Genomic DNA, 56,671 nt, shown 5'->3' on the forward strand with positions numbered 1-56,671 from the left:
ACTGGGGCTACTGGGGCTACTGGGGCTACTGGGGCTACTGGGGCTACTGGGGCTACTGGGGCTACTGGGGCTACTGGGGCAGCAGGTGGATTATCCGAATTTGGGTACATTTATAACCTAGGCGCTCAAGTTGTACCGATTGAGGCCGATGTTATTTTTGACTCGAATGGCCTTATCACACCCGGAATTACGCATGCCCCCGGTACTTCTCAGATCTTATTTACAACTCCGGGTCAATACCTGATTGATTTCTCAGTGTCGGGTGTAGAGCCTAACCAATTCTCTCTATTTTTAAATGGTGCCCCAATTGCCGGGACTGTTTACGGATCAGGCGCAGGTACTCAGCAAAATAACGGACAGGCGATCATAGCTATTGCAGCAGGCGATGTCCTTACTCTTCGAAATCACTCTTCCGCTTCAGCTGTTACACTTCAAACTTTGGCTGGAGGCACTCAAACAAATGTAAACGCCTCAATCGTTGCTTTGAAATTACAATAACCTCAAAAAACAAAAAGGCGCTTCTCAGCGCCTTTTTGTTTTTTAAACCAGAATGAACACTACCTTCGTTTTGTAACTTGAATGAATTCTGGCTACAGACTCGGAGTACTACTTTTGTTCAAAAATGGACTCCAAAAAACTCTTATTGTGCAGAACACTCGCATGAGTAGGAACATATTTCCTAGCAATTTCGTTATGTTCAAAGGCAAGTTTGTACTGTCCTAAGTTTGAATAACACACACAAAGTTGCAAGTGAGGCAGCCAAGTCCAGCAGGCATGATTGAGTAATCCCCATTTTTCCACTGGTTTATCTAGTTGTGTCGCCAGTTTATACCAAAAGACTGCTAAAGGATACTGGTTTTTATTTAAAAACTGATACCCTAGTCTGCAGCAAAAATCTGCACGTGGCGTATCATATTCAAAAGATTTAAAAATAGATTGCCGTTCACGTTCATGATCGCCGAGGTGTTGAAAACAATCGGCCATTTTTCCGCAGGCGGAAATCATGTCCTCAACCCAACCCTGTCCTGTTTCTAAAAATTTCTGATAGTATTCGATAGCCTGTTCATGATATTGATGGTCTACTAACTCATTGGCAAAATAAAAAAGATCTCTTGGCGAAAATTTTTCTCCTCGAGCCATACGACTCTCATAGATTCGGAGATTTCTGTCAGAGTTGTGATGTACCTTTGTATGGGTGACCGTAATGTCGCTGTTTATTATATTCCCCCAAACTTCAAGATACTCGTGAACAGCCCCATGCCACCTATAGTGATTTTTCCTTTTTATAAGACGATTCCGGCGAAGGCTGGATGTTACAGATCCATGCTCATCGGTAGCAAGACTATAGATCATCGAAATGGAATCGACATGAGGATTGAGCGTATCTTTTAATGATGAAAATTTCTTACGATCATCTTCCAATAACACATCATCAGCGTCTAACCAAAAAATATAGTCCATCGTTGCATGGCGGAAAGCGAAATTCCGAGCAGCAGAAAAGTCGTCAATCCAAGGGAAGTCAAATACTTTATCGGTATAACTACGCAAGATTTCTTTCGTTCTGTCGGTTGAACCGGTATCCACTACAATGATTTCATCTACGAGATCCTTGACCGAATCTAAGCAACATGCAATGGTGTTTTCTTCATTTTTCACGATCATGCAAAGGCTAACAGTATTCAACTTTAGTCCCCCCAATAACAGTAATGTTGCTACCACATACATATGCAAGTGAGGAGCTATCTGGATAATTTATCCGCACTTTTCCGCTAATGGTTTCTTCCGAACCCACGCATTATTCACGAATAATCCTCATTGTAGAATCGTACCCGACCTCCTGTTCTCGACATTCAGACCGGGAATACGGAGATTGTTCTCCTTCAAATAGTCCAACATCTCCGAATGAGGATACTTCCTTGCAAAGTCCACCACGGAGAGCTTATATAAGTCCTCGAAGATCGCGGGAATCTCGCACTCGTTATCTCCCACTCTGAAAAGAGGGCCGAAGCACTGAATCAATTCAAACTCTGACGGATCGTCCGTGGGTGCCACGTAATGAATCTCCACGTTACCGTCAAAAATCACCAAGACAACTTTCTCCGATACGAGAATGCCATTTATTTTGAATACCCCGTCCTCATCCTCATTGCCCCATCTCACCGTCACTGCTTGTATTGACTTCTCTATGCTCGATCCCATGCGATCCCCCCTCCTTGCTACACGATTCCAGTTCCCTGGCACGATCCCAATCACCATTTTGGAAGGCGGCCCATGCCCAGACACGATACAGTTCATATCTGTCTGGATGTGGGCTAGGTAACCACTCATTCGCCTGTTCGCAGACTTGAAAGGCCGATTCATGCTGATCAAGAATCTCGTACAGTTGCGCCAGTCTCAAATAGGCAGAACCGACCTTGGGCGGGTTCTCCAGCTAGGTCAAATCTTGACTTCCACTGCAGGAGTCCTCGCATCTGGCTCCAACAAAATTTCTTCAAGAAGCTCCGCCGCCGTGCGATAAAGTCGGCTGGCGATAAACCCCCGTGCCATTTTGTACTTGCTGGAGACCTTCATGTTGAGGTTGGCATCTGCCAGCAAAAACTCCAATGAGACGTCAAGCCGCTCCGCGATCCCGACCAAGACGTCATGGGACGGACGTGCTCGTCCACTCTCCACCTGACTGACCATACTAGGTGTGCAAATCCCTTCGGATAGTTCCTGTTGTTTCAACCCTTTTTTCATTCGAAGTTCTTTGATTCGTTGGCCTAGAATATTCGGATTCAATGAACTCACCTCGCATCATTTTATGTGATGAGTCTACATTTGATTTGTCACATGGAGCAATTCCTGAATGTGCTTGCACTCACTAATAGACAAGTCAGTCTTATATCAATTGTTGTTTACTTAACAGAATTATCGTATAATAGTTCTGAATGTTATAAAACGAGGTGATGATGTGAACCTTCCTTTACATACAAAAGAGACTCTTGGAGAAAGGGTCAAAAGATTTCGCACCGAGCGCGAGATGTCCCAAGCATACCTAGCAGAAATATGTAAAGTTACGGATGGCTGGATTAGCAAAATTGAAAACGATAAATACGCACCATCTCCTGAGATGATTACCAAAATGGCCTCTGCATTCAAGATTCCGGTATATGAGCTTTTACAAGAGGAAGACAAACGTATGGAGTTGGTCAGTCGGATTCGCCTTATTGAGGCTTTGTTGGAGCGTAACCAACCAGAGGAAGCAGAACTTTTTGTCAAAGAGTTAATGGACCACCCTGATCTAACCGAAAAGGATAGGATCTCGCTCGCTGTTCATCTGTCTGAGTGCAGGTATCAACAAGCGAGGTATGACGAGGCTCTCAGCATCCTACAACCATTAGTGGAGCGCTTAGAGAACGCAAATTATCATGATGCTCATATGTTGGCTTGGCTCCGTAATAAATTGGGGAGCAACTTTTTCAAGAAAAACGACTTTACGTCCGCCTACTACAACTATCAAAAAGCATTTGATTTAACACCCAGATTCGAAACATTTGATTTTCTGGCAGCGAAAATATCTTATAATGTTGGTATGACTCTGCGACGAAAAGGAATGTTTAAGACTTCCATCCCCTTTTTCGAACGCGCCATAGGACTGTTTAAGGATCGGCAAGACCTCTGGCAACTTGGACAGTGCCTTCTTGAACAAGGTCTTAGTTACAAGGCTGGCAAGAATTACGACCTCGCTTCACAGGCTTTTGAATCAGCTAAGTCAGTATTCCAAATGATGAATCTCAAAAAGTGGATTGTTGAGGTACAAATAAGCTATGCAACTGCAATTACTGCTTTAAATGACCCGCTTAGAGCACTGCAGGAATTGAAAGAAGCCGAAACATATTTTGACGAAATAGCCGATTATGCTGGATTGACATATACAACAGTCAAAATGGCAAGAGTCTATCTAAGCACAGAGAATTTTGTTGAGTGTTGGAATGTTTTGATTGCTGTGAATGAACTAATTGTGATGCATGACTTAATCGAAACGCCCGAAGCTGCCGATTTTTACTCCGTGAAAGCCAGCTACCATAATTCACAAGGCGAACATCAACAGTCCATAGATGCCGCCTTAATATCTTCATCTATATTTGGTAAAATGGATCTGATACGTGACCAAATCGATTCTCTTAAGATTGCTGTTGACAGTTATCACGAACTAGGAAACTTAGAAAATGCATTCAAACTAGAACGTCAACGGAACGAACTTTTAGAATCGATATCACAGGAGGTTTCCATTTTATGAAACGAGTCTTGAAGTATGGCTTTGTTTGTTTGTTACTGGTCGGAGTCTTTCACTTCGCTGACAAGAACGATCCGTTGAAAGTTGCGTATGACCGTGGCGGCGAACCACTAACCATTGCATCAACAACCAAAGAAGTATAATAAATTGCACCCATTCTTGGGTGCTTTTCTTTCCCTTTGAAATTATTACATGTCTGGATACGTGGGTACAGGAGACCCCTGGTTCTCCACACACTTGGTTCTGCTCGACAAAAAATAGCTCAAAAAAAGACCTCACCCGCATCAAGCGGTTGAGGTCTTCTCCTTTCCTCCAAACAACTTCCTCCCCGCCAACACTCCGGCGAAGCAGACCCCGAGAATTCCGCAACAGATCACCAGCGAGAGCGCCGGCCCCGTCGTCGCGATCGTGCGGGTGAAGATCGCCAGCAACAGCACACGCGTCCCCATGCCAAACGCATTGAAAAACGAATTCACTCGTCCCATCAAGGCATTGGGCACCAACTCCATCATCACCGTGTTCCGCGCCACCCGCGTCCCGGCATTGCCCCAGCCCAACAACAGCTTCAATGCCATGTACAGCCACGTCAGCGGGAAGAAACCGATCAGCCCAATCGCCACCGTGTACGACGAGAACGTCAGCACGATCGACCGAAACGCCCCGAGGCGGTGAACCAACACCGGAATCGACAACCCTGCGAGGATCGCCCCGATCGCATAGCACATATCGGCCAGCCCCAACACATCCGCACCCGCCTGCAATTCCTGCGTCACATAGATCGGGAACAAGTAGTTGCCCACCATCAACACGAGGAACGTCATGAACGAACAGGTCAAGAACAAGGTCAACAAGGGCTTCTCCCGGAGATAGCGATAGCCCTCGCTGATGTTGCGCCAGACGGATATCGGGGCCAGACCTGCCGGACGCTGTGCCCGCTTGTACGGGATGCCGAGGAACAGCAGGAACCCGACCGCATACGTCGCAGCGTCAAACATCAAGATCGTCGAGAGCTCGATGCGATCGAGCAACACGGAGGCCAGCGCTCCAGCGATCATCGACGCGGTCTGGTTCTGCACTTCCATGATGCCGTTGAGCATCTGGTATTGCTCCCGGTTGAAGATCTCCTGTGTGAACGCAAACTGCGTCGTGAAGTGCAAGGAATAATACAACGATCCACCAAAGTAGGTCGTGATCAATTGCCACGTCTCATACTGTCCAGCCAGTGCGCCCCAGAGCGCCATGCAGAACACGATGCTACCACCAACTACCTCCGAAAACAACAACACCTGCTTGCGTGAAAAGCGATCGACGATCACACCGATATACGGCGAGACCAAAAAGAGAATCATCGTCGTCCCTAACGTCATATACCCAAATACCGCTTCGCCCCCTGCACGATTCACCAACAGCCACGGCACGCCGAGCATCGTGATGCCAGACCCGATCGACGAGAGGATGTTGGCGAGGAGCAGAAACAGCATGCGACGGTCTTGTAAAATGGTCAGCATTACGTCACCTCAACACCCTACTTCTTCGCAGTGTCAGACAAGTCCTGTCTGTGCTATGCTGGAGATGAAACTTTCAGAAAGGTCGGAATCCTTATGACTCGATACCTGCGCGAATTTTTTGGTCATCTGAGCATCGCCGCAATCCTGTTGTTTATCGTCGCAACCGCCGCACTGCTTGGCGCACATTGGGCCGAGTGGCAGACTTGGGTCGCAACGCTGGTCGGCGCACTCCTGTTTTTCTCCACGGAGTACACGACGCACCGCTATCTCTTCCACATGAAGCCGCCACGCAATGAACGACTGCGCAAACTGCTCCACCGTCTGCACTACGACCACCACGAAGTGCCCAATGAACTGCACCTGCTGCTGCTGCCGCTCTGGTACAGCATCCCGAACTTCACGATTCTCTGGGGGCTCGCCTACCTCGTGACGGGCCAGGCGATCCTGACGTGGTCCGTCGTGCTCGGCGGAGTGCTCGGGATGTTTTACTACGAGTGGGTTCACTACGTGGCGCACCGTCCCATCAAGCCGCGCACCCCGTGGGGCCGCTGGATGAAAAAAGTCCACCTCTGGCATCACTACAAGAGCGAACACTTCTGGTTCGGGGTCTCCAATCCGCTGATGGACTACCTGATGGGCACGTTCCATGACGAAAAGACGGTCGAGATGTCCCCGACCGCCCGCAAACTCAATCTCTAGCCTCCCAACAGGAAATCCCCTCCGCAAGTCGCGGAGGGGTTTCTCGTGGTTCCACAGGACCTTACAGCACGTCGAGCTTGACAACCAGTGCGAGCAGAACTTGTAGCAGAAGTTGGATGTTGACCGCTGCATCGGTGTCAGTCGTGGTGACATGCACGTCATGGGAGTTTTCAATCAGCAGTTTTTGACGCGTGAGCTGGGTGGTTTCGGTGCGTTGGGTGAGTTCTTGTAGAATCGAATCGCTGTTCGGGGAATCCCCGATCGTGATCGAGAGCACGATGGCAATCGCCAATTGCAGGGCTGCCTGCAAATTTACTGCGGCATGCGTATTGGTGGTGTGCACGGTGACGTCTTCGGAATCGCGGATGATGATGCACTCATGCGAATCTTGGAAGGTCTCTTCAACTTGGCGCGCCTCTTGCTCAACCGCGTCTTCAAAGGAACCTTCTACTTCAATCGCATCGATGATGTCATGGACGCGCGTTTCTTTTTTTGCGTAGGAATGGTTGCTTTTCACCGGGCTTTTGTAGCTCGGGCGAATCATCTTGGAGCCTGCGGTTTTCTTCGATGTCTTTTTCACAGTGATCCCTCCAGGTTTAGTCGTTGCGGCGCAAGGTGAGTCGGCGACGCGGTTTTTGTGGTTTGTTCGCACTCGCTTTTTGCTTGTCAGTTCCTCTGTCACGGGTCAACGAGTCCAGATGCGTCTGGATCTCGTGGGTGACGTTGCGCAGGCGTCGCTTCTCGTCTTCGGTCAAGCGACGGCGCTTGACGTTTTTGAAGAGATGCTTGGCAAACAGGTCCAGCAGCGGATTTTCCTCCATCTCGTGAGCTCCTCTCCGAAAGGTACAGAAATTACAGAATGTCCAATTTTGCAACGAGAGCGACCAGCAGTTGGAGCAGAACTTGGATGTTGACCGCGACATCGGTGTCGGTGGTCGTCACGCGGACATTACGGGAGTTCTCGATCAGGGTTTTTTGGTGGTTCAGTTGTTTGACGGAAACTTTTTGCAACAGTTCTTGGGACACTTTGTTCGCATCGTCGCTGTCACCGATCGTGATCGACAGGACCAGTGTGACAGCAAGTTGCAGGGCCGCTTGCAGGTTGACGGCTGCTTTGGTATCCGTCGTGTGAACGTGTACTTCGCAGGAATCGCGGATGATGATGTGTTCTTCCGATGCTTGCACCGTTTTCGATACTTGTGTTGCCTCTTGCTCCACCGTTGCATCTTGATCGTGGTGGCAGTTTGCCGGATGTGCCGTTCCTTCCAGTGCAGACCATTTTTTGCTCATGGGGTGAATCCCTCCTTGGCGTTTGCTATATCCTATTGCCGCCGGGTTGGACTTGGTAGGGACAGATGACCTACGACAAACACACAAATTGAAAGCCGTGACAGGAACTGTCACGGCTTTTCGCGAGTTGCTGGTGTTTTTAGTTGTTGTCTTGCTTCTTTTTCGGCAACGAGAGGCGACGATGCGGGCGTTTCGACTCCGTCTGTTCCGCAACCGCTGGGTCTGTCGAGGCACTGGCCGGGACGTTGTTGCTGTGCGTGATGACCGGCTTGGTCTCACTGGTTTTCTGCAGGTACTGTTCCACCTGCGCTTGCAGGTCTTGCACGAGGTTGCGGACTTGTTCCTTTTGCTCAGGGCTCAAGTTGCGCTGCTTTTGCTCGACACCGTGCTTGAGGAAAACGTCGGTGATCAGCAGGTCGCTCAGACCTTTGGTGATGTGCTTGGGGTTTTGCTCGCTCATGTTCGGTTCCTCCTCAGGATCGATACGCTACGCTCCCTACAGGCTATGAGCAACAGGCCTAGAACGTTTGGGGCATACGCCCGGTCTGGACAAAAAAACCTCCCCGCGCACAGGCGGAGAGGTTTTTTCATTTAGAGCGGCGCAAAACCAGCATCTGGGTACCCTGTTCCAACAGGTCGTAGCTGGTGCGAACTTGTTCGTGCCCCCAGCCTTCTGCTTCCGCGAGTTCGAGCACGGCGGGCAAGAACGGAGAAACCTGCTGGTTGAGCGAGATCAGCGGGAACAACCGGATCTCCTCGCGAGTGACGCGCATCAATTCGCGGGTCGCCTCCAAGTGGAACTCCAAACCCAACTGGTCAGAGTAGACAAATAACAGGTTGCCCGACAGCGTGAGATCAAACTGCTGGTCTGTGAACGGCAAGTTCGGCAAGCTGCCCGGCACATAGCGCGTCCCGTAGCCGTGCTTCTGCATGTCGGCCACCGTCTCGTGGAGCGTTTCGGTCATCTCGTTGACCATGTTGGCGAAGTGTGGGAATTTCTCGCGCATCGCCGCCGCATTCGGATGAGCGTCGACCAATTGGCGCACGGTCTCCAGATCGGACAACCCCTTGGGCAGCAGTTCTGCGGGCGAGAAGTGGTAGGCGATGTCGCAAGCGGTCACATCGAAGCCACGATCGCGCGCCGTCATCGTGAACGACGCGGCCCCACCTGGGCAATCCAAGACGTTGCGTCCACGAAGATCCGCTTCGGTCAGGTTAAACATCTGGGAATAGTCTCGCCATGTTCGACCGACGAACACGACATGCTTCAGGTCATAATTGTGAGTTTCGCTCATGATAGACTCCTTCTCGATAATGTTCTGTACTCCTATAAGAATACCATGTTTTTTCATTATGTCATCATCTGCATATGTTGATTTGTATGCAACGGAGCGTCCGAATCGAACCGATGCCCATTTTTCCCGTTGCGTTTCACAGCGTACATCGCTTGGTCGGCGCCTTCCACCATCGCTTGGTACACACCGGTTGGGCCAGCCCCTGACACTCCGATCGAGGCCGTGATCGTGACCGTGTGGCCATCTGCGGTAGCGAAGCGCAACTGCGAGATGCGCACACGAAGTCTCTCGGCAAGCTGACGGGCACTCTGCTCGTCGAGATGGCAGAGAAACAACACCATCTCCTCACCGCCAAAACGTCCTGCGACACCGTGGGCGTGCCCGAGAGCAGCACCATGCACCGAGTTGTTGCGATCCGCCGCTTCCTCTAAGAGGACGGAGGAGACTGCTTGCAACACGAGGTCGCCAAATGGGTGACCATACGTATCGTTCACCCGCTTGAAATCGTCGATGTCAAAAAAGAACAGATAACCGCGGTCCCTCGTTGACAGCGACTGCAAACGATCCTCGACTTCTTGGCGGAAGATGTCTTTTTGCAACAGACCGGTCAGCGGATCGATCAGAGAACGTTTGCGCAGCAACTCGTTAGCCGATTGCAATTGGCGGACGAGATTGGCCATCTCGCGGTCTTTTTTGCCCAAGTAGGCACCGATCCCACAGTCGATCGAGAGTGCCAGCGAGTCGAAAAACAACCAATACCCGACATACCCGGCCTCATGCGGGGCGACGATGGTGTGCATAAACAGGTAGGAGGGGACGATGAGCAGCACCCCTAGCCACTCGCGCTTCCATTGGCTGGCGACGTAGCTGTAGGTGATGATCACCAGATGCAAGAACACGACGCCGAAGTGTACGAGCGTGGCTTGGTAGACCAAGCCGATCATACATAACTGTCCCATCGTGTACAAAATCAGCCTCGGGGCCCGAAATGAATGCAATTTCGTCGCCCGCAAGGCAAACACACAGATGCCGAGCATCCCAATTCCAAACAGCACGCGCCGCGTCGAGGATTCGACCATCAGATCGGGCACGAGCAAGCAGATGATTACTACGACCGCACTGTATGCAATTGCACTGTATCGCAACGTCGTTAACATGACGATCACGCCTTTCACTTGATTACCACCAGAATACACAATTTATTTTAAAATAGAAAGAGTTTACTTTCATATTTTCGAAATTAAAAAATGGAGACTCGATTTTTACGGGCTGTTGAGCCGTAGCTCGATACAATTGATCCATTTCCGCCCTGCTTGTATACTGAATGATGTGAATCGATAGTAGGGAGATGAGCGGATGACTTTGCAAGTCCACATGAAATCTTCGTTTCTGCCAGAGGAAATCAGCGCGATTGCGGAATTGGAACGGGTATGCAACGCGGCGGAGCAGATCGAAATCAAAGCGGGCGTCGAATCGTTGCCCCAACGCCCGACCGAAGGCATCTGGGACATCTTGTGCTACTCTGAGGAGAAGTTGATTGGATACCTGTGTTTCTATACATTTGACGGTTTTGTCGCCGAAGTGATCTCGATGGTACATCCGAAGCATCGCCGTCGCGGTGTGTTCCGCGCGATGCTGAACACCGCGCTCGCCGAGCTGCGCCGATGTGGAATTCAACAAGTCTTGTATGTCGTGCCAGCTCCGTCCCAATCCGGGCTGGGCTTGATGAAACATCTCGGCACGGAGTTTCACGAGGCGGAGTACAGCATGCACTGGGCTCGTGAGCCGCAGGCGTTTGCCCGCAACCCGCACCTGCACTTGTCTGCAGCAGGCCCGGAGGACTTCGAGTTTTTGGTTCGCTGTGCCTCGCAAGCGTTTGAAGATCCCGAGGAGATCACCCGCAACATGTTGCACCGCACCAACACGCCGGATCGCACCTCCTACCTCGCCCTGCACGAGGGGACGCCGGTCGGGATGTTGCGCGTCCAGCGCATCGGCACCGATCACGCGGCCGTGTTTTGTTTTGCGGTGTTGCCTGAGCAGCAAGGCCACGGCTATGGTCGTCAGATTCTCACCCAATGTGTGGAGCTGTTGCGTCAGGAAGGGCGGACGCAGATTGAACTCGAGGTCGTCACCGAGAACGAGCGCGGGCTACACCTCTACACCACCAGCGGTTTTGATATCCTGTCTGCGTATCGCTACTATAAAAAGCCTTTATAAAACCGACCTATAAAAAAGGAAGCCCCTCAGGGCTTCCTTTTTTCTCTACCTTCCGACTTAGAGACTCTTGCCTTCAGTGAAACGGATGATGTAGTCGGCCACTTCCTGTGGGTGTGAAACCATCAGCGGGTGCGGCGAGTTCGGGATCTTGACCGCTTGGGCGAGCGGGAATTTTTCCAGATAGGCTTGCAGGGCGGTGTCATAAAACTCCGGTCGATTCGCAGCTTGCAACACCAACACGGGGGTCTTCAACGTCGCAGCCAATTCGTCCAAGGAGAATGTAAAGTACTCTGAGGCATACGAGACAAATGCTTCATGCGGCAGGGCGAGATAGACGCGCCCGTCGTCTTTTTGCACCGTTTCACGTCGGGTTTGTTCGTCGACGAAGTCGGTGACATGTTCCCCGTAACTTTGGCGAACGCCAGCGATCATCTCCTCCATCGTGGAGGTCGAGAACGGCTCGCGCTTCTGCAACGCCTCCAGATCAGCGCCTGGCATCTCCACATTGCGGGCAAACCCACCGTCCAGCAGGACGAGTTTGTCAACGCGATCTGGGTACTTTGCGGCGAACTGTTGCACCGGTGCGCCTGCGAACGATCCGCCGACCAAGGTCGCTTTTTCAATCCCTTCATAATCCAACACTTCGAGGATGTCGTCCACCAACTGCTCATTGGTATACGGCCCCACCTGACTGGATTCACCATGTCCGCGCAGGTCGAGGCTCAGGATGTGGAACTTTTCGGTCAGAAAAGGAATCGTGCGGTTGTACGATTCCTTGGTCGAGGCCAAGCCATGAATCAGCACCAGCACCGGTGCGTTTTGCTTCTCATATACGTCGTAAGCCAATGTGATTCCGTTGAGTTCCATGTTGAGTAAACCTCCATTTTTTAGAAAAACGTCCCTACTTGAAGTATACACATCTCTGCGCACAGATGGATATCAAAAACTGGCAGGTTGCCTATCCCTCCAAATCATAGTAACCTCTCAGGTGTGAGTACACTAACTGACGGAGTGAATGATGCAAATGAAGCCACAATCGATGCTGTTCACCATATATGGAGAATACGTCCGCCACTATGGCAACGAGGTCTGGATCGGTAGCCTGACCCGCTTGCTCGGCGAGTTTGGCATGACGGAACAAGCTGTGCGCGCCGCGATCTCCAGGATGCAACGCCAAGGTTGGCTGGTCTCGCGCAAGATCGGCAATCGCAGCTACTACTCGATGTCCCCGCGCGGGCAAAAGCGGCTCGACGAGGCCGCCAAACGGATCTACCCGCGTCAGGCGGAGGGCTGGAACCAGCGCTGGTGCATGATCTCCTACAACATCCCGGAGGAACGCCGTCACCTGCGCGACCAGTTTCGCAAGGAACTTAGCTTCCTCGGCTTCGGCCTGCTGACCAACTCCACGTGGTTTTCCCCGAACGATTTGGCAGAGCAAGTCAAGGAGCTCACCGAAACCTACGCGATAACCCAACATGTCGAGCTGTTCACCGCCGCACATATAGGCTGGAGCGAGCCGCAACAGTTGGTGGCGAAGTGCTGGGACTTGGAAGGCATCAACGCCTCTTACCGGGCGTTCATCGAGACCTATCGCCCACAGCTTCAAGCCCTCCAACCTGCACAAGACCTGCCCGACAACCGCTGTTTTGTGGAAAAAACGCAGCTCGTACACGAATACCGCAAATTCCTGTTCATCGACCCTGATCTGCCGGAAGAACTGTTGCCCGAGTTGTGGCTGGGCCGTGAAGCCGACAACCTGTTCAGCGCCCTGTATACGCTGCTCGATCCAGGTGCGAAGCGCTTTTTCGAGACGATGTACGAATCCGCTCCGCTGGGGTAAAAAGAGAGAGGGACGCCCCCCTCTCTTTTTTGCGTCCAATTCGTAAGCGCTTTCTTGCCGAACTATATAACGGAATGTTATGATAGCGTTATAAAAACGTAGTACGTTCGAAGGGGGATTCGAGAGATGATCGCACAAACGTATGAGGAAAAACGCGCAGCCTTCCTCGACAAGATCGAGCACGGGGGCAAAATCGAAGCGGACGACTGGATGCCGGACGACTATCGCCAACAGTTGATCAAGCTGATCTCCATGCACGGCATGTCGGAGATCATGGGCGCACTGCCAGAGAAGGAATGGGTACCCAAGGCCCCGACCTTGCGCCGCAAGCTCGCGATCATGGCGAAAGTACAGGATGAGATGGGCCACGGCCAACTGCTGTTGCGCGTTGCCGAAGACCTGCTCGCACCGCTTGGCAAAAACCGCGAAGATCTCTTGGAAGACCTCTTCACCGGCCGTCTGAAATTTCACAATGTGTTCCATATGGAAGCTCCGACGTGGGCCGATGCTGGCGTGATCGGTTGGCTGGTTGACGGTGCGGCGATCATCACACAGACGATGTCGTTGGATACGTCCTACGCGCCGTATGCTCGTGCGCTGTACCGGATCTGTGCGGAGGAGAAATTCCATGCGCAGCACGGCGAGAGCATCGTCTTGGCGCTTGCAGAAGGCACGCCGGAGCAACGCGCGATGTTGCAGGAATCGGTCACTCGCTGGTGGCCAGCGCTCTTGATGTTCTTTGGCCCGCCGGAGGATGGCAAGATCTCTTCGAACCAACAGCAGAACATGGCCTACAAAATCAGATCGCAAACCAACGAAGAACTCCGACAGGCGTTCTTTGACAAATACGTACAGCGGATCTTCCACCTCGGCCTCACCCTGCCAGACCCGACCATCCGCTATGACAAAACCGAAGGCAAGTGGCACTACCAGCAACCGGACTGGAACGAGTTCAAACAGATCGTCACCGGTCACGGCCCGTGCTCCGTCTCGCGCCTCGACCTGCGCAAACTGTCCTACCAACAGGCGCAATGGGTGCGCGATGCCCTGCTGAACAACACGCAACAGGCGATTTAGAGCGAGGGGGACCCGATCATGAGCGAACAAACCAATTCGAAACAGACCTTCGACGTGTACGAGGTGTTCAGCCAACGCACGCATACCTCCAGTTTTGCCCACCAATTCAGCCTGCTCGCCCCGAACCATGAAGTGGCGATGACGATGGCGCGTGAGAACTTCCTGCGCCGCGACGCGGTCGTGAACATCTGGGTGGTCAAGCGCGACGACATCTACGTCTGCCCGCCGGAGGAGCGCCAATACCTCGAACGCCTCGACAACAAGGCGTACCGCGAGACCAAGGGCTACGGCGACCTGCAATCGAAGTGGCGCGCCCACCGCGAGCGCTACGAACAAAACCAAACGAACAACCAGTAGTTGAGGGAGGATTCCACGTGAAGAACCTGCGCATGGAAACGGCACAAGCAGCGAAGCAAGACACCACCTATCTCCAAGCACTCCAAGAACTGCTGTTCCAACTGGCGGATGACGACTTCATTCTGGCGTACCGAGGTTCGGAATGGTTAGGATTGGCTCCGCACATCGAGGAGGACGTGGCGTTCTCCTCGATGTCCCAAGACACGATGGGGCACGCGGTGATGTTCTACGAGATGCTCGAAGAATTGGGCCTTGGCACTGCCGACGATCTTGCGCAACTGCGCAAGCCTGAGGCATTCCGCAACGCCCTGCTCGTCGAGCGCCCGAACGGCACCGGCCATTACCTGAACAAACCCGAGTACGACTGGGCCTATGCAGTCGCGCGCAATTATATGTATGAATTGTACAAGTGGGTGCGCTTGGAAGCGCTGATGCACTCCTCCTACGTGCCGCTGATGCAAGCGGCGCGCAAGATGATGACCGAACTGCGCTACCACCTGATGCACTGGCAGACGTGGACCAAGCATCTGGTCAACGGCAGCACCGAATCCCGCACACGCCTCGAACACGCGTTGGAGACTGTCTGGGTAGACATCGACGGACTTTTCTCGCTCGGCGCACAGGCAGAGCAGATCGTCACCCTCGGTCTGATCGCAGACGAAGCGACGCTCAAGCAACGCTGGTTGGAAAAAGCGACCGATGCACTCGGCAAAAACGGCCTGACCGTGCCGGTCGCATTCCCAACCCCGGCGCTGGACGGACGTTCTGGTGAGCATACCGCGGACCTGACCGATGCGCTGAACACGCTGTCCGCCGTGTACCGCCTCGATCCATCCACAGCTTGGTAAGGGGGCACTGACGATGACGGAAGGAACCATTTGGACGATCCTCCAAGACGTCAAAGACCCAGAGATCCCCACCGTCTCGCTCGTCGAGATGGGGATGGTCAACAAAGTGTCGGTCGCGAACGGTCTCGTGAACATCGAGGTGTTGCCGACTTTTGTCGGGTGTCCGGCGCTGGAGATCATGAAGCGCAATATCGTGGAGAAGCTGACCCCTGTCGATGGGATCACAGAGGTACAAGTCAAGTTCGTGTTCGAGCCGGCGTGGTCATCCGATCGCATTACGGAAGTCGGCCGCGAGAAGCTGACCGCCTTTGGGATCGCGCCTCCGCCACAGTCCGACCTGCTCCAACTCGAGGAGATCTGGGAAGTCACATGCCCGTTCTGCGGATCTGAGAAGACGCGGATGGATAACCTCTTCGGCCCCGCTGCCTGCCGCAGCATCCTCTATTGCGAGCAGTGCAAGAACCCGTTTGAAGCGATGAAGCCCGTCTAAGCAAAAACGCCCTTGCTGTGCAAGCGGGCGCGTAAGAGGTACGCAGAGAAAAACCGTCAAGCGAGCTTGACGGTTTCTTTTCGTTATCATGGAAGCATTTGCTGATGCTTCTCAACCTTGTGGTTCTACGAGATACAGCTCCCACTGCTTGGCGCGAATTTCGTCACTCGTCGGCTCCACTGCTTCTTGGTAGTGGTTGCGGAATCCCGCCTCCAAGTCTTTCGCCTCTGCGGGATGATGCCACTGCACGAGGCACTCGCTGCAGCGTACAAACAACGTCCCACGCTCCACTTCCTTGCGAATTTCCACCCAGCCTTGGTTGCATCTAGGGCACCACTCGGTGCGATGAGGATACGGGTTCATGTTGCAGTTCGCTCCTTCTACTTGTCGCGTTTGAGTCTAGAGGGAAGGATATGCCGTGATGACTTTGCGATTTCCTGATTCTGTAATGATCGTCAAATAGTTCAACACCTGACCAAACCCAGGCTTTGTGGGTCGTCCCCCCTGCGTACCTGCATTCGGGAACGGGATGCGGTAGGTATCGTCAGTAGCAGTCGAAGTGGCGACGACTCCGCCTTTGTTCTTCCAAGCGAGTTCCGTCATCAGGATCGCATCGCCCGAGAAGATACCGTGAATTTCCTTCGCAGAATTGTCATTCTCATGAAGTCGCACATGACTCGGATCATTGAAGATAAGTTTATGATGCACGCCGTCCGTTGGCATGTTGCTCAGGTGGTAATACCACGTGTCGATCCTATTTTTTTGCGTTGTAAATTCGGCTCGCAAGGTAGCTCGATTATCATAATAAGCATCCATGTCGGCGGGGAGTGCGGCCTCCCAAATTCCATACGCTGCAAAATCTGCCTGCCAATTCGCTCGATCCGGATCTGGAACCGGTCGAGGGAACTTTAGAATTTGCGTCCAATCGCCTTGTTGCTTAGTCCAACTATTGCGCAGTCCTCTGTCCCCCAGGTCTTTTGTCCACGCGGACCATGCAGCCTGCTTGATTGTGGCAAGTCTCGCCTCAGCCGCCATTTTCACCTGATTGATGAGCGTAGACACTTCACCTTCCAAGGTATTTAGCACTTCATACTCCGATTCTGTGTTCGCAGCGCCATAATCGTCTCCGTATGCGTCACCTGCTTGCGATACATAGTTCGGAATTTCCTCCAGTATCTCTTCCACTTCATCACCAGTTTTTTCAGCGACCGTATTGGCGATGTTTTCAAGCACTTGTTTGATGGCACGCATTCCTTGACCGAGCGCAACATTTTCGTCTGCAGATTCCTCCGACTCATGAGCGGATTCCTCTGCCTCCTCGACTTGCGCTTTCCCTCCTCCCTTGCCCCCGTTCGCGTTCCCGCCACCTTTCTTTTTCCCAAACTGCACAGGTACCCCCTGCCGCAAGAGCTGGGTAACCGCCCGATTGCCGTAGAGCGCTTGCAACTGCAAGATCGGGTTCGTCGGTGTACCGCGTGTAACGCCTACACGACTCTGACTGTCTATTTCCGTCGCTTTGGTCGATTTTACTTGTGATTTCATTCGAGCACCCCGCAGGATAAGTCTTCATTCATTATATCACGGGCGATCTCGAACCAAAAAAACCTTTGCAACAACGGTTGCAAAGGTTTTCACGAACTTCATCAAGTTGTGACCGATCGTCCTGTCGCGACCTGCTTGCGACGACTTTGACGGCGAACCTTCGCCTTCAAGGCCCAGATCGTCAGCCCCGTCACCATGAAGAACAGCGGAAGCACGCCGATCAGCACATACAACAACTTCGAGAACGTCCCGCCCCACGTTCCGAAGTGCAAGCCAGCTCGCCACGTCGTGTAGGTGTTCAGCCCCGAGGCGGGATTGGATTTCCACAGCAGGTTGCCCGCGTAAGGATCGACATAGACATTCGTGTTGCCTGTGCGTGTCGGGCTGTAGCCTTCCTCCAGGAACAGGCGCACCGATTGATCCTTCGCTTTCGGCAGCGAGATCCGCATCAGTTGGGTGTTCGGATGCGCTTGCTGGACGTTCGCCACCAGTTGGTCCAACGTCAGTTCCTTCCCGCTCGGCGTTGCTTTCAGCGCCGCTTTCGGTGCTTCCTCACGCGCCGATGCGCCAAACCAGCCGAACACATCCTTGTCTAAGGTAAACGATGCCCCCGTCAACGCCAACACGAGCAGGAACGGTACCGAGATGATCCCGAGCGACTTGTGCAGACCACGTTGTAGCATCAATTGACCTTTTTTCCGAATGATCTTGAACCCGAGTGCAAACTTGCGCAGACCTGGCCACCAGACGATCGCCCCTGTGATCAGGACAAGCGCTAAACCTACCCCCATCGCCGACTCTACATAACGCGCCGTTTGGCGACCGAACACATCGCCCAACAACAAGTACTCATGCAATTTGATCATAAAGTCCAGAAAGGCCCCGTTGCCACCCTCCGTCTTGCCCAACACATGACCCGTGCCCGGATCGAGATACAAGTCGCGGTTCTGGGTCTTGCCGTCCGCTTCCTGGGTCATGCGGACATGAAAACGGCCGTCGGCCGCCTCCGGTGTCTCCAACAAGGTGATGCGCGAACCGGGAAGTTCCTGCAACGCGTTGGTCTTGATGAGTTCCAATGGGACCCGCCCCGCCGTTGTTTCATAAAGTTCGGGATGCGCCCATTGCTTGAGATCCTCTCGCAACACCAAGACACTGCCACTTAAACAGATCGCAACAAAAAACACCCCGACCACCAAACTCAGTCCTAAATGAAGCTTCAACATCCATTTTTTCATTCCGAAACCCCTTCCCCATATCCGTCTCAGTCGTACTATGCGAATGAGAATCATTTTCAATTACGTCCCTCATGCTAATATCTCCCTGTCATTCCTGTCAAGCACCAAAATCAAATGTTGACGCGTAGCCAAATCAAGCATACAATTATGAATGATAATCATTCTCAATGTTACGGAGCTGAATAAACTCATGAATAGATCGAAACGCAATGCTTTCCTTGCTGTGCTCGCGATGAGCTTGACCGCCACCACCCTCGTCGGTTGCAACACCGGTGAGAAACCAGAAGCATCTGCTGAACCGGGCAAAGGCAGCGGAGCCAAAGCGCTGACTCGCACCGGCCAAACATTTGACACAGCTGGCAACATGATGGCCTACGCAGAGTTCGAGCTGTCTGGCGAACCGATGGCAGAGCGCCTTGGTCTCAACCTCGATCTGCTGGACCCGCAGAAAGTCAACGATCCGACCCCCTTCGACTACACAGCTGGGATCAAGTCCTACGAATACTCGGAGGAAGCGATGTACGAAGTCGTGGAAAAGTCCGGTCTCGGCCTGCATCTGATCAATGGTCCGATCAACCTCACCCGTGGAGCCAACGGTGCTGAATCGCTGGCGAAACGCTTCCAAGAACTTGCGGACGCAACCGGATACAACCAGGATGAGATCTTCCAGAACATGTACCCGACGATGATCGAGTATGCCAGCGGCGACCCGCAATACCCGCAGAAACTCGACCTGAAAAAGTTTGGCGATGCCAAAGACGGCGTCTACACCCCGATGATCCAAGTCGATTTCGCCTCCACCCGCTGGAACCGCGACAAGATGGAAAAAGCGTTGATCCCGTCGGCGTATGGCGGCGTTTTTCTCAAGCAAGCGCTGTGGCTGGGTGACTTCCTCGGCAACATGCACAGCACCGAGGCAGATGAAGAGACCGAACCGACCAGCGCGGACGCAGACAAGGACGGCAAACTCCGCCTCGGGGTCTCCTCCACCGACGGCTTCCAAGGCATGTTGCTGACAGAGGAAGTCTGGAACAAGCTCGCCTACATCCGCGACAACCTGTTCTATGACGCGTCCACGGGCAAGCTGACCCCGGCAGTGGGCAGCCAATACAACCCGAGCAAAGGCTTCGTGTACCTCCCGCATAAAATCGAAGTCACCGAAGAAGGCAGCAACGGTCTCTACAAAGCAGGCTCCCTGAAAGTCACCGATGCCCGCAGCCTGCTCTCCGACCAGTGGAGCCTGCTCTGGCCGGCCTCTGAATTCTACGGCACGACCGACCAACGTCCGTCCAACCCGAACCTCAACCCGGCGTTCCAAGGGGTATTTGACGGCGCACCGTTCGCCTCTGCACCTGCGGCGAACCTCGATGACAAAACCGACAATGATGTCAAAGCGACCGATCCGTACTCCGTCAACCGCGACATCCTGCTCAACGTGTTCTCCAACCTGAAAGCGATGCACTGGAACGCAGACAAGGGCTCGCTGGTCAGTGAAAACGATGGCAAAGCCCAAGGCAACACGGTCGATCCGTTCAACGTGGGCTACACGATGGAATCGCTGCGCATCTTCCAACGCGCCATCGACGGTCTCCCGGTCGGCTACGCGAGCGGTGAGAGTGCGAAGGGCCTCGGCACGGAGGAAGGCAAGGCGGCGCTCGACATGATCAAGCGCCAAGGCGACTTCCTGATCACCAACCTGATCGACAGCAAGGACGGCCTCGTCGCCAACTCTTATGACCTGCAAGCGGGCAAGGCAGACAGCGGCGTGAAAACCCTGCAAGCCCAACTCGGCGCCATCCGTGGCTTGACGGCCGCGTTCCTCGCCACCGAAGACAGCAAGTACCAGCAAGCGGCGCGCGACCTCTACCTCGCGACCGACAAAGCGTTCTACGACAAAACCAACAAACTCTACAAAACCAAAGCGGACGGCAGTGAATACAAATACACCCCGTGGATTGCTGGCGGCCTCTCCGCGATGTTCCGCATGGGCACCGATCATCTCAAAAACGATCAACCGCAAACGGGTGCTGCCGAAGTGCTGAACCTGAAAAACCTCACCGAGCGCTACACCGAGTTCTACGACAACGTGATCGATGGCATCGACCTCGGCCACGGCATGCAAGCATCTGAGATGTGGGACACCGGTGACGTTTATAAGGAAGGCGACGATTCTGGCAACTCCGACCAAGACCACATTTACCAACTGCAAAAAGCAGGCGGCCCCAACGGCACCGCTCCGATCCTGCTCGATGCAGAGTTGAAGTAGGCCCGCCATGATCAAAACGCGCAACAAATACCTGCTCACCGCAGCGCTCGCGCTGCTTGTCATCGGGGGTGGCACGCTGTACGCCACCAGCCAGCAATCGGCAGCCCCTGTCGATAGCACCGTTCGCAGCACATCGACCCACAGCGGGTCGGTCGTGCTGTCTGCGGATGGTCGCTATGCGTACACCTCGAATGTCGACGTGGACACCGTCACCATCGTCGACACGGAAAAAAACAAAAAACTCGCGGAGATCGAAGTTGGCAAGGAACCGCGCAACCTCGCACTCTCCCCGAACGGCAAGTACCTCTATGTATCCGCGATGTATGACAACGAAGTCGATGTGATCGACCTCAACAAAAAGAAAGTTTCCCAAAAAATCCCGGTCGGCGTCGAGCCTGCCGGGCTCTTGAGCGATCTGGACGGCAGCCACCTCTACGTCGCCAACTACCGCTCCAAGTCGGTGAGCGTCTTGGACGTCACAGCGGGCAAGGTCGCCAAGGAGATTCAAGTCCATGACAACCCGTATGCACTCGCCCTGACAGCAGACGGTCACAAATTATACGTCACCCACTACCTCGACGGTTTAATCTCGGTCGTCGACACCAAAAAGCAAGCGGTCAGCAAGGAAATCACCTTGCACGACAGCCCGGAACCGGCGAACCATGACCAGAAAGTTTCACAAGGCACGCCGGAGGAGTTGGAGAGCATCACGATCGACCCGAGCGGCAAAGTCGCGTGGGTTGCCCACAATCTCTACAACACCGACACGCACATTCAATTCGAGTCCTCGATCTTCCCGACGATCTCCGTGCTCGATGTGCAAACAGACCAAGAGCTTCCCGACCAGCGCAAGGAACTGTTCAAGGCGATGAACATCCGCGACAGTCAAAACAAAACCCAGATCGTCTCCAACCCGACCGGCGTCGAGTTCCTGCCGAACGGTGAGAAAGCCTACGTCCTGTTCGCTGGCAGTGAGGACATCCTCGTGTTCGACACCCGTCGCGGCGGAAACGCTGTGCAGTTGGTGCGCCGTGTGCCAGGCGACAACCCGCGCGGGATGGCGATCACCCCAGACGGTTCGACGATCTACGTACACAACGCGATGTCGCACGACCTCGCCAAACTCACGACCGGCGGTAGCGATGCCTACGCCCAAGCGCAAATGAGCCCCGACGCCCTGAAGTTGATCGCCAAAGACTCGTTGCCAGAGCAAGTGCGACTGGGCAAACAGATCTTCTACAGCGCCAACTCTGACAAGTACGCGACCGACATCACCGGCCAGAACTGGATGAGCTGTGCGTCGTGCCATGCGCTCGGGTATCAGGACAAAAACGTCTGGATCACCGACAAAGGACTGCGCCGCACCCCCAGCAACGCGGGTCTGAAGGACAGCGGGCTGATGATGTGGGACGGCACCCGTGACGACATGGGCGACTACATCCTGACTGTGCAAGGCGAGATGGGCGGCATGTCCAAGCTCGACCCGAGCCAGCCCTTGCCTCCAGAGGTGCAAAAAATGTTCGACGCCCTCGACGCCTACATCAAGTACGACCGCCAGATTCCGGTGCCACAGAGCCCGTATCGCAACGCGGACGGCACGATGACCACCGCCGCCCAGAACGGCCAGCATGTGTTCCAGACGGCCGGCTGTGCAACGTGTCATGCAGGGTCAGGCTACACCGACAGCAACCTCGCGCTCGGCAGCGACGGCAAACTGACGATCACCAACACCACGAAACTGCATGATGTCGTCACCGCCAACGCCAAGGACGTCGGAACGGCTGGCGACGCGCGCGGCAACATGCAGAACTCGCGCACCCCGCAACAGTTCGATACGCCGACCTTGCTGGGGATCTACTCCCGCGCCCCGTACTTCCACGACGGCAGCGCCAAAACGCTGGAGGAAGTGTTCTCCCACCCTGGTACCCATCATGACAAGACACAAAACCTCTCCGAATCGGATTTCAAAGACCTCGTGGAGTTTTTGAAAGAGTTGCAATAACGACGAGACACAAAAACCCCTTCGGCGATCATGCCGAAGGGGTTTTTTCCTGATCAATCCTGCAGGCCTGTCAATTTCGTGCTGACTTCCCAGAGCCGACGCGCGATCACAGGATCGTTGGAGATTCGATTGGTTTTGGCTGGTTTGCAATTGACAAAAAACTCACCGCTCACCGCCTCCACATCCGTTGAGGAGGCGAGGTAGACCGGGGTTTTCGCCCCTTGAGCCTGCCCGACCGCTTGGAACGTAAATGCCACCTGCATCCACCGTGGCATGTCGTGTAGCAAATTGGTTTTGACCACCCCTGGGTGCAAGGCGTTCACGGTGACTTGTGTGCCGCGCAACCGCATCGCCAGTTCCTTGGTGAAGATGACCAGCGCCAACTTGGTGGGCGCTACCGCACGCATGACTGAGTACTTTCGCTTGGTCAGGTTGAGATCGTCCAAGTCGATGTTGGTAAAAGCGGTCTTCGACGCCACGTTGATGATCCGCGAGGGGGCGCTGGCTTTTAAGCGTTTCAACAAGAGATGGGTCAGCAGGAAGTGTGAGAGATAGTTGACGGCAAATGTCTTTTCAATCCCTTCCTCCGTCTCCTCGCGATTGGGCAGAAACACGCCGGCGTTATTGACCAGCACATGCAGATGTTCGAAGCGTTGCTGAAACTCTTCGGCTGCCTGACGAACCGATTTTTGCGAGGCGAGATCCGCGACGAGCAACTCCACTTGGGGATTGCCGCTGTCCGTCTGAATCGCCCGCACCGCGAGTTCGCCGCGTTCCCGACTTCGACAGAGCAAGACGACCGTAGCTCCCTTTTTGGCCAGTTCAAGCGCGGTGGCTTTGCCGATCCCCGAGTTCCCACCTGTTACTAAGCAAACCTTTCCCTTCAAGTAAATCAACCTCTTCCCCATACGTTTTTTAAATTATAACACGTTTATACATACTAAAATAGTAAGAACTTTTAAGTGCCTAGTGCTTGCAAACACGGGAACAGACAACAAAAAAAGGAGGTTGGGCCTCTGCCCAACCTCCCGCGAATTCCGCTCTAGGGTAAAAAGAAAATCAGTTCGCCTTTGGCCGCCTTTTTGCTGGTGTCGCCGATGTTGATCAGCACTTTGGTCGTGATGTAGTTCCCGACGGTTTCTTTCATCTCCACTTTGATGTAGAGGCAGTCTCCCGGCTTGACTTGGTTGTAGAACCGGAAATCCTTGCTCTGCACCAAGTACGCGATGCGTGGCTCGGTCGTCTCCGACTCCTCCATCGAGATCGCCAAGAGCATGCTCGCTTGAGCCGCCATCTCGATCATCAATACCCCTGGTACAACCGGTTGTCCAGGGAAGTGGCCCGCAAAATACGGCTCGTTGTACGACAAGTTTTTGACACAGACGATCTTCTGCGCTTCTACCGACTCCACCCGGTCAATGAACAAAAAAGGCGGTGCCTGTTTGAGCAATTCGTGGGGCATAACACTTTTTACATCCATGAATGAGCCTCCCCTCGGTCTCTTTTCGAGCTTCCCTTCGCTAGGAACGAATGTTCATCAGCCGTTCGCGGACAGATGGGTCTCGGAAACGCTCGCACAGCCAAGTCTTCTCCAGTTCCAGATGCTCCGCCAGCCCGTCGTCGCGATTCAACAACGCCTTCATCCCGACGATCGTGTCCGTTCCACCCGTCAGAAACTGGTTGCACAACGCCTCCACACGCGCCATCATCTCGCTGCGCTTGTCGATCACTTCCTGGAACAGCCCCCAATCGGCCGCTTCCCGCGCCGTGAACATGCGTCCGGTCAACAGCAAGTCCTTCGTGCGCGTTTGACCGATCAGGCGCGGCAGAAAATAGCTGGAACTGAGGTCGGGCGTGATCCCCATATAGTAAAATTTCTCGATAAACTTGGTCTTCGCTTCGGCAATTCGGTAGTCGCAGGCCAAAAAGACGTTCAAACCGCCGCCAAATGCATACCCGTGCAGCGCGGCGATGGTGATCTTGGGCGAGGTGTGAATCGCCATGATGAAGGCGTTCAGCTTGGCGGCCACGCGTTCGAGATCTTGGACCCCATCCTCGCGACTTGCCAGTTCGATCATGCCCTCCAGATCCGGGCCGATCGAGAAATAATTGCGGCCCGTCGAAGTAAACACGATGATCTTGCACTCCGGGTCGGCATGAACCTGCTCCATCGCCGCAAGCAACGCGTCCGCCATCAAGGGATCGAGGGCGTTTTTCTTTTCCTGATCGTCCAGTTCCACATAGCGCACAGCCCCTGCGTTGCGGATGTTGACAAGACTCATGACGATTGCTCCTTCGTCAATATTTTTTGCGAGAGTTTGTAGCCGGACAGCAACACCGAGACGACACCACCGCCCGGATCGGTCCAGTGCCCCGCCACATGCAGGCCCTTGATCGGCGTTTCATGTTGCGGACGCGAGATCATCTGCTCCATGTTTTGATTCCAACCGTAGATCGAACCGAAACTATTGTTCGTAAATCGCTCCATCGTCAAGGGCGTGCCCGATTCCACAAAGTCCAAATGCTCGGACAGGCCTGGGATGACTTTTTCCGCCAATTTGATCAACGCCTGCTCAAACTTCGGCTTGGCATCTGCCCACGGCTCCCCGATGTCATAGGGTGCAAACGTGGTGAGGGCGATCGTCTTTTTGCCTTCCGGTGCTAGACTTGGATCGACCAGCGAAGGGATGGAGATCGCGAGCATGCAGACGCCTTCTGCGCCCAGTTCTTTGAGGTTGTGGTGATTGTCGTAGAGCTTTTCATAATTATAGTCGGTGTAGAGGAACGTCTCGTGCGCGAGGCCCATCTCTTCAAGCGGCAGGTCTGTGCCGATAAACACTTCGAAAGCCGAGAAGGCCACCGCCAACTTGGAGATTTTTTTGATGTAGCGGCTGGGGAAATGTTCTTCGCCCACGAGGTTATGAATCATTTTTAGCATGTCACCGTTGCAGACGACCAACGGCGCTGTCACGTATTCCCCTGTCTGGAGCCGCACGCCTTTGACCTGCTTGTCCTCCACGACGATCTGTTGCACTTCGTTGCTCAGGCAGACTTCGCCGCCGAGGGATTCGATCCGCTCCACGAACGCGTTCGCCATCTGCTGGAAGCCGCCTTTGCAATAGTAGATCTCCGACTTGAAATAACTCATGATCGCGTAGGCGAAAAACATCGCGCTACCGGTTTTCGGAGACGTCCCATAATAGCCGCACAGCGCTGCGAAGGTATAGATCGCTTGCTCGTCGGTGAGGAAGGAGTGCAACATCTCGTGGAAGGTCAACGAGCGATACTTCATGATCATCGGATTGGACAACACTTGGAACGGGTCGCGGGCATGGATCATTTCGATCATCGCTTCGTACACCGCTTCCATCTCCGCGACCAGCGCTTTGATGTTCGGCTCCTGCTCAGGGAACAGATCGGTGTACGTCTGCACCAACCCTTGCACTTGCCGAGGCACGGTAAATTGATGTTCCGGGTACCACGCCGCATAGACTTCATCCAACCGGATAAATGGCAACTTGCCCGTCAACCCAGCAGCTTCCAGCAAGTCGGACAAAAGCCCATGCTCCGCTCCAGCGACGATCCGCACCCCGGCATCGAACGTGTACTGATGGCGACGGAAGGAATGTGTGTAGCCGCCCGCCCGGTAATGTCGCTCTACCACCAGCACCTTGTACCCCGCTTGGGCCAGATAGGCGGCCGTACCTAGACCGCCCATTCCGGACCCGATCACGATCACATCGTAGTGGTCATGTTTCGGTCTTCGCGCCAACGCCTTGCCCCCCCTTACAAAAGTGCCCGATCTCGAAACTCCTTGGCCTACAGGATGGTTTCGTTGCCAGCTGAGATGTGGATGTTTTGACCGCCAAGGTTTTTCACCGGCGGGTTGACCAAGAAATCAAGCGCCGGGATCATCTCCTGCCAGGACAACAGCGTCGGTTTGAGGCCGAAAATTTCCACAGCTTCCTTGATTCCCTTTTTCGTTGGGCTGTCGAAGTTCTCGTCATAATAGCCGAATGTCATCGCGTTGACCGCCAACTTGAAGGCCGTCAACTCCTTGGACAGGCATTTCATGAACGAGATCTTGCCTTGGTTCAGGACCGGAGAACTCGGATAGCCCGCATAGTGCAAGACATCGAAGAACATCGGGAAAATGATGCTGCCCGACTTGCGGCGCATCATCGTGCTGACCGCCACGCGGTTGAACAGGTAGATCCGACGGAACGTCTCGGAGATCATTTCCCCAAAATTCAGCGGATCTTGTTCGAACAGGTCTTCTTCGTTGAGCATTTCGTTGCCGTGGATCAGGACATCAAGTCCCTCCATGCGGGTCCCCGCCTCTGCGAGCACGGCCGTCACCGTGTCGAGGGTGTAGGCATGCTCCACCAACACATGCAGGCGTTCACGCTGCTCCTCCGCAGTCTCTTGCAAGTAGCTTTCCGCCGCAGTTGCCTCTTGGAACAACACCGTCACGCGATGTCCCTGACCCAGCAAATGATTGGCGATGAGGCGGTTGAAGGTTTGGTCGCCGTTGGTCAAAAAAATGGCTTTGCTCATGTTTGCTCCTCCTATCGAAGGAAACCGCCATCCGCATTCAACACGATGTTGGACAAGTAGTTGGACATGTCACTTGCGAGGAACAAAACGGAATTGGCAATTTCCTCGGTTTCGCCAAGGCGTTTTTGAATGGTAAAACGCAAGAAGTTATCAAGTTTCGCTTTTGGAACATGGCCGATCATTTCCGTATTGATCATCCCCGGTGCCACCGCGTTCACATAGATCCCATCCTGCGCGTACTTGCGCGCCAGCAGTCGGGTCAAGCCCATCACAGAACCCTTGGACGCACCGTAATTCGTTTGTGCTTCTCGACCCAACACGCCCGTAACCGAGACGATGTTGACGATCTTGCCGTATTTTTGTGGCAACATGTACTCCAGCGCTTCGAGGCTGCAGACATAGGTGCCGAGGAAGTTCGTGCGATAGACCGCATCCCATTCGTCTTCGGTCATTTGGAACGAGATGTTGTCGCGCACGATGCCCGCGTTGTTGACCAGCACATCGATTCGTCCGTGTTCCGCCACGACTTTGGCCATCATCTCGGCGACGAATGTGCGGTCTGCGATGGAGCCTTTGTAAAATTGCACCTTGTGCCCTTGTTCCGTGTATTCCGTCTGCAACTGCTCCGCTTCACGGTCGCTGCTTGCATAGATCCCGATGCACGTCGCGCCTGCCTCAGTAAATGCTTGCAAAATGCCTTTACCGATCCCGCGCGTGGCCCCCGTGATGATTGCGACTTTGCCACTCAGCAACATGAGGTCACCCTTTCTGCTCACTCCGTGATGAGCTCGTTTTGCAAAAGCAATTGTTTGGCGAGGTTGTATCCGCTCCACAGGGTCCCGGTGTACCCACCGCCCGGTCGCGTCCATGCCCCGGCCAGATACAACCCGTCAATCGGCGTCGTTTGCGGGAGACGTCGTTGGAAGGATTGATCGAGCGACTGCACCGCACCGTAGATCGCGCCCACTGGATTTTTGGTGTAGCGAATGTTCGTCATCGGGGTGGACAGTTCGAACATTTCCACTTTTTCACGCATACCGGGGAAGCGGTCTTCCATGCGTTTGAGCAGGATGTCCATCGACTCTTGTTTTTTCTGCTGGTATTCTTGCTCGGTCAGGTCTTTCCAGTGCGTGTGATCGTTGAGCACGATCAGCGAGAGCGTGGTTTTGCCAGACTTTTGGTAGTTTTTGCTAACGTTTTCGTAGATCGTCACGCACAGCGGCATCGTTTCCAACTTGTTGTCCACCGTCTCTTGATATGCGCGATCCAAGTCGTAGTACTCGTTGATGAACAACTCGTGATCTCGCACACCATACGTTTGTGCAAAATCCATGTCGAGCAACACGTAGGCTTGCAACGACGCGAGGCTCGGTTTTAGTTTCTCGATTTTTTTGACGTATTTGGCGGGCAGCTGTTCGAAGCCGACCAGATCGCGGAACGTGTGCATCGGGTTGGCGTTGGAGATGACGATGTCGGCGTTGATGACATCGCCTTTTTTCAATTGCACCCCGGTTACGCGACCCTCTTCGGTGAGAATGCGTTCCACATCTCGGTTCGTGCGCACCTCGCCACCATGCTCGACGATGATGTCCCGCAGCGCATTGGAGAGCGTCTGCGAGCGTCCTTTCGGGTAAAAACCACCGTAGACGTGGTATTCCGTCCACAGGTAGGCCATGATCGTGCCGGCCAGTTGAGAGGGAGGTAAGCCCAGATACACCCAGAACTGACCCAAAATCGATTTCAAGCGCTCCGAACTCACGTGGCGGCTCACGATCTGGTCAAAAGTCGAGGTATAGTCCACGAGCAGCGTTGGGACATCTGAGAAAATGTCGACCTTCTCTCCGTTGTTGGTTTTCTCAGAGAGATAGAGAATGTCCCTGCGGATCTCCATAAACTCAGCAAACAGCGCTGCAATTCCCGCTTGCTCTTCCGGGAAGTGAGCGCTCAAGGCGGCCTGATAGTCCGCAAGACCTTCGGGTCCGCCGCGAACGGTCAACTCGAAGTCCGGGTATACCACTTTATAGAGGCTGTGTGCCTCGAGAAACTCGACCCGTTTGTCGAGTCCGACTTCCTTCATGATCTGATTCATCGCTCCGCCCTCTCGCAGATCGCCGATCATATGAAGAGAGACTTCGAATTCGTACTGATGGCGGCGAAACGAAGTCGCATAGCCACCCGGAATATAATGGCGCTCAAAAACGCGCACCTGATGTCCAGCCTGAGCGAGCATGGCTCCGCTCATCAATCCCCCCAGACCCGATCCAACTACCACAACATCCGCCATATGAACACCTGCCTCCATTCCGGTTACATAATAGGTTGGTCTAGAGGAGAGTTCCTCTAGACCAACTGCAATCTTGACCAGAAGTTGATTATTCGCCCAGTTTGGAAGCGATGAATTGCGAAAGGGTTTCGACCGAGAAGAAATGTTTTTGGATCTCATCTTGCGGCAGACCTTGCAATTTCACGCCGAATTCTTCTTCCAGACCTGCTACAACGTCGAGCGCTTCAACCGAATCCAGACCCAGACCTTCGCCGAACAATTGGTCGTTGTCGTTGATTTCTTCAGCGGTGATATCTTCCAGTTCCAGACGTTCAATCAAAATGTTTTGCTTGATCACAGATTTGATTTCTTCGATCGTTTTCATGTGTGCATTCTCCTCTTTTTATGAAAATGTATAAGGACATCTACCAATGAGCTTAGTTTACGGCGCTGACAACGACCGCAATGTTGTTGCCATTGATAGAAGAACCAACCACGAGGCCATGTTGGAATCGTTGGTTTGCTGACAGCGACTCCCCAGCAGCAGCCACTTCTTGCCAAGCTGTTTGCTGGTTTTGATGGCTGGAGATCATGTCGGCCGCCACATACAAGTGGTAGAGGGCGCTGGTCGATTCCCCGTAGCCAAACACATCGTTGAAGCAATAATTCGGGATGTTCTGCTTGCCGAACATGCTGTCGATCGCGTCCTGCTCCAACCCCGCCGTGTGCGGAAGTCCTGCGGAGCTGAACAACACGAAGTCGACATCCTCGACGCGCAGACCAGCATGTTCCAGAGCGGTGTTCACAGCACGGTGCAGTTGTTTCTCAACTTCCTGCTCGCTCGCACTGAAGGTCAAGCCAAAACCGCTCAGTTCCGCATACACTTTCATCCCGTTTTGCTGAGCCGATTCCAAGTTGGACAGCAGCAGCGAAGCACCGCCCTCCGACAGTTGGAAGGGACTTTGATCGAGGCCCAACGCGCGGTCGATCGTCGCGGACAATTCGGAGCGCTCATCCCCGGCTCCGACCAAGCAATAGGTCTGGATGTTGTTTTTGATCGTCTCATAGCCGTACAACGCGCTCATCAACCCGTCGTTGCCACCGGTGCTCAAGGACGTCCCATAGCCTTTGAGCTTGAGTTTCTTCGCCATCTTCCCTGCTGTGGAGTTCAAGACCATGTCGGGGAAATAGATGCCGCTGGCAAACTCCGGCCCTTTGTTGAAGATGATGTCTAAGTACTTTTGTGCGCTCTGCAAACTGCCACGGGAAGTCCCGTAGATCAGACCGACTTGCGAAGCGCTGACATCCGCTTCCTCCCACCCTGCGTCTTGCAGTGCGAGATGGGTCGCCCCGATGCTGAATTGGGTCAGCGAGTTCATCCGGCGTTCGTACAGATTCTTGTCATACGCCTTCAGATCGAATTCGCAGGGTACGACGGGCCCGTCCGTGCGGGACAGCCACGGCAAGATGCTGCCCGTTTCGTACCCGTGGTGGTGTACCATGCCCATGCCGGAGATGACCACGCGGCTGTGGTTGCGCGAGCGCTCCGTATCGGTTGCTTGGTTTTGCTTCCAGTTGCGCGATACGATCGAACAATTGTGCCCGCCGAACGCAGAGTTGTTGCACAGGAAGAACTCCGGTTTTTCTTCGCGCATGCTGTTGACGATCAGGTTGGCGTCCTCACTGCCTTTGCGCGGTGCTTCAAAGTGCAAGGTGGCAGGCAACAAGCCTTGCTGCATCGCCAAAAGCGTCGTCACGTATTCGATGGCGGCAGCAGCGCCGAGGTTGTGCCCGAAATACGCTTTGCTCGACGAGATCGGCAGTTTCGAGAATTGCTCCTCGCCGAACAGTTTTCGCAAGCCGAACAGTTCAGCCGAGTCGTTGGCGGCCGTTCCCGTGCCGTGTGTATTGATGTAGCCGACTTGGGTCTTGTCGATCTCCGCTGTCTTCAGCGCCAATTCCACCGCGTGCTGGATGCCGCGCCCTTCCGGCTCGGGAGCCGTTTCATGGTACGCGTCGCTGCTCAAGCCGTAGCCGTTGACTTCTGCATAGATCTTCGCCCCACGCTGCAACGCAGATTCCAGCGACTCCAACACGACGAACGCCGCACCTTCCCCAAGGCTCAAGCCGTAGCGGATGTTGTAGGGAGAGCATGGTTCTGGATTCAAGGCTTGCAACACATTAAACCCGGCATAGACGGAGATCGACATCGGGTCGGAACCGCCGGCGAGCATCATGTCCGCATACCCCTCGGCCACCATGTCGCTCGCAAAACCGACCGCGTTGCCGCTAGCCGCGCATGCGGTGTTGATCGTGTTGACGGGTCCGTGCAGGTCGAAGTGTTTGGCGACAGCATCCCCTTGTTGGAAGAAGGGGTACTTCGCCGTGTTCTCCTTGTCCAGACCCTCTACCGTCCATTGCACTTCCAGGGAGTTGATCCCCCCGTTACAGGTTCCGAGCGCGACTCCCATGCGGTCACGTCCAGCACTGTCCAAAGACACATGCGTGTCTTCTAGCGCCTCTTGGGCAGCGATGATCGCGTATTGCGCACAGCGATCATAGCGGGCCAACTCGTCTGGGGAAAAATAGCTCTCCGCCTCATACGCTTTGACTTCGGCACCCATTTGGCTGATGAACTTCGAGGTGTCAAATCTCTCCATTTTTGCAATTCCGGTTTGGTTTTCTTTCATTTTGGCCAGAACTTCTTGTTTGTTATTGCCCAAGCCACAAATGATCCCGATCCCGGTGACAACCACTCTTTTTCTGGTCCCCATTGAATATCCCCCTCTTGGAATGATTGGTTCCAAACGATAAGGGAGAGGCCTCTCCCGCTCTCTTTTGCTACGACCCGTGCTACGTACTAATGCTCGACTTACAATTGTTTTTAAATTAAAAATATATGTGTATTACCGTGTTTCAAGTAGCAAACAAAGTTGCTAAACTTTCGGTTCCAGATTATCTGAACTCTATTACTTTGTCAATGCAAATTACCTAACTTTTCATTAAAGTACATAATATAAAATACTTATTTGTTTGCCACCATCAATAATTTGTATTTGTTTTTTCGTCTGCTCCTCGAAAAAAAAGACCGAACCCGCACCCGGATTCGGTCTTTTTTGGCGTATCGATCTGGTTCTGGTGTCGCACAGGACGTTAGTGGCGCTCCGACTTCTTCAACGCCGCCTGAATGCCGTCGATGACCGTCTTCAGCACTTGAATCCGCGCATACTTTTTGTTCTCCGCTGCAACCAACGTCCACGGAGCGTAGTCCGTGTTCGTCTGTGCAAACATCTCTTGTGCAGCCTCGACGTAGTCGTCCCATCGCTCGCGGTTGCGCCAGTCTTCCTCCGTAATCTTCCACGCTTTCAACGGGTCAGACTCGCGGTCTTTGAAGCGGCGGAACTGTTCTTCCTTGGAGAGGTGCAGCCAAAACTTGAACACGAGAGCGCCATCATCGGTCAGCATTTTTTCCAGCTGGTTGATCTCCGTGTAGGCACGTTGCCACTCCGCTTGGGTGGCGAATTTCTCCACCCGTTCCACGAGCACGCGTCCGTACCAAGAGCGGTCGAAGATCGAGATCGCCCCCCGCTGCGGCAAGCGTGTGAAGAAGCGCCAGAGATAGTGGTGTTCACGTTCCACATCATTTGGAGCGGCGATCGGATGCACCTGGAACCCGCGCGGGTCGAGCTTTTCGGTGAGGCGTTTGATCGCCCCACCCTTGCCAGATGCGTCCCACCCTTCAAATACGAGGACCAGTGGGATGCGCTTCTCGACCAATTTACGCTGCAAGCCTACGAGCTGAAGCTGATAGGTTTTGAGCAAGTCTTCATATTCTTTCTTCTCCAGTGCAACAGAGAGGTCTACCGATTGCAAGTTCATAGGGCTCGTTCCTCCTTGAATGATCTCTCCTCAACGCTTCCCTCTATCATACCATCTATTTACGAACCAAAAACCCCTTCAACAGGTGAAGGGGTTTTTGACAAACGGGCTTAGCCATTCTGGTGGAGCTCTTCTAACTTCGACTGGTTGTTGCGCAACCCGGAGACGGTGTACCCGATGATCAGCAACGAGATCGGGTAGAGAATCCACCACGAGAACGTCCCCATCACAGCGACGACCAGCAACAGGGTGAGCACGCCGAACACTTTGTAGCTAGTGCGGGGCACCAGTTTCAGATACGCAGCCACGCTGAGGCCGTACAACAGGAAAAAGTTCTGCCCGGCCACTTGCAACAGCGATTGCAACGAGATGACCTTGGTGGCTTGCAACACCACCACGCCGGAGAACAGCAGGATCACGCTGACCAACGCGATGCGCGGGCTTTGTGTCCCTGCATCGAGACGGCTCAAGACCTTGGGCAACAACCCTTCCCGAGCGGATGAGAACACCAGCCGAGACGCGGCCCATGTCGCTCCGATCAAGTTCGCCGCGATGATGACCACGCCTAGCACACCCACGAATCGTCCGCTTGCCTCTCCCAAGAACGAGAACAGCAGAGCGGCGACAGGCGCCGTTGTGACATGTTCATTCGAGGGAGCGAGCGTCAATTGGACCGCCAACGCAATCCCCAGATAGAGCAAGATCACGCTGATGAAACTCGCGGCGACGGCGATCGGGAAGTCGCGCTTGGGATTGCGGTATTCCTCTGCAGTGAACGAGAGCATCTCCCAACCCGTGTAGGCAAAAAACACCATGCCCATCACCGGGAGTCCGTTCGTCCACTCGGCCAGCGGAGGGACACCCGTGCCTGCCGTGGTATCCCCGAACAGCAAGGCGACGACAGCGACGATCACCAAGAGTCCAATCAGCGTAAATGCTAGGACTTGCTGGACACGTCCTGAGACTTTCGCACCCAAGAAATTGACCAGCCCTGCCATGAGCAGCAGCCCTAGCGTCGCGGCGATTGCGGTTTTTTCACCGCCACCTACCGCAGTTGCAAAATAATTGCCGCCCGTCAACGCGATCGCAGGAATGCCCAGCGAAAACGTCCCGAGGAGCAACACTTCTGTTGCGGCACCTGCCCGTCTGGAAAAACCGGCTTGTAAAAAGCCGGCAATCCCACCCGCGCTCGGAAAGTTCGCGCCTAAGAATGCGAAAATGACCAACAGCGGGATGACGATCAGTGCGTCCACAATCCAAGCGTAGAGCGCCGCACCCTGTACTTGTTGATACGCCAAACCGGGCAAAACCAGCAGGCCGCTTCCCACCACGATGGTAATGGCTAGACCGATTGCTTGTCCAACTGTGAGTGTCTTGGCCAGTTCCGTCGAGTTCTTGGTCATGCAGGGGTCGACTCCATCAATTTGATGATATACAGGCAACCTTGTTCGCCTGCGACAGAGGAGTGCAGCGTGCCTTTGGGCAGCAACAAGCGGTCGCCCGAATCGCATTCCCACGACTGTTCTCCGATGGTGAACGTAATCGTCCCGTCGATGATCAGCAGCGTCTCATCAACTGGGTGTGTATGCGTTGGGTGTTCACGATGTGGGGTGTCTCGTTGGACTTCGACAGAGCCGGTGACCGGCAACGTTGCCATCACTGCCTCTTCCAGCGTTACGCGAGAGCCGCGTACAATTTCCGGTGATGCAAAGTGAGTCGTCAACTTCATACACTCCTTTTATTTCTGATCTTTGAGCATGGCATGGAACGGACATTTTGCAGGTGATTCATTTTCATCCGTGATGAAGTATTGCTTCCACTCACGGTTGGCTTCATTGCCATAGACCCCCATCGACGGGTGCAATTCGACATCGTCGTAGGCGGCGAGACGTTGGCGAACCAGGGCGCGGCCCTTTTCGCCTTTTTCACCGTGCAGTTCTTCAAAGACCCAGCGCGGTTGGAAGGTGATGAGGAAACCCTTGCTGCGGCGGCTGCGGCGCAGTTCGTGCGCCGGTGTGTTGCAGACGACAAAAATCGGTTCCCCGTTGAAGCAGAACTCCCAGAGCGGGTCATCCGCATTCGTTGGAATCTCCATCGGCCACGCTTCCGGATCGTGTTCGTTCAGGAAGCGCAGCACGCTCCAGAACAGGTTTTGGTACTCATCCATCGACAGCGTTTCATCAAGCGGCTTGAAAAACGATACGAACGAGGTCATGCGTCCTAGTTCTCGGAACATCTGCGTGTAGGCAACGAGCGCATCACGCAGTTGCATCAGGTCTTGCTCGTTGGTCGGGTCTTCGGTGAAGGTGTAGCAGAGCAGATCCTTTTTGAAGCCTTCTACACCAAACACACAGGGAAACGGTGCGCTTTCCGAGATCAGGTCATGCTTCAGAGATTCATAGACCTCCATCCCCCAAGCGGGAATGTCGGCTCCGTGCTCGATGTCCTTGCGTCTGAACAGCTTCGTAGAGGTATCTTGATGTTGTAGTTGGTTGGTTGTCTTTTCAGCCATTACTACCACCTCATTTTTTTCATAGTATACAAAATAATAAATTAGAAGTCAAACTAATAACGTTTTAATTATAATAATGCATTATTTGTGTAAATATATTCATTCCAAGATGTACAAAAAAACCCTTCGCGCGGTGCGAAGGGTTTTAGCGGGTTGCGGATTCGATTTTTCGCAAGCGTCTGTACGTCTCCTCGTCGCAGATCACAAACAAGCTGGCTTCAGCAGGAATCTCCTCCTCCAACCGTCGGTTGATACTCAACTGTGTACCGTCTGCAATCAGCGTCGCGCCTTCCTGCAACAGTTCCACAAACGCATCTCGGTAGGTCTTCCATTCCGGTCGCGTCCGCAACTGGTGCAGTTCCTCACCTTGACCGTGCTTCAAAAGTTGCGAGAGGATGTTTGAAGTACCAGGGTGGAAGGCGGAGCGGACAGCAAGTTGCGAGATCGTGTCATGTCCGAGGATGAACTCGTCGATTTTGACATGCTGGAAGTTTGGGAGGTTCTGTTCGTCCTTGATTTCGACGATGGTATGTACGTGGCTGTAGTTGCGCTCGATGGCGGTGGCGATCAGCAGGGTCTTGCCATCGATGAAGGAGGGATCGCGAACGACCGTGTAGTTCTCCGTGACGTCATTTGCAAAAATAAACACCGCACGGGCTGCTGCTAAATTGGCGGATTCGAGCACCTCTGCTTTGACTGGGTTGCCTTGGATATAATGAACGCGCGGGTGTTGAATCGGTGTTTTTTCCAAGGTGTCGATGATCACGACCTCCGCTTTTGGGTCGGTCTGGAGGATTTGTTGCGTGGCGAGTTCGGCGTGTTTGCTCCAATCGACGATGACGAAATGGTGCTTGCCCGTGAACTTCAATTTTCCTTCCTCCTTCCTGTGCCGATAGACAAACAACGCCCCCGCCACCTTGGTGATCGTGATCGAGAGCAAGCCAATTCCGAAGATGTAGAGAAAGATCCCGAGACACTTGCCCGCGATCGTATGCGGATAATAATCGCCGTACCCGGTCGTGGTGACGGTGGTCATCACCCACCAAAACCCATGAAACGGTCGGCCAAATGTATCAGGCTCCAACCAGTAAGCCAGCCAAGAGGAGACGAGGAGCAGCAAAACAGCGGTTCCGTAGATGAGACCATTGTTCATGAGGAAGATTCTCATGAAGATTCGGGTGAGGAAGATCATAGGTACCTCCTTCCAGCATGTTGGGAAGTAAACGTATTCCTTCTATACTACATATAGTCGCCCTCTCCTGCTGCATTTTAACACCCGATCTGGATCTAGAGGTTCACTTATACAAAAGAAAACCCGTTTCGATCAATCGAAATGGGTTTTCTTTTGTACAGAAGACACAACCACAATAGGATCTAACTTCCAATCACGTTCTCCATATTGTTCAGGGGCGCGAACATCACTGGTTATTCCTTCGGCAATCAACCTATCGCGTAGTTGTGAACTAAGTAGTGGCAAGCGAATCAGGCGATTTCCAGCCACTACTTCTTCCTGTGTTGAAACAAAATCTCCGAACTGACCTTGTAGGAGGGAGTCCTCATAATAAACAGGGTATTCAAGGTAGCCTCTCCGATCACATCGAGGACATTTCCTAGCGCCTACAAACTCCAGTTTCGGATTCTTCGCACTCCAAGGTGAGAGCTGTTGAGAGGGTACAAGTTGATAAGCGGGTTGCCTGTCTTCGTCGCTACCTTTATGTAGAACCGGGTGGGTCTCATAGCCCTCGATCCCCCAGTCTTTAAAACGTGAGAGCAACCGCTCAGAAATGACGAAGTGCTCATGGTCAACGTGTACCATATCATACTCTTCCAAGTACGACGTATCAATCACGAGTGGCGACACTACTTTTTTTCGATAAAGCCTACAGTTGTCGCATACGATCTCGGTCTCAAACTCCGCACCTTGATCCTCCAGATAGACGTCCGGGTTGTTGCCAATTCCGCTGATGAGAAAAAACGGGGCTTCATGGTAGTCCTTTTCTTCATACTCAAACCGATAACTGCATGTAACATTCAGGATTCCGATCGCTCTCAATTCCTGCGAGATCCTTGCAAATACATCAGGATTGTAGAGAATATCTACCTGATAATCGAGCGAATTCATTTGACTCGCATATCGAGGAAGCGAATCCGATGGTGTTTGATTGACACCATTGCTCTTGAAAATCTGATCGACGTGCAAACGATCACTTTGCTTGGAGGTAAACAAAACTTTCATGTAAATCTTCATGCGATCGACCCCCTACAAGCTGTTGGACGGAAAAAACTGTTGGGGGAATTGTTCCCTCAACAGTTTAGTTCTTAATATCTCCACTGACCTGTTTCTACGAACTTGGCCAAGAAGTTCCAGTATTCGTTGCCTGTTTCATAATACATTTGATAATATGCCTCTTTATGCGCCTTGAAAATCTCTGCGTCTGTTAAGAACAGATAGTTTGTTCCATAAGGAATCTTTTGCTGTAGTACATTTGTTACTACCTTATGATAATCATAAGGCATCGCGATCGCAAGCATATTATTCTCCGTGGTAAGATAATCCCAACCGATATAGGGTGCAAACCTCTTCTCAATAATGTGATGCCGCTCCCAATTGACCGGTATCGTTTTGTTTTTCAAAGTTCCGTATTGCATCACCCCCACTTTCAAGGAATCATGCAGAAGAGAACTATTTTCAATCATTCGTTTTACGCCACTTAATGCGGGAACTCCAGGGAAGACAATTGAAGCACCATCAGCAAAAACCCAGAATCCATTCCAAAATGTTGGATTTGCATTAAACTCAGCCAGAGATAGTACAAAACTTCCTACATCAAAAATCGTCTCAAAGAATTGTGGTTCGATCAGTTCCAACTCTTCCGTAGAGATCGGATGTACGTCGATCCCTTCCAGTCGATAGCCGTTTTTGAGATTAACAAACGACCGTTCGTCAATTGTAGTACTAGGAGTTAGAAAGAATTTTGTCTTGATGACTCGACCTGTTTCGTCGCGAAGTAAAACAACTGCCACACGGTCCGGCATTTTAGCAACACGTTCTGCCTTTTGAACGGACTTTTTTTGTTCTTGTTTTAAAACTACTGGTTGATCAGGCTTGGACGAAAAAGCTAAAGCTTTTACATCCGTGAGGCTTAGGAAAGTTACAATCGCCATCACTAAGCACATAATATTCACAAAGAACTTTTTCATAAAATACCCCCTTTTTATTCACAATATTGTAATTATAATATATCAGTCATAGATTTTGCATGTAAATATAAAAGAAAATAAAGAGATAGGGAGTGATCGCTTCCGATGTTCAACGTTACCCTTTTCCATGAGGTCGAAGTACAGCGAAACCTTCGGTTCGGTAGGCGGATAGATAACGACGAAGAGTTCGCTTAGATAAACCCGTTTGCTCACAAATGGCTCTCTACATTTAATTGATCTTGCCTGGGTCAACCCCATCAACTAGGAGAGGTGGACTACTAATAACGAGAATTAACTTCAACTGTGGAGAATAGAATAGTACATCCAAACTTACAGAAAGTATTTTTACAGTCAGTCTCCTCCTACAAAGTGGGTTAATGAGATCCTCCATACCTTTACTAAGACAAAACAATATGTCTCCAAATATTTCAGTGTAAATAAACTAAATTTATGAACGTTTATCTTGATCTACTCTCTCCTAATCAGTCTAAAACAACGCCTATTAAAACTATGTCACTTACTACCCTCACATTTGAAAAACCTTGTATTGCAATGGATAACGGCCAGATGTTGAAAGTTGAGCCTGGAGCATCTATCATTACAAATAACCCCCCTCCAATACCATGGAGGGGGGTTACGTCGTTAATCTGCTATCAAAACACTTACAGCACCTTCGCCTTATCAGCCGGGATCAAACTCTCATCATACACCGCGACCCAACCGTCCTTGCTCTCGAAGATCCGAATCGCCTTGACCTTTTTCAGATCGGTTAGCGTGAACCAGTGACGCGTGTACGCCGGTACCGAGATCAGATCCCCCGGATACAGGATCACGTCAAAATACACATCATCATGCGGCCCCTTGATCGTGAAAATGCCTTCGCCATCCACGATGAAGCGAACTTCATCCTCCGTATGGTGATGCTCATCCACGAACTTCACCAGCAGTTCCTCGATGTTCGGGGTGTCCTTCGACAGCACGACAATGTCCTGAGACTGGTAGCCGCGTTTGGCAGACAGCGCCTTGATCTCCTCACCGAACACGTCGATGATCGACTGTTGCAACTCCGGGGTCACTTGGTAGCTGTCTTTCAGTTCGCCTTGCAGGCGGGTGATGTCCCAATTCTCGTAGATGATGCCTTGCGTTTCCAAAAACTTCGCTACGTTCTCGGTGCCTTCAATCAGTTCTTGCGTTTCAACAAAACGGATTACTGCCATGGTCAAAAAACCTCCTCAGATCGTTGCGATTAGAGTGCTGCCAACTCCACCGGCACGGTTGCGCCGCGCTGGTAAGACAGTTTCAAGAACAGGTAGTTGAACATCCATTCAAACGCTTGCACATGACGCTTCGCTGCAAATACATCCGCACCCCACGCGTAGATGCCATGGTTGCGAATCAACACCGCCGGAATCCGCGGGTCCAACACGTCACCGATCTCCGCCGCCAACTTCGGGATGTCCGCGTAGTTCTCCACGATCGGGATCTCGATCGCCGCGTTCTCCTCCCAGATGTTCAGCGCCTTGATCAGTTCAATCCCTTGCAACCGCACCTTGCCCTGCTCGAAGAAAATATCCGAGATCAGGTTGTTGTACAGGGTGTGTACATGCAAGCACGCCCCAGCTTCTGGTACGCGCTTGTAAACTTCTGCATGGATCAACGTCTCCGCAGACGGCTTCAAGGTCGTCGGTTCAATCGCCTTGGAATTGCCATCGACGACGAGGATGTCGTGAACGGTGAGGTTTTCCTTGTCCTTGCCGCTTGCCGTCACACCAAATGCCAACGGCTCCCCACTCAATTTGATCGACAGGTTGCCCGAAGTCGCCGGGAACCAGCCTTTCTCTGCAAAGTTCTTCGCCACATCCACAAGCCCTTGGGCTACACGGATGCGGTCTTCTTGGTTAAATGCGTAGGTCATTGGAAAACCTCCCCCTTCACGAGTTGTTGTAGTACCGCGATCACATCATGGAACGTTACAAATGGTGCATGTGCAAGCCCGAGCGCTTCACAATCCTTCAGCAATTTCGAACGGGCGATGACAAAGTCCGCCCGCTTCGCCGCTTGCAAATCGGTGATCGAGTCCCCGATCACGATCTTGAACAGGTCTTCCTCCGGAAACTTGCGCAACACAGTCGGTTTGCACATGCCGCAACCGTTGGTACAATGCTCGTCACAGGCATGCGGCCACGTGATGCGGATCGTCTCGCCGGAAAAATCACTGCCGTTGCAGTAGATCGGGTTCGCGATCGCATAAGGCTCCAGCAACGGTTTGACAAAAAAGTCGATGCCGCCGCTCGTCACCCAGAAATCGATCTCTTGCTCCTTGCAATACTCCAGAAATTCCGGGAACCCAGCGCGAATCGCCGCCACTTCCTGTGCATAGGCGGCCACTTCGTCACGGCGGGTGGTGGAGATGCCGTGGAACAGCGTACCAACGCCCTGTTGAATCGATATCTCTTGGTTAAGAATCTGATCCTTCGTCGTCTCCCAACCCGGCGCGCCAAAGCGTTCCATGATCGTTATGATCATGTCCCGCTCGGTGATCGTGCCGTCAAAGTCACAGAAAATCGCAATACGTTTGCTCATGGTTCCTCCTTTATTGTACAAACAGGTTATTTTTCAGACGGGTTGCCCCAAAGTGCCAACGCCGTCTCGAGCTCTTGAGAAGTCTCCGCCGTTTCGGAGAGTGTCTTGCCACTCAGCACACCCGCAATCGCCGCGCCAAACGCACGACCGCCAGCCGCTGCGCCACCCGGATGACCGTGCACGCCGCCACCTGCATTGATGATCTGGTCATTGCCCAGATCTTGGTACAGGTACGGCACCAATCCCGGATGGATGCCTGCACTCGGCACCGGGAAGGCACGCTTCACATCACCGCGCGCCTCCGTGAGAGCCTGTGCAATTTTCAACGTCTCGTTACGTTCCAGCGCCACGGAACCGTAAGCGGACGGGTACAGCACGATATCTGCCCCTGCGATGCGCATCAGTTGCCCCAACACGACATGCGCCGAGATGCCATACTGTGCCGAAGGGTACAACGCCCCCGCAAGTGCCGGGTGCGCCATGATCGGCACATTGATGCGCGAGTCTTCCGCGAGACGTTGCAACACGTCATAGCCGTAGGTCAGGACGTTCAGCAACAAAGCCGATGCCCCTGCGTCGACCGCACGGCGCGCCTTTTCAAAAATTTCAGTAACCGGACCCGTCAGGTTCGCCGCATACAGCGTGAACTTCCCCGTTTCCGCCTGCGCCCGTTCCGCAGCTATGCGGCACGCCGCGATGCGTTTTTCAAACGGTGCATAGGTCTCGTCAAAGAAAATCTCATCGTCCTTGACCAAGTCCACGCCGCCCAGTGCTTGTTGGTAGAACTGCTCCGCCAGCGTCTCGGTGTCATACCCGATGACCGATTTGAAGATGCTCATCAACAGCGGTCGGTCGTAGGCGTTCAGTTGCTTGCGAAGTCCGTCGATGCCGAACTTCGGGCCTGGGAATCGGCTGGAAAACTCGGTCGGGAGTTCGATGTTCACGAGGCGGATCATGCCGTCCATCGAGAGCTTGCCGAACACGGAAGTCAACAGCGCCGGGATGTCAGGCGTGAAATTGACGGTCGGGTACGCAATGGTCAGCAAGGCTTGTTCCAGACCGTTTGCATCGGTGCCGACGACTTCTGCCGAGACGACATGGCCGAGATGCTTTTGCATCGCTTCCTTGCGTGCGGCCGGCAATTCCGTCCACGTGCCAACGGTGAGCCCGATGGCGATCCCGTTGGCTTTTTTCTGCCAGTCGGTGCCCGGTTTGCTATGTGCGAGGTAGGTGACGTGTACAAACTCTGCAGTCTGCGTCATATGTGAAGGTCTCCTCTCGAAATCCATATAAAAAGCCTCTTTCTCAAAAAAAGACAAGAAAGAGGCATGCTTAGTGTGAAATAAGCCTTCGTGCCTCTTATCTTTCAGGAACCATGAAACTAGGTGTATTCCTGTAGGAGTTAGCACCGTGTATAAAGATACCGGTTGCCGGGCGTCATCGGGCCAGTCCCTCCGCCTGCTCTGGATAAGAAGTTCGTGCAATATTTATTTAATTGTCTTGCAACTACGAAACTATATTACAGGGTGTACCCCCTGCTGTCAATTGCTTTTTTGGTATTATTACAAGGAGAGTTTTACCATGCGATCTACAGCTTCTTGCAGGCGCTGCTCCGAAGTTAACAGACCCACGCGCACATAGCCTTCTCCGCTCACGCCAAAGCCATGGCCCGGCGCCACCATGACATGCGCCTGCTCCAGCATCATGTCGGAGAAGTCCAAGGACGTGAAGCCCTTGGGCACAGGTACCCATGTGAAAAATGATCCCTTTGGCATCAGTACATCCCAGCCTGCATCGCGCAAACCGCCGACGAATACGTCACGGCGGCGTTGGTAGGTCGCCGTCAGATCGTGTACGCAATCCTGCGGTGCGTTGAGCGCTGCAACCGCCGCCCGCTGGATGAACGAGGGCAGCGAGACGTAGTAGTGGTCTTGGATCAAGTTGATCGCCGCGACGACATCCTTGTTCCCCAGTGCGAAACCTACGCGCCAGCCTGCCATGTTGTATGTCTTGGACAGCGTGTAGAATTCGATTCCGACTTCCTTGGCTCCCTCTGCTTGCAGGAACGAGACCGGTTTCTCCCCATCGAAGCCGATCGCACCATAGGCGAAGTCGGACGCGACGACGATGTTGTGCTGGCGAGCGAATTCGATCGTGTCTTCATAGAAGGAAAGCGGTGCGGTTGCCGAGGTCGGATTGTTCGGGTAGTTGAGGAACATCAGCTTGGCCTTCGCAAGCTTGTCCGCCGGAATGTTCGAGTAGTCGGGCAGGAAGGCATTGTCCCGCAGCAACGGCATCATCACCATCTCGGCCCCGGCCAGCGCGACGCCCGACCAATAGTCCGGGTAGCCCGGATCTGGCACGAGCACCGCGTCACCTGGGTTGCAGAGGCATTGCGGGAGTTCGACGAGGCCGGTTTTGCCGCCAAACAGGATCGCGACTTCGGTCGCTGGGTCGAGATCGACGTTGAATTCGCGCTTGTACCAGTCGGAGATGGCGATTTTTAATTCGATCATGCCCGCGAACGGCGGATACTTGTGCGTGATCGGGTCCAGCACTTCGGTGCGCAGCGATTCGACGATATGCGGCGGGGTCGGCAAGTCCGGGTTGCCTTGACCGAGGTTGATGACGTCATGTCCAGCGTTGATCGCTTTGTTGACCTTCGCGACCATCGTGGAGAAAAATTGGGTGGGGAGCGCTTGCAGGCGGTCCGCTTGCTTTATGTTCATGGGTAAAAAAACCCCTCTCTCTTCAAGATTCTTTTTTACTATACAGCGAACCCAAGAGAAAGAAAAGTCTAACGATCGACGCACCAAAAAAGCCCCTCCCGCAGTCAAGACTGGGGAGGGGCTTTTTCCAGTACTACTTGCTGTAGACTACACCACGGTACGGGGTGTAGCTGAGGCCGGTGTAGTAAGACAGGGTGCGGGTAACGCCGCCTGCCGGGTCTTTGATAGTGAAGTCAGCAGCAGACGCGCCGGTGGTTGCGTAGCCGGAGATGACGACGAAGTGCGTGCCGCCTGCCGGTTTGTTCATGCCGACGATGTACGGTTTGCCGGAGTCAAGCGCTGCTTTCGCTGCGCTGTAGACGGTGCTCCAAGCGGTCGGCGAGGAGGTGGCGACGGTTCTGACGATCCCAGCGCCTGCCTTCGTGACTGCATCGCCGTAGACGAGCGGGCATGCGGATGCGCCCATTTTCACATTCAATTGACCTGGGTCAATGGCAACGCCGTAGTATTTGAAGACCATTGCGGTCGAGGTCAGCGTGCAACCAGCAGCAGAGATCGTGCTGCCACAGGAGGACATGACTTGGGAGCTCCAGGTCTGGCCCGATTGGCTGTAGAGCGGAACTGCGAGGGAAACGGATTGGATGGTGATGCCGTTTTGTTGCGTGCCTTCCGGAGTGGTAACGCCCAGGTTCGGGGATGCCATCGCCACTTGCGTGGTCAGCGCCAGAGCGGCGGTCAGTGCTACGAGAAATTTCTTCTTCATTTGAAAACCTCCCTATCTTTAATAATTCTGATTATATAATAGATAGGTTCTATTTTCAATAGTTTATTTATTATTTCCTTGCATAATTTATGACAAGGACGCAAAAAAGCCCCGTCCCTGCAGATCGCGGGACGAGGCTTGCTGTTCTACTTTGCATCAATTAAGTTGTCGGCATCGGGGTCGGCGTCGGTTGTGCGTAGCCTTCCTTGTACTTGCCGTCGATGATGTTGCGGATCTCGAGGACGGACTTGCCAGCTTCCTTGAGGTTCGCGGAGGTGACGGCGATGTTCATGCAGGTGTCGCAACGGGTGCCGTGGTCATCCCAGACGACCGTACCGTCTGATTTGACCTCATGGATGAAGCAGGACAGGTTGCTCATGTGACCTGCACTTCCCCCGCAGCCGCAGTAGCAAGGCATTTGGCTGATGAGGTCTTTGTTCGCTGCGGCGACTTTGTACGCCTTGATGATTTTCGGATCTTGGTTGAGCAGGAATGTCGGCAGGTCGGTCAGCGACTTGGTCTCCTCCTGAATGTCGCCATTGGCGACTTGGTGCTGATGTTCGGACAGTTTCATCACGGGTGCAGCTTGCGTGTCCGCAGCTCCGCCATTGTTCGCGGTCTGCGTGGCTGCACAACCTGCGAGCAGCATCATCGATCCAGACAGTACGCCGATGGCGATACGTGTAAATTTCATCGCTTGTTCCCTCCTCAAAAGTCGTTTCTATGTGTCACCAGTGTGAGCATTTCTGAGCTTGGACGATCCTTTTAACCGTAACTTTTTTCCTAGGCAAAGTCAATCCGGCGAATTTTTCATCAGGCGCATCCCGTTGGCGATGACGATCAAGGCAGCTCCGGTGTCAGCGAAGACCGCCATCCAGAGGTTGGAGAGACCGACCAGCGTCAAGGCGAGAAAAACGACTTTGACCCCAATCGAGAACCAGACGTTCTGCTTGATCACACCGAGCGCCCGCCGACTGAGGTCGAGAGCGAAAGGCAACTTGTGCAGATCGTCAGACATCAGCACGATGTCGGCCGTTTCCAGCGCTACATCAGTCCCAGCTCCCCCCATCGCGATCCCAATATCTGCGGCGGCCAATGCGGGGGCATCGTTGATGCCATCGCCAACCATCCCGACGTGTCCGAAACGTCGCTTGAGCTCCTGAATGCGCTCAAGTTTGTGCTCGGGGAGCAATTCAGCTTGCACTTCATCCAATTGAAGGCGTTCGGCGATCGTCTGTGCCACGCGTTCATGGTCCCCCGTGAGCATCACGGTGTGCGCAATGCCAGCGGCGCGGAGTTCTGTCAAGGCTTGGGCGCTCTCTTCGCGGAGGGTATCGGCGATGGCGATCAACCCATGAACGTGATGTTCATCAGCAAGCAGGACGACGGTGCGACCTTGGGCATGGTGTTCGGTGACAAGATCAGACCACGTTGCCTCTTGGGTGTTCTCCAGAATCCAAGCCGGACTTCCGATGCGGTAGAGCGTGCCGCGAACGAGACCTTGGGCACCCTTGCCGGGGATTGCTTGGAAGTTCTGAACGGTGGAAAGCGGCGTCGGGTCGAGCGTTTGGCTATGCGTGACGATGGCGCGGGCCAGCGGATGTTCAGATCGGGATTCGAGAGCGGCGGCAATTGCCAAAATCTGATCGGGCGGCAGGTCGCCAAGGGGTTCGATCTGCACGACACGCGGCTTGCCCTCCGTCAGCGTGCCCGTTTTGTCAAACGCGAGCGCTCGGAGCAGACCTGTCTGTTCGAGGATGGCACCGCCCTTGATCAGCACGCCATGTTTCGCCGCATTGCCGATGGCGGCGACGATGGAGACCGGGGTGGAGATGACGAGCGCACAGGGGCAGGCGATGACGAGCAGCACCAAGGCACGGTACAGCCACTCCTCGAACGATCCAAATTGGAACAGCGGCGGAAGGATGGCGACCATCACCGCAAGCAGGACGACGAGCGGCGTGTAATACGTGGCAAAGCGGTCGACGAACTGTTGCGACGGCGCTTTTTGCGCTTGGGCAGCTTCGACGAGGTGGATCATCCGTTGGATCGTGGAGTCCTCGACGCGCTTGGTGACACGGAATTCGAAGGCTCCCTGTTCGTTGAGCGAACCTGCGTACACGGTGTCGCCCGTTCGTTTGAAGACAGGGATCGATTCTCCGGTGACAGCCGCTTGGTTGATATGAGAGCTGCCGTCTGTGATCACACCGTCCATCGGGAGGCGAACACCTGGACGGACGATCACGATGTCGTCGAGGCGCAGGTCGGTGAGCGGTAGGGTCAGTTCTTGGTCATTGCGACGAACGAGCGCTTCCTTGGGCGTGAGGTTCATGAGATCGCGGATCGAACGGCGGGTGCGTTCCATCGTGCTGGCTTGCAACCAGTTGCCGACGGCAAACAGGAACACGACGGTCGCCCCTTCTGACCACTGTCCGATCGCAGCGGCGCCGACGGCGGCGACCGTCATGAGAAAATTCATGTCGAGCGTGACTGATTTCAGCGCGTAGAGACCTGAACGAGCTGCGTAGAAACCTCCGGAGAGCATAGCGAACAAGTAAAACAGGATGGCAGTGGTGGAGCTGATGTTGCCGTAATCGAACACCAGACCGACGGCGAGCAGGAGGCCGGAGATGGCGGTGAGCGTTGAACGGAAATTGCGCGCTGGCGAGCCGATGGCGAAGCTGGCGTTTTTGCCCTCGTCGAGGGTGGTGTCGAGCAGAGTGGGTTGGTAGCCAACTTGGGAGACCGCCTTCGCGATCGAGCCCAATTCAGCCGTGGCGGCAATGTGGATGACGATCATCTTGGTGGTGCTGAAATTTACATCCACGTCGCGCACACCGTCAAGTTTGCCAACTACGCGTTGGACAGTGCGGGCACACTCGCCACAGTCCATGCCATCAACTTGAAATACAGTTCGTGCCTCACCTGCTTGCAAGTCGCTAGGCAGCGTGGGCGCGTCGGAAAACATCGCAAGCTCCTCGCCGTGGCAAGAGCCGGAGTCGCAGCAACTGCCCGTGCTGGATGCCGGTGTACTACAGCAAGAGTCTGCGGAATGCGCGTGGTTCCCATGCTCATGTTCGTGGCCGTGTCGATGCTCATGCCGATGTTCGTGGCCATGTCCATGCTCGTGGCCATGCTGCTCATGCTCATGCTCATGCTCATGCTCATGCCCATGCTCGTTGTCCTGCCCGTGTCGGTGTTCGCTCATCTGCTACCCCTCCCTTCGTTTCAGAGTTATCTATGTGTGACGTGATGAAGACCGGTTTCAAAAAGCGTCAGGATATGTTCATCATCCAGACTGTAATAGTTCATGCGCCCAGACTTACGGCGCTTGATGATCCGCATGTTGCGAAGGAGTCGTAATTGGTGGGAGACAGCAGACTGCGTCATCTCCAGAGCGGCGGCGAGATCACATACGCACATCTCGCTGACGCTAAGCGCTCGGATGATGCGCACGCGCGTCGGATCGCCTAGCGCTGCAAAAATTGCCGCCAAGTCTGTCACTGCTTGCTCGTCCATCGCGGCCTCGCGCACTTGCGTGACCGTATCCTCATGAATCACATTGCAACAGGAATCTGTCGTCTCCAGTGGCTGCATACCCTCGCCCCCTCCTTGATGTATCTATATGATAACATATGAGCAATTGTTCATGTATCACAAATCAAAAAAAGCACCATCGCCGTCTACTGACCGGCGATGGCGCGTTGGAGCATGCCATCCATCTGAACTTTGGAGAGTGCGCCCTCACGGCGTTCCTTCACGATGCCGTTTTTATCGATGATGAACGTAGTCGGCACAGACACCACTCGGTAAGCGCTCTGCGCTTGGCCATCGACGTCCTTCAGCACCGGGATCGAGATCTTGAGATCCTGCAAAAACTTGGTGACGTCGTTCAGATCATCCTCTGAAGTCAAATTGACCGCATAGAACTCGACTTGATCCTTGTACTTTTCATACGTGGCCTGCAAGTCCGGAGTCTCGTTGCGACAGGGGCCGCACCAAGCAGCCCAGAAATTCACGACGACGGGCTTGCCCTTCAACTCGTCGAGCTTGACCGTCTGCTCCGTGCCCAAGGTCGCCAGTTCGAAACTAGGCGCACGATAACCAGATTGCGGCGACGGAGCGACGAGACGAGGATCGGCAGCGCCCGTCGGTTGTTGGGTGTCACCCTTGTACGTGGTGAGCACAGCCGCGCCTGCGAGCAGGACAAAAACGAGACCGCCGATGATGAGAGATTGGGTACGAGCCATAAAAATCCCCTCCCGCGCTTAGAAACCGATAAAACCGCCAGACAAGCGTAGCAACCATTGCGTAATCAGCGTCATGCCATTCGTGATCAGCAGAATCCCCATCAGCACCATGCCAAAGCCACCGATCTTGGTAATCAATTCGGAGTACTTCAACAGCCAGCGCACCGAACCGAGCGTATACGCCAAAAAAATGAACGGCAGCGCAAAGCCCAGCGAATAGAACAACATCAAGCTGCCCCCCGAGACGGGGTTGGTTGCAGCGATCGCCAGAACAGAGGCCAAAATGGGGCCGACACAGGGAGTCCAGCCGGCGGCAAACGAGATACCGACGACGATGGCGCCGAGGTAGCCGACGGGCTTGTTGCGAGTTTGAAACTTCTTGGTCTGCATCAGGAAGTCGATCTTGATCAGGCCGGACATGAACAGACCCATGACGATGATCAGGATGCCGCCGACTTGGCGAATCAAGACCTGATAGTCCATAAAAATCGTCCCGATCGTACCGGACGTAAAGCCGAGTGTCACGAAGATAATCGAGAAGCCGAGCACAAAAAACAGCGAGTGCGTCAGCGCTTTTTTCCGAAGGGTGCGCGTATCGCGCTCTGCGCCATACATCTGGTCATACGTGACGCCCGTGATATAAGACAGATAGGACGGATACAGCGGTAATACACAGGGTGAGACAAACGACAGCAGCCCTGCAAGAAACGCGATGATGAAGGTCGGATTCGAAGATGAGAGCACTTGAGCGTCCTCCTTTTGACTAGCTACTACTATACAGGAGAACCAACGCCCCTTCAAATGAACGTCCTGTGACTAGTGACCTCCAGCCAGTGGCAAAGTAGTCGAGAGGTGATCACCAATGCCAAAGACGAAACCCACGATCCCCCGCCTCGGCACCCAAGTATGGGTGTTGCTCGCAGGCGTTTTGTTTACACACTTGGGGACCTACATGCTCCTCCCCTACCTCTCCATCATTTTCTCCACAGAAAAGGGCCTCACGTTGGCACGTGTCGGCCTCGTGCTAGGAGCAGGCTCCGTCGCCTACCTAAGTGGTTCGCTCCTTGGAGGATTTATCGCCGACCGACTCGGCAAAAAAACGACCATGATCGCCGGCTTGCTCCTGCGCGCGATCGGACTGCTCCTGTTTATCTGGATGGGCACATGGATCGCGCTGTTCCTCACCAACCTGCTCGCCGGAGTTGGCAGTGGGCTCTACATGCCGGGAGCCAAAGCTGGGATCGCCGCCTACGCGAGAGAAGGCAGTAAGACCACTGCCTTCTCCTATCGAGGAGTTGCCGCCAATATCGGGGTGACCGTAGGACCGATGCTTGGCATGGTGCTTTTGAGACAATCTAGCGCTTGGTTGTTCGCAGGAGCTGCGATCGTCTATGCAGGACTGGCCCTCTCCCATGCCTTTCTACTAAAAAAAGACTGCATCGGACCCGACTGTCCCGAGCTCCCCAAAACAAAATTCCGGGCCCTGCTCACAGACCGACCGTTTCTCGTCTTCAGCTTCGCGACGATCTTCGTCTGGGCACTGTTCACCCAATTTACGCTCGCGTTGCCACTCCGAGCGGAACAAATCAAAGCCGCGCACAACATCGGTCTGATCTGGACGATCACGAGTCTCGTGGTGATCGTGTCACAGAGTGCGGTGACACGATTTTTCACCAAGCACCTGCATCCATTGGCCACGATGGCGACGGGTATGGTGATCCTCGGAGTGGCACTGGGATCCGTGGCATTTAGCCAAACGTACTGGCACTTGATGGCAAGTGCAGTCTTGTTCACGATTGGTGAGATGTTCATCATGCCCACATCGGACGCGATCGTGTCCGAACTAGCGACGCCGGAGTCGATGAGTGCGTACTTTGGGGTGGCGTCGTTCGTATTTGGGGCAGGAGAAGCGTTAGGCAATATCGGAGGAGGTCGCCTGATGCAAGCGGCCGTCGACCAAAACTTTCTCGAACTGCCATGGCTGCTCTATGCGATCGTCGGCCTCCTCCTCGCCATCGCCTATTACGCGATGTCAAAATGGGGCCCCCTCCAAACGCCGCTCACCACCACCCTCCAAAACCGAGTAGGCACTGAACCATTGCGCCCCAAAAAGAAACAACGAACCTAACCCACCACAAACAAAAACATACAAAACCAAACAAGCAAAAAAACAGCAAACACGCACAAAAACACAAGGGGCCACGCAAGCCAAGGGGGAGGGGATATGTGTAGTACGACTTTGATTTGCCATTCCTACCCTTTGAAATGTTTTACTCAATCAAAAGGAGAGGCAATTCACAGGAGTGCGGAGCATATCCCCGACCCCTGGCGCCACCCCTAGCGTCACCCCGAACTCCCCCTCTAACTCCCCCGAACATAAGGAAGTACATATCCAACATCTCCCTCTCCGTGGTACACTTAGGAAAACGGTTTCGTAAAAAGGAGATCGTCACATGAGTGCTGCGAAGATCAGCTCAACCCGCATCCTGCTCTTGTTTTTATTCATGAACATCATCAACTACGTCGACCGCCAAGTTGTCTCTGGGGTACTCCCGCTGTTGAAAGACCACTTCACCCTCACAGACACCGCACTAGGGCTACTCGGCACCGCGTTTATGATCACCTACACCCTGACCGCCATCCCATTCGGGGCTTGGTCCGACCGATGGAAGCCGCATAAAGTCGCGGCGATTGGCGTAGCAGTGTGGTCGCTTGCCACCGTGTCCTCAGCACTCGCTTGGTCGTTCGCGTCGCTGTTCATCTTCCGAGCCCTCGTCGGGATCGGAGAGGCGGCCTATGTATCAACAGCGAGTACCATTCTCTCCAACGTCTACCCAGAAAACAAACGCTCAGGAATCCTCGGGCTGTTTAACCTCGGGATGCCGATTGGCGGCGCGATTGGGGTTGTACTGGGCGGATGGATTGGTGCAAAGTTCGGTTGGCAGTGGGCGTTCTTCCTCGTTGGAGTGCCGGGATTGATCCTTGCCTACCTCGCGTGGAAACTGCCGTTGCCTAAGCCCGTCAACGCTCCGACCCGTCCGAAATTCAGTCTGCGAGAACTTGGAGTGTTGATGAAAAACCGCGCCTTCTTCTGGAGCGCGCTGGGTTACGCGGGGATCTCGTTCGCATTCGGAGCGATCGTGCTGTTCGTCCCGACCTTCTTCCAACGGGAATTGGGCTATGAACTAGGAACCGCTACCATGCTCGCCGGAGCCCTGCAAGTCGGAGCCGGATTGCTTGGCGCACCGATTGGGGGGTACGTTGCGGACTTCTGGCAAAAACGGGATAAGCGTGGCCGTGCCTACACGCTCGTGCTCTCGATGGCGGCTTCAGCGATCCTGTTGTGGGGCGGATTACTTTTCCACAGCTTGACACTGTTCTTCCTCTCCGCGTTCTTCATGCTCTGGCATGTAGGCGTTGCAGCCTCCCTGATCTTCGATGTGACCGAGCCGGGAGTGTGGAACACCGCCAATGCATTTGCGATGTTCATGATGCACCTCTTGGGAGACATCCCGAGCCCAGTGATCGTTGGCTACATCTCGGACAAAGCGAGCCTCACCACTGCATTTGCGGTGATGCCGATCGCCATGCTGTTCGCCTCCGTATGCTTTTGGCGAGCAAGCCGGCACCAATCAAAAGAAAGTAGCAAAACCCCGCGTCTCGTCTAGAGATGCGGGGTTTTTTTTGCCATCAAGACTTCACATAGTACACAGTGGCGATACAAGCGATCGCCACGATCCAGTAGACCACTTTAAGCATCGCTTGCTTGTCTTTCGGTAGGCGTTCTAGCTCGATCTCCGCAATCTTATGCTTGATCTGCGGCTCGTTTTTGAGATAGATACGCTCCCAGTTCGGGAGATGCCGATACAGAATCCCGGCTACCATCACGAGCAACGCCATCGTACTGCCCAACGGTTGATCAATCCAGAGGAAGAAACCTACCGCCCCGAGAATCACAAGCGTCGTCGCGATGACGATGTAGCGGATCAAGAGGACGAGCAGCACATAGGAGAGGACGATGATGATCAGCGGCAACGGGTACAGCGCTAGGATCGCCCCGCCTGCCGTGGCGAGTGCTTTGCCCCCGCGAAAACCGGTGTAGAACGAGAACACGTGACCGAGCACCGCACCTGCGGCCGTACAGAACGCGAGAACTTGATCATCCGTGATCAAGAGAACGAGCAGAGTCGGGATCAACCCTTTTAAAATGTCACAGACCAGTACGGTAACCGCTGCACCCTTGCCGTACACAGCAAGCGTATTGGTTGCGCCGGGATTGCCACTTCCTTGGGCGAAGATATTACCGCCCCTCGCCTTCGAAACCAAGAAGGCAAAAGGGGTTGAACCTATGATATAACCGATCAAGAGAACCAACAACATCGTATACGTCATCTCGTCACCTCATGTACAAACATTCAGAATAAGTACCTCTATTGTAGCATGAAAAAAGGGCCATTGGTGGTTTTCTTTACCAACGGCCCTTGCGTTTTTTAAGTTTGTTAACGATCCCAAAGCTCCATCTCGCGCAAAACCTTCACGACGCGGTCGGGGTAGTCGCTACAGATGCCATCGACACCCCATTCGAGCAATTGCCGAATTTGTCGTTCCTCATTAATCGTCCACACATGCACTTTGACCCCGTGCCCGTGCGCGATCTCGACGGAACGCGGAGTGACCACCGGGATGCCATATTGCGAAACTGGCACTTGAAACGCATCGACAGGCGGCTTGTAAAATTTCTGCATCCCACATCGCCAGTACGCGACGAACTCCACCATGTTGCGCGTGTTCGCACTGGTTGCGACTTGGCGCAGGCCCAGCCGTCGAAACCGCTGCATCGTCACACTGTGAAACGAAGTGACCAAGACGCGATCCTGTGCATCGTGCCGCTTGATCGTCTCCACCAAGGCCAATTCCAGCGGTGGTGTCTTTTGCTTGATGTCCATGTTGACACGAATCGTCGGAAACTCTTGCAACACCTCGTCGAGCGTCGGAATCGTCACGCCCTGACCTCGAAATGGGTACGTTCGTCCACCATCGGTGGAAAACTGATAGCCGAAATCGATCGACTTGAGCTCGGCGAGCGTCATGTCCCTGATCCAGCCCTTGCCGTCGGTGAGCCGGTCTACCGTCTCATCGTGACTCAACACAACATGCCCATCGCGCGTCATGTGGATGTCGGTCTCAAATGCGTCAGCCCCCATCTCGACCGCCAGTTGAAACGCCTCGCGCGTGTTCGATGGCGCATGACCTGACGCCCCTTGGTGTGCAAGCACCATCGGGCGCGGCAGGTCCAGATAAGGCTTGGTCTTGCTGAGCCTCATGTGTCTCCCCCGTTTCTTTCTCTCTCCCCGTCATCGGGCACTACTCGATTGTGCGTTGGATCATCTGGGCGCGTTCTGGGTGGGTCGCAATCGCAACTTCTCCACCAGCCCCCCGAAGCGTCAGACGCCCCGTCTCTTGCGCGAACACCTGCGCGCCTTCTAAGGCAAACAGGCGTTTTTCCGTGGACGTGAGACAGACGACGCCGTCGAGGACGGACAGGTAGAGCTTGGCACCCTCTGCTACCCCATCCAAGGTGCCGCGGAGGTACGTAACCATCCCTTCGTAGCGGACGGCGCGTTCCTCGTAAGCGTCGCGGGCGAGGCGGAGCAGCCCGCTTTTTCTCGATTCAAAATACTGCCCGATCGTGATCCCGATGAGGATCAGCGTGGCCAAGATGCCGATGAACATCTGTGCCGCCCCCTCTTAGGAATGACCTTGTGCAGCATAATCATCAGCATGCCAAGCCCCGATACTGCGCAGAATCTCCTCGCGTTGGCGAAGGTAGTCGTCCTTGGCGATCACGGGTTCAAGGTCAAAATTGCTGATCGACCGGTCCAATTTCAGCCATGACTTGCACCCGCTGTACTCGCTCTCGACTTTGATCGTCTTGGGTTCCGACAGACGGTAGGCGCGCAGGAGCAGGATGTGCAGAGGTCTGTCCGCTTGCCACTGCAAGCGCTCCTGTGCATAATTCGGCGTGAGGATGTGGTACGGATCGAACTTCTTCAACAACTCCTCGTCCGCCTTGATGGTGATGTCGTCGGTGACGTGCCCGACATGCGTGATCGTCACTTGTCGAGGCGGCAGTTCCCGGCCTTCGAGAGTCTGTTGCAACAGGTCTCGATAAGCGGGCTTGATCAAGTCCACATTTTGATGCTCGTAGGTCGGGTACAGGTAGAAGGATTGTTCCTCCAACCGGAAATCCTGCGTCTCTTCGGTGATTCCGCCCTTGCGGATCAACACGACTTGCTCACCTCTGGCGATTGCTTCGATGCAAACCGCCCACTCCTTCAACGCCACTTCCTTGATCGGCAAGTGCGGGCTGTGCAAATCCACGGAGAAAGATCGGAAGCTCACAGACATCTGGTTCACTCCTTCGATTCTGGTGGCACGTCCTGAAAGGTTAGTTTTGCCAAACGCCGCTTTCTTATCACGCGATATACAAACGGCGCAATCAACGACAAGACGACGAGCACGATAATCCAATAGCGGAACGGATAGACGATCTCCTCAATCCGATGCAAGCGATGGCTGACATACTGCCCGAGCAACAGAAACGTCAGCGCCCAGAACAACGCACCCGCGTAGGCAAACGGCGCGAAGATGCGGTACTTCATCCGCGTCACACCTGCCGTGAGCGCCGTCACATGGCGAAGTCCGGGTACGAAATAGCCGAAAAAGATCATCATCCAGCCGAACCGTTCCATATAACGCTCGACTTTGAACAAGCGCTCCTCCGTCAAGTGCAAAAACCGCCCAAACCGCGTCACCACCCCACGGCCGACAACTCGTCCAATCACATAGCTAAGCGAAATCCCGCAGATGCTCCCCAGCCAAGCAGCCGTCAGCGATCCCCAGAAATTCATATGTCCTTTGTGTATCGCGATCCCGACCAGCGACAACAACGCCTCATCTGGCAACGGAATCCCCACAATCCCCAA

61 protein-coding genes and 1 riboswitch (1 of these 62 cut by a window edge) are annotated in these 56,671 nt (G+C 53.8%); of the genes, 14 read left to right on the plus strand and 47 right to left on the minus strand.

The annotated features are described in order from the left end of the window. Positions 1–108 precede the first annotated feature (108 nt). Complete coding sequence (locus tag C7459_RS23450; protein WP_281272788.1) at positions 109–498, plus strand: BclA C-terminal domain-containing protein; 390 nt, start codon at positions 109–111, stop codon at positions 496–498. 108 nt (positions 499–606) lie between these two features. Here C7459_RS23450 and C7459_RS17440 read toward each other — a convergent pair whose 3' ends face one another. The 3 genes from C7459_RS17440 to C7459_RS17450 form a co-directional block, all read right to left on the minus strand. Continuing rightward, the gene (locus C7459_RS17440; protein ID WP_211320418.1) at positions 607–1,683 is read right to left on the minus strand and encodes a glycosyltransferase; all 1,077 of its coding nucleotides are present in this window, start codon (positions 1,681–1,683) and stop codon (positions 607–609) included. 129 nt (positions 1,684–1,812) lie between these two features. After that, positions 1,813–2,199, minus strand: coding sequence for a hypothetical protein (locus C7459_RS17445; RefSeq protein ID WP_109690572.1), 387 nt, complete (start codon positions 2,197–2,199; stop codon positions 1,813–1,815). 237 nt (positions 2,200–2,436) lie between these two features. Then, complete coding sequence (locus tag C7459_RS17450; protein ID WP_109690573.1) at positions 2,437–2,781, minus strand: helix-turn-helix domain-containing protein; 345 nt, start codon at positions 2,779–2,781, stop codon at positions 2,437–2,439. Positions 2,782–2,953: 172 nt separating this feature from the next. Here C7459_RS17450 and C7459_RS17455 point away from each other — a divergent pair, with 172 nt between their 5' ends. Further along, positions 2,954–4,282 (plus strand): helix-turn-helix domain-containing protein, encoded by a 1,329-nt coding sequence (locus C7459_RS17455; RefSeq protein WP_109690574.1) that lies wholly within the window; start codon positions 2,954–2,956, stop codon positions 4,280–4,282. After that, a complete protein-coding gene (locus tag C7459_RS23455) occupies positions 4,279–4,422 on the plus strand; it encodes a hypothetical protein (protein WP_170119528.1) in 144 nt (47 codons plus the stop codon). The genes C7459_RS17455 and C7459_RS23455 overlap by 4 nt, the downstream gene beginning before the upstream one ends. Before the next feature lie 141 nt (positions 4,423–4,563). Here C7459_RS23455 and C7459_RS17460 read toward each other — a convergent pair whose 3' ends face one another. Then, complete coding sequence (locus C7459_RS17460; RefSeq protein WP_109690575.1) at positions 4,564–5,787, minus strand: MFS transporter; 1,224 nt, start codon at positions 5,785–5,787, stop codon at positions 4,564–4,566. A 93-nt stretch (positions 5,788–5,880) separates the two neighbouring features. Here C7459_RS17460 and C7459_RS17465 point away from each other — a divergent pair, with 93 nt between their 5' ends. Further along, the gene (locus C7459_RS17465) at positions 5,881–6,486 is read left to right on the plus strand and encodes a sterol desaturase family protein (RefSeq protein WP_109690576.1); all 606 of its coding nucleotides are present in this window, start codon (positions 5,881–5,883) and stop codon (positions 6,484–6,486) included. Positions 6,487–6,547: 61 nt separating this feature from the next. On the opposite strand, the gene C7459_RS17470 is transcribed toward C7459_RS17465, so the two are convergent. The 6 genes from C7459_RS17470 to C7459_RS17495 all read right to left on the minus strand — a co-directional run bounded on the left by C7459_RS17470 (position 6,548) and on the right by C7459_RS17495 (position 10,246). Then, a complete protein-coding gene (locus C7459_RS17470) occupies positions 6,548–7,066 on the minus strand; it encodes a spore coat protein (RefSeq protein ID WP_245884612.1) in 519 nt (172 codons plus the stop codon). 16 nt (positions 7,067–7,082) lie between these two features. Then, positions 7,083–7,307, minus strand: a complete 225-nt coding sequence (locus C7459_RS17475) for a hypothetical protein (RefSeq protein WP_109690577.1) — start codon at positions 7,305–7,307, stop codon at positions 7,083–7,085. Between the two features lie 31 nt (positions 7,308–7,338). Then, positions 7,339–7,776: a spore coat protein gene (locus C7459_RS17480; protein WP_109690578.1), complete on the minus strand. Its 438-nt coding sequence runs from the start codon at positions 7,774–7,776 to the stop codon at positions 7,339–7,341. 139 nt (positions 7,777–7,915) lie between these two features. Then, entirely contained in the window at positions 7,916–8,236 is a 321-nt protein-coding gene (locus tag C7459_RS17485) for a hypothetical protein (protein ID WP_109690579.1), read from the minus strand. Between the two features lie 127 nt (positions 8,237–8,363). Further along, positions 8,364–9,071, minus strand: coding sequence for a class I SAM-dependent methyltransferase (locus C7459_RS17490; RefSeq protein ID WP_109690580.1), 708 nt, complete (start codon positions 9,069–9,071; stop codon positions 8,364–8,366). A 56-nt stretch (positions 9,072–9,127) separates the two neighbouring features. Next, entirely contained in the window at positions 9,128–10,246 is a 1,119-nt protein-coding gene (locus C7459_RS17495) for a GGDEF domain-containing protein (protein WP_109690581.1), read from the minus strand. Positions 10,247–10,427: 181 nt separating this feature from the next. Here C7459_RS17495 and C7459_RS17500 point away from each other — a divergent pair, with 181 nt between their 5' ends. After that, positions 10,428–11,291 (plus strand): GNAT family N-acetyltransferase, encoded by an 864-nt coding sequence (locus C7459_RS17500; protein ID WP_109690582.1) that lies wholly within the window; start codon positions 10,428–10,430, stop codon positions 11,289–11,291. Between the two features lie 57 nt (positions 11,292–11,348). Here C7459_RS17500 and C7459_RS17505 read toward each other — a convergent pair whose 3' ends face one another. Then, the gene (locus tag C7459_RS17505; protein ID WP_109690583.1) at positions 11,349–12,158 is read right to left on the minus strand and encodes an alpha/beta fold hydrolase; all 810 of its coding nucleotides are present in this window, start codon (positions 12,156–12,158) and stop codon (positions 11,349–11,351) included. 157 nt (positions 12,159–12,315) lie between these two features. On the opposite strand from C7459_RS17505, the gene paaX reads away from it, so the two are divergent. The 5 genes from paaX (at position 12,316) to paaD (ending at position 15,903) form a co-directional block, all read left to right on the plus strand. Beyond that, positions 12,316–13,131: a phenylacetic acid degradation operon negative regulatory protein PaaX gene (paaX, locus tag C7459_RS17510; protein WP_109690584.1), complete on the plus strand. Its 816-nt coding sequence runs from the start codon at positions 12,316–12,318 to the stop codon at positions 13,129–13,131. Positions 13,132–13,257: 126 nt separating this feature from the next. After that, a complete protein-coding gene (gene paaA, locus C7459_RS17515; RefSeq protein ID WP_109690585.1) occupies positions 13,258–14,208 on the plus strand; it encodes a 1,2-phenylacetyl-CoA epoxidase subunit PaaA in 951 nt (316 codons plus the stop codon). Positions 14,209–14,226: 18 nt separating this feature from the next. Continuing rightward, the gene (gene paaB / locus C7459_RS17520; RefSeq protein WP_109690586.1) at positions 14,227–14,565 is read left to right on the plus strand and encodes a 1,2-phenylacetyl-CoA epoxidase subunit PaaB; all 339 of its coding nucleotides are present in this window, start codon (positions 14,227–14,229) and stop codon (positions 14,563–14,565) included. Between the two features lie 32 nt (positions 14,566–14,597). Further along, the gene (gene paaC / locus C7459_RS17525; protein ID WP_109690678.1) at positions 14,598–15,413 is read left to right on the plus strand and encodes a 1,2-phenylacetyl-CoA epoxidase subunit PaaC; all 816 of its coding nucleotides are present in this window, start codon (positions 14,598–14,600) and stop codon (positions 15,411–15,413) included. 13 nt (positions 15,414–15,426) lie between these two features. Next, the gene (paaD, locus tag C7459_RS17530; RefSeq protein ID WP_109690587.1) at positions 15,427–15,903 is read left to right on the plus strand and encodes a 1,2-phenylacetyl-CoA epoxidase subunit PaaD; all 477 of its coding nucleotides are present in this window, start codon (positions 15,427–15,429) and stop codon (positions 15,901–15,903) included. 111 nt (positions 15,904–16,014) lie between these two features. Here paaD and C7459_RS17535 read toward each other — a convergent pair whose 3' ends face one another. The 3 genes from C7459_RS17535 to C7459_RS17545 all read right to left on the minus strand — a co-directional run bounded on the left by C7459_RS17535 (position 16,015) and on the right by C7459_RS17545 (position 18,680). Beyond that, on the minus strand, positions 16,015–16,266 hold the full coding sequence (locus tag C7459_RS17535; protein ID WP_109690588.1) for a hypothetical protein: 252 nt from the start codon (positions 16,264–16,266) through the stop codon (positions 16,015–16,017). A 36-nt stretch (positions 16,267–16,302) separates the two neighbouring features. Continuing rightward, positions 16,303–17,445 (minus strand): hypothetical protein, encoded by a 1,143-nt coding sequence (locus C7459_RS17540; protein ID WP_109690589.1) that lies wholly within the window; start codon positions 17,443–17,445, stop codon positions 16,303–16,305. Positions 17,446–17,546: 101 nt separating this feature from the next. After that, entirely contained in the window at positions 17,547–18,680 is a 1,134-nt protein-coding gene (locus C7459_RS17545; RefSeq protein ID WP_170119529.1) for a PepSY-associated TM helix domain-containing protein, read from the minus strand. A gap of 190 nt (positions 18,681–18,870) precedes the next feature. Between C7459_RS17545 and C7459_RS17550 the strand changes: the two genes are divergently transcribed. Beyond that, positions 18,871–20,946: a hypothetical protein gene (locus C7459_RS17550; protein WP_109690591.1), complete on the plus strand. Its 2,076-nt coding sequence runs from the start codon at positions 18,871–18,873 to the stop codon at positions 20,944–20,946. Between the two features lie 7 nt (positions 20,947–20,953). Then, positions 20,954–22,948, plus strand: a complete 1,995-nt coding sequence (locus C7459_RS17555) for a beta-propeller fold lactonase family protein (RefSeq protein ID WP_109690592.1) — start codon at positions 20,954–20,956, stop codon at positions 22,946–22,948. A 53-nt stretch (positions 22,949–23,001) separates the two neighbouring features. On the opposite strand, the gene C7459_RS17560 is transcribed toward C7459_RS17555, so the two are convergent. From C7459_RS17560 to C7459_RS17700, 28 genes are all read right to left on the minus strand, one after another. Then, positions 23,002–23,835, minus strand: a complete 834-nt coding sequence (locus tag C7459_RS17560; protein ID WP_211320419.1) for an SDR family oxidoreductase — start codon at positions 23,833–23,835, stop codon at positions 23,002–23,004. 155 nt (positions 23,836–23,990) lie between these two features. Further along, positions 23,991–24,428 carry a 3-hydroxyacyl-ACP dehydratase FabZ family protein gene (locus C7459_RS17565; RefSeq protein ID WP_109690594.1) on the minus strand — a complete coding sequence of 146 codons (438 nt, stop codon included), beginning with the start codon at positions 24,426–24,428 and terminating at the stop codon, positions 23,991–23,993. A gap of 40 nt (positions 24,429–24,468) precedes the next feature. Continuing rightward, positions 24,469–25,230, minus strand: a complete 762-nt coding sequence (locus C7459_RS17570) for an enoyl-CoA hydratase/isomerase family protein (protein WP_109690595.1) — start codon at positions 25,228–25,230, stop codon at positions 24,469–24,471. After that, positions 25,227–26,720 carry a phytoene desaturase family protein gene (locus C7459_RS17575; protein ID WP_109690596.1) on the minus strand — a complete coding sequence of 498 codons (1,494 nt, stop codon included), beginning with the start codon at positions 26,718–26,720 and terminating at the stop codon, positions 25,227–25,229. Before C7459_RS17575 ends, C7459_RS17570 begins: the two co-directional genes overlap by 4 nt. Before the next feature lie 47 nt (positions 26,721–26,767). Then, a complete protein-coding gene (locus tag C7459_RS17580; RefSeq protein WP_109690597.1) occupies positions 26,768–27,505 on the minus strand; it encodes an SDR family NAD(P)-dependent oxidoreductase in 738 nt (245 codons plus the stop codon). Positions 27,506–27,516: 11 nt separating this feature from the next. Next, positions 27,517–28,281 carry a 3-oxoacyl-ACP reductase family protein gene (locus C7459_RS17585; protein ID WP_245884616.1) on the minus strand — a complete coding sequence of 255 codons (765 nt, stop codon included), beginning with the start codon at positions 28,279–28,281 and terminating at the stop codon, positions 27,517–27,519. Then, positions 28,278–29,789, minus strand: a complete 1,512-nt coding sequence (locus C7459_RS17590; RefSeq protein ID WP_170119530.1) for a phytoene desaturase family protein — start codon at positions 29,787–29,789, stop codon at positions 28,278–28,280. Before C7459_RS17590 ends, C7459_RS17585 begins: the two co-directional genes overlap by 4 nt. 88 nt (positions 29,790–29,877) lie before the next feature. Beyond that, on the minus strand, positions 29,878–30,153 hold the full coding sequence (locus C7459_RS17595; RefSeq protein ID WP_109690600.1) for a phosphopantetheine-binding protein: 276 nt from the start codon (positions 30,151–30,153) through the stop codon (positions 29,878–29,880). A gap of 52 nt (positions 30,154–30,205) precedes the next feature. Next, positions 30,206–32,542 carry a beta-ketoacyl-[acyl-carrier-protein] synthase family protein gene (locus tag C7459_RS17600; RefSeq protein WP_109690601.1) on the minus strand — a complete coding sequence of 779 codons (2,337 nt, stop codon included), beginning with the start codon at positions 32,540–32,542 and terminating at the stop codon, positions 30,206–30,208. A 379-nt stretch (positions 32,543–32,921) separates the two neighbouring features. Beyond that, positions 32,922–33,647: a polyphosphate kinase 2 family protein gene (locus C7459_RS17605; protein ID WP_109690602.1), complete on the minus strand. Its 726-nt coding sequence runs from the start codon at positions 33,645–33,647 to the stop codon at positions 32,922–32,924. A 110-nt stretch (positions 33,648–33,757) separates the two neighbouring features. Further along, the gene (locus C7459_RS17610) at positions 33,758–35,050 is read right to left on the minus strand and encodes an APC family permease (protein WP_170119531.1); all 1,293 of its coding nucleotides are present in this window, start codon (positions 35,048–35,050) and stop codon (positions 33,758–33,760) included. Then, positions 35,047–35,370, minus strand: a complete 324-nt coding sequence (locus C7459_RS17615) for a cupin domain-containing protein (protein ID WP_170119532.1) — start codon at positions 35,368–35,370, stop codon at positions 35,047–35,049. The genes C7459_RS17610 and C7459_RS17615 overlap by 4 nt, the downstream gene beginning before the upstream one ends. A 15-nt stretch (positions 35,371–35,385) precedes the next feature. Next, complete coding sequence (locus tag C7459_RS17620) at positions 35,386–36,159, minus strand: YqcI/YcgG family protein (protein ID WP_109690605.1); 774 nt, start codon at positions 36,157–36,159, stop codon at positions 35,386–35,388. Between the two features lie 145 nt (positions 36,160–36,304). Further along, complete coding sequence (locus C7459_RS17625; protein ID WP_109690606.1) at positions 36,305–37,351, minus strand: ion channel; 1,047 nt, start codon at positions 37,349–37,351, stop codon at positions 36,305–36,307. 132 nt (positions 37,352–37,483) lie between these two features. Then, the gene (locus tag C7459_RS17630) at positions 37,484–38,407 is read right to left on the minus strand and encodes a hypothetical protein (RefSeq protein WP_109690607.1); all 924 of its coding nucleotides are present in this window, start codon (positions 38,405–38,407) and stop codon (positions 37,484–37,486) included. A gap of 71 nt (positions 38,408–38,478) precedes the next feature. Continuing rightward, entirely contained in the window at positions 38,479–39,360 is an 882-nt protein-coding gene (locus C7459_RS17635) for a hypothetical protein (RefSeq protein WP_109690608.1), read from the minus strand. A gap of 115 nt (positions 39,361–39,475) precedes the next feature. Beyond that, the gene (locus C7459_RS24200; protein WP_109690679.1) at positions 39,476–39,577 is read right to left on the minus strand and encodes a helix-turn-helix domain-containing protein; all 102 of its coding nucleotides are present in this window, start codon (positions 39,575–39,577) and stop codon (positions 39,476–39,478) included. 445 nt (positions 39,578–40,022) lie between these two features. Further along, positions 40,023–40,577, minus strand: coding sequence for a cupin domain-containing protein (locus C7459_RS17645; RefSeq protein ID WP_109690609.1), 555 nt, complete (start codon positions 40,575–40,577; stop codon positions 40,023–40,025). 29 nt (positions 40,578–40,606) lie between these two features. Beyond that, positions 40,607–41,275 carry a methylthioribulose 1-phosphate dehydratase gene (locus tag C7459_RS17650; protein WP_109690610.1) on the minus strand — a complete coding sequence of 223 codons (669 nt, stop codon included), beginning with the start codon at positions 41,273–41,275 and terminating at the stop codon, positions 40,607–40,609. Continuing rightward, entirely contained in the window at positions 41,272–41,943 is a 672-nt protein-coding gene (locus C7459_RS17655) for a 2-hydroxy-3-keto-5-methylthiopentenyl-1-phosphate phosphatase (protein WP_109690611.1), read from the minus strand. The genes C7459_RS17650 and C7459_RS17655 overlap by 4 nt, the downstream gene beginning before the upstream one ends. A gap of 26 nt (positions 41,944–41,969) precedes the next feature. Then, the gene (locus tag C7459_RS17660) at positions 41,970–43,205 is read right to left on the minus strand and encodes a 2,3-diketo-5-methylthiopentyl-1-phosphate enolase (protein WP_109690612.1); all 1,236 of its coding nucleotides are present in this window, start codon (positions 43,203–43,205) and stop codon (positions 41,970–41,972) included. Positions 43,206–43,299: 94 nt separating this feature from the next. Continuing rightward, a riboswitch (SAM riboswitch) is annotated at positions 43,300–43,417 on the minus strand. Positions 43,418–43,505: 88 nt separating this feature from the next. After that, entirely contained in the window at positions 43,506–44,672 is a 1,167-nt protein-coding gene (locus C7459_RS17665) for a pyridoxal phosphate-dependent aminotransferase (RefSeq protein WP_109690613.1), read from the minus strand. Between the two features lie 133 nt (positions 44,673–44,805). Next, positions 44,806–45,435 carry a C39 family peptidase gene (locus C7459_RS17670; RefSeq protein WP_109690614.1) on the minus strand — a complete coding sequence of 210 codons (630 nt, stop codon included), beginning with the start codon at positions 45,433–45,435 and terminating at the stop codon, positions 44,806–44,808. A gap of 160 nt (positions 45,436–45,595) precedes the next feature. Next, positions 45,596–46,129 (minus strand): PCYCGC motif-containing (lipo)protein, encoded by a 534-nt coding sequence (locus C7459_RS17675; protein ID WP_109690615.1) that lies wholly within the window; start codon positions 46,127–46,129, stop codon positions 45,596–45,598. A gap of 99 nt (positions 46,130–46,228) precedes the next feature. Continuing rightward, a complete protein-coding gene (locus C7459_RS17680; protein WP_245884618.1) occupies positions 46,229–48,643 on the minus strand; it encodes a heavy metal translocating P-type ATPase in 2,415 nt (804 codons plus the stop codon). A gap of 26 nt (positions 48,644–48,669) precedes the next feature. After that, positions 48,670–49,032, minus strand: coding sequence for an ArsR/SmtB family transcription factor (locus C7459_RS17690; RefSeq protein ID WP_109690617.1), 363 nt, complete (start codon positions 49,030–49,032; stop codon positions 48,670–48,672). Between the two features lie 86 nt (positions 49,033–49,118). Next, entirely contained in the window at positions 49,119–49,685 is a 567-nt protein-coding gene (locus C7459_RS17695; protein ID WP_109690618.1) for a TlpA family protein disulfide reductase, read from the minus strand. Between the two features lie 18 nt (positions 49,686–49,703). After that, the gene (locus tag C7459_RS17700) at positions 49,704–50,429 is read right to left on the minus strand and encodes a cytochrome c biogenesis CcdA family protein (RefSeq protein ID WP_109690619.1); all 726 of its coding nucleotides are present in this window, start codon (positions 50,427–50,429) and stop codon (positions 49,704–49,706) included. A gap of 118 nt (positions 50,430–50,547) precedes the next feature. Here C7459_RS17700 and C7459_RS17705 point away from each other — a divergent pair, with 118 nt between their 5' ends. Together C7459_RS17705 and C7459_RS17710 are read left to right on the plus strand one after the other, a co-directional pair. Then, positions 50,548–51,813 carry an MDR family MFS transporter gene (locus C7459_RS17705; protein ID WP_109690620.1) on the plus strand — a complete coding sequence of 422 codons (1,266 nt, stop codon included), beginning with the start codon at positions 50,548–50,550 and terminating at the stop codon, positions 51,811–51,813. A 325-nt stretch (positions 51,814–52,138) separates the two neighbouring features. Beyond that, entirely contained in the window at positions 52,139–53,353 is a 1,215-nt protein-coding gene (locus C7459_RS17710) for a spinster family MFS transporter (RefSeq protein WP_109690621.1), read from the plus strand. Between the two features lie 22 nt (positions 53,354–53,375). Here C7459_RS17710 and plsY read toward each other — a convergent pair whose 3' ends face one another. The 5 genes from plsY to C7459_RS17735 all read right to left on the minus strand — a co-directional run. Further along, positions 53,376–54,077 carry a glycerol-3-phosphate 1-O-acyltransferase PlsY gene (gene plsY / locus C7459_RS17715; RefSeq protein ID WP_109690622.1) on the minus strand — a complete coding sequence of 234 codons (702 nt, stop codon included), beginning with the start codon at positions 54,075–54,077 and terminating at the stop codon, positions 53,376–53,378. A gap of 107 nt (positions 54,078–54,184) precedes the next feature. Continuing rightward, on the minus strand, positions 54,185–55,009 hold the full coding sequence (locus C7459_RS17720) for a glycerophosphodiester phosphodiesterase family protein (protein ID WP_109690623.1): 825 nt from the start codon (positions 55,007–55,009) through the stop codon (positions 54,185–54,187). Between the two features lie 40 nt (positions 55,010–55,049). After that, positions 55,050–55,418 (minus strand): hypothetical protein, encoded by a 369-nt coding sequence (locus C7459_RS17725; RefSeq protein ID WP_109690624.1) that lies wholly within the window; start codon positions 55,416–55,418, stop codon positions 55,050–55,052. A 15-nt stretch (positions 55,419–55,433) separates the two neighbouring features. Beyond that, positions 55,434–56,093, minus strand: a complete 660-nt coding sequence (locus tag C7459_RS17730) for a DUF1802 family protein (protein ID WP_109690625.1) — start codon at positions 56,091–56,093, stop codon at positions 55,434–55,436. Between the two features lie 5 nt (positions 56,094–56,098). Next, positions 56,099–56,671, minus strand: the 3' portion of a protein-coding gene (locus C7459_RS17735) for a DedA family protein (RefSeq protein ID WP_109690626.1). It continues 51 nt past the right edge of the window; only the last 573 of its 624 coding nucleotides appear in the window; its start codon lies off the right edge, out of view; its stop codon occupies positions 56,099–56,101.

It is taken from the genome of Tumebacillus permanentifrigoris (assembly GCF_003148565.1).
GTDB lineage: Bacteria > Bacillota > Bacilli > Tumebacillales > Tumebacillaceae > Tumebacillus > Tumebacillus permanentifrigoris.

What these genes read in the sequence shown, in the direction of transcription:
- C7459_RS17445 (WP_109690572.1), bottom strand. Translation starts at nt 2,199, where the DNA reads ATGGGATCGAGCATAGAGAAGTCAATACAAGCAGTGACGGTGAGATGG.
- C7459_RS23455 (WP_170119528.1), top strand. Translation starts at nt 4,279, where the DNA reads ATGAAACGAGTCTTGAAGTATGGCTTTGTTTGTTTGTTACTGGTCGGA.
- C7459_RS17460 (WP_109690575.1), bottom strand. Translation starts at nt 5,787, where the DNA reads ATGCTGACCATTTTACAAGACCGTCGCATGCTGTTTCTGCTCCTCGCC.
- C7459_RS17465 (WP_109690576.1), top strand. Translation starts at nt 5,881, where the DNA reads ATGACTCGATACCTGCGCGAATTTTTTGGTCATCTGAGCATCGCCGCA.
- C7459_RS17475 (WP_109690577.1), bottom strand. Translation starts at nt 7,307, where the DNA reads ATGGAGGAAAATCCGCTGCTGGACCTGTTTGCCAAGCATCTCTTCAAA.
- C7459_RS17480 (WP_109690578.1), bottom strand. Translation starts at nt 7,776, where the DNA reads ATGAGCAAAAAATGGTCTGCACTGGAAGGAACGGCACATCCGGCAAAC.
- C7459_RS17485 (WP_109690579.1), bottom strand. Translation starts at nt 8,236, where the DNA reads ATGAGCGAGCAAAACCCCAAGCACATCACCAAAGGTCTGAGCGACCTG.
- C7459_RS17490 (WP_109690580.1), bottom strand. Translation starts at nt 9,071, where the DNA reads ATGAGCGAAACTCACAATTATGACCTGAAGCATGTCGTGTTCGTCGGT.
- C7459_RS17500 (WP_109690582.1), top strand. Translation starts at nt 10,428, where the DNA reads ATGACTTTGCAAGTCCACATGAAATCTTCGTTTCTGCCAGAGGAAATC.
- C7459_RS17505 (WP_109690583.1), bottom strand. Translation starts at nt 12,158, where the DNA reads ATGGAACTCAACGGAATCACATTGGCTTACGACGTATATGAGAAGCAA.
- paaX (WP_109690584.1), top strand. Translation starts at nt 12,316, where the DNA reads ATGAAGCCACAATCGATGCTGTTCACCATATATGGAGAATACGTCCGC.
- paaA (WP_109690585.1), top strand. Translation starts at nt 13,258, where the DNA reads ATGATCGCACAAACGTATGAGGAAAAACGCGCAGCCTTCCTCGACAAG.
- paaB (WP_109690586.1), top strand. Translation starts at nt 14,227, where the DNA reads ATGAGCGAACAAACCAATTCGAAACAGACCTTCGACGTGTACGAGGTG.
- paaC (WP_109690678.1), top strand. Translation starts at nt 14,598, where the DNA reads ATGGAAACGGCACAAGCAGCGAAGCAAGACACCACCTATCTCCAAGCA.
- paaD (WP_109690587.1), top strand. Translation starts at nt 15,427, where the DNA reads ATGACGGAAGGAACCATTTGGACGATCCTCCAAGACGTCAAAGACCCA.
- C7459_RS17535 (WP_109690588.1), bottom strand. Translation starts at nt 16,266, where the DNA reads ATGAACCCGTATCCTCATCGCACCGAGTGGTGCCCTAGATGCAACCAA.
- C7459_RS17540 (WP_109690589.1), bottom strand. Translation starts at nt 17,445, where the DNA reads ATGAAATCACAAGTAAAATCGACCAAAGCGACGGAAATAGACAGTCAG.
- C7459_RS17545 (WP_170119529.1), bottom strand. Translation starts at nt 18,680, where the DNA reads ATGAAAAAATGGATGTTGAAGCTTCATTTAGGACTGAGTTTGGTGGTC.
- C7459_RS17550 (WP_109690591.1), top strand. Translation starts at nt 18,871, where the DNA reads ATGAATAGATCGAAACGCAATGCTTTCCTTGCTGTGCTCGCGATGAGC.
- C7459_RS17555 (WP_109690592.1), top strand. Translation starts at nt 20,954, where the DNA reads ATGATCAAAACGCGCAACAAATACCTGCTCACCGCAGCGCTCGCGCTG.
- C7459_RS17565 (WP_109690594.1), bottom strand. Translation starts at nt 24,428, where the DNA reads ATGGATGTAAAAAGTGTTATGCCCCACGAATTGCTCAAACAGGCACCG.
- C7459_RS17570 (WP_109690595.1), bottom strand. Translation starts at nt 25,230, where the DNA reads ATGAGTCTTGTCAACATCCGCAACGCAGGGGCTGTGCGCTATGTGGAA.
- C7459_RS17580 (WP_109690597.1), bottom strand. Translation starts at nt 27,505, where the DNA reads ATGAGCAAAGCCATTTTTTTGACCAACGGCGACCAAACCTTCAACCGC.
- C7459_RS17590 (WP_170119530.1), bottom strand. Translation starts at nt 29,789, where the DNA reads ATGGCGGATGTTGTGGTAGTTGGATCGGGTCTGGGGGGATTGATGAGC.
- C7459_RS17595 (WP_109690600.1), bottom strand. Translation starts at nt 30,153, where the DNA reads ATGAAAACGATCGAAGAAATCAAATCTGTGATCAAGCAAAACATTTTG.
- C7459_RS17600 (WP_109690601.1), bottom strand. Translation starts at nt 32,542, where the DNA reads ATGGGGACCAGAAAAAGAGTGGTTGTCACCGGGATCGGGATCATTTGT.
- C7459_RS17605 (WP_109690602.1), bottom strand. Translation starts at nt 33,647, where the DNA reads ATGAACTTGCAATCGGTAGACCTCTCTGTTGCACTGGAGAAGAAAGAA.
- C7459_RS17610 (WP_170119531.1), bottom strand. Translation starts at nt 35,050, where the DNA reads ATGACCAAGAACTCGACGGAACTGGCCAAGACACTCACAGTTGGACAA.
- C7459_RS17620 (WP_109690605.1), bottom strand. Translation starts at nt 36,159, where the DNA reads ATGGCTGAAAAGACAACCAACCAACTACAACATCAAGATACCTCTACG.
- C7459_RS17625 (WP_109690606.1), bottom strand. Translation starts at nt 37,351, where the DNA reads ATGATCTTCCTCACCCGAATCTTCATGAGAATCTTCCTCATGAACAAT.
- C7459_RS17630 (WP_109690607.1), bottom strand. Translation starts at nt 38,407, where the DNA reads ATGAAGATTTACATGAAAGTTTTGTTTACCTCCAAGCAAAGTGATCGT.
- C7459_RS17635 (WP_109690608.1), bottom strand. Translation starts at nt 39,360, where the DNA reads ATGAAAAAGTTCTTTGTGAATATTATGTGCTTAGTGATGGCGATTGTA.
- C7459_RS17645 (WP_109690609.1), bottom strand. Translation starts at nt 40,577, where the DNA reads ATGGCAGTAATCCGTTTTGTTGAAACGCAAGAACTGATTGAAGGCACC.
- C7459_RS17650 (WP_109690610.1), bottom strand. Translation starts at nt 41,275, where the DNA reads ATGACCTACGCATTTAACCAAGAAGACCGCATCCGTGTAGCCCAAGGG.
- C7459_RS17655 (WP_109690611.1), bottom strand. Translation starts at nt 41,943, where the DNA reads ATGAGCAAACGTATTGCGATTTTCTGTGACTTTGACGGCACGATCACC.
- C7459_RS17660 (WP_109690612.1), bottom strand. Translation starts at nt 43,205, where the DNA reads ATGACGCAGACTGCAGAGTTTGTACACGTCACCTACCTCGCACATAGC.
- C7459_RS17665 (WP_109690613.1), bottom strand. Translation starts at nt 44,672, where the DNA reads ATGAACATAAAGCAAGCGGACCGCCTGCAAGCGCTCCCCACCCAATTT.
- C7459_RS17670 (WP_109690614.1), bottom strand. Translation starts at nt 45,435, where the DNA reads ATGAAGAAGAAATTTCTCGTAGCACTGACCGCCGCTCTGGCGCTGACC.
- C7459_RS17675 (WP_109690615.1), bottom strand. Translation starts at nt 46,129, where the DNA reads ATGAAATTTACACGTATCGCCATCGGCGTACTGTCTGGATCGATGATG.
- C7459_RS17680 (WP_245884618.1), bottom strand. Translation starts at nt 48,643, where the DNA reads ATGAGCGAACACCGACACGGGCAGGACAACGAGCATGGGCATGAGCAT.
- C7459_RS17690 (WP_109690617.1), bottom strand. Translation starts at nt 49,032, where the DNA reads ATGCAGCCACTGGAGACGACAGATTCCTGTTGCAATGTGATTCATGAG.
- C7459_RS17695 (WP_109690618.1), bottom strand. Translation starts at nt 49,685, where the DNA reads ATGGCTCGTACCCAATCTCTCATCATCGGCGGTCTCGTTTTTGTCCTG.
- C7459_RS17705 (WP_109690620.1), top strand. Translation starts at nt 50,548, where the DNA reads ATGCCAAAGACGAAACCCACGATCCCCCGCCTCGGCACCCAAGTATGG.
- C7459_RS17710 (WP_109690621.1), top strand. Translation starts at nt 52,139, where the DNA reads ATGAGTGCTGCGAAGATCAGCTCAACCCGCATCCTGCTCTTGTTTTTA.
- plsY (WP_109690622.1), bottom strand. Translation starts at nt 54,077, where the DNA reads ATGACGTATACGATGTTGTTGGTTCTCTTGATCGGTTATATCATAGGT.
- C7459_RS17720 (WP_109690623.1), bottom strand. Translation starts at nt 55,009, where the DNA reads ATGAGGCTCAGCAAGACCAAGCCTTATCTGGACCTGCCGCGCCCGATG.
- C7459_RS17725 (WP_109690624.1), bottom strand. Translation starts at nt 55,418, where the DNA reads ATGTTCATCGGCATCTTGGCCACGCTGATCCTCATCGGGATCACGATC.
- C7459_RS17730 (WP_109690625.1), bottom strand. Translation starts at nt 56,093, where the DNA reads ATGTCTGTGAGCTTCCGATCTTTCTCCGTGGATTTGCACAGCCCGCAC.